The 45971-nt window shown below is 59.4% G+C and carries 39 protein-coding genes, 2 tRNA genes and 1 other RNA gene; 13 read left to right on the forward strand and 29 right to left on the reverse strand.

From position 1 onward, the window contains the following. Window positions 1-206, forward strand: a 206-nt coding sequence (locus HMPREF2975_RS12710; protein WP_227469074.1) for a hypothetical protein, incomplete at its 5' end; no start/stop codon positions are given. Window positions 207-293: 87 nt separating this feature from the next. Here the strand turns inward: HMPREF2975_RS12710 and tyrS are convergent. Both tyrS and argH read right to left on the reverse strand, forming a co-directional pair. Beyond that, window positions 294-1562: a tyrosine--tRNA ligase gene (gene tyrS, locus HMPREF2975_RS00785; protein WP_058236920.1), complete on the reverse strand. Its 1269-nt coding sequence runs from the start codon at window positions 1560-1562 to the stop codon at window positions 294-296. Between the two features lie 121 nt (window positions 1563-1683). Then, window positions 1684-3159: an argininosuccinate lyase gene (gene argH / locus HMPREF2975_RS00790; protein ID WP_070725160.1), complete on the reverse strand. Its 1476-nt coding sequence runs from the start codon at window positions 3157-3159 to the stop codon at window positions 1684-1686. A gap of 91 nt (window positions 3160-3250) precedes the next feature. Here argH and HMPREF2975_RS00795 point away from each other — a divergent pair, with 91 nt between their 5' ends. Beyond that, on the forward strand, window positions 3251-4480 hold the full coding sequence (locus tag HMPREF2975_RS00795) for an arginine deiminase (RefSeq protein WP_083314320.1): 1230 nt from the start codon (window positions 3251-3253) through the stop codon (window positions 4478-4480). Here HMPREF2975_RS00795 and HMPREF2975_RS00800 read toward each other — a convergent pair. From HMPREF2975_RS00800 to pheS, 10 genes are all read right to left on the reverse strand, one after another. Further along, entirely contained in the window at window positions 4386-5981 is a 1596-nt protein-coding gene (locus HMPREF2975_RS00800) for an O-antigen ligase family protein (RefSeq protein WP_058236923.1), read from the reverse strand. The two genes, HMPREF2975_RS00795 and HMPREF2975_RS00800, sit on opposite strands and share 95 nt — an antisense overlap. A 193-nt stretch (window positions 5982-6174) precedes the next feature. Next, the gene (locus HMPREF2975_RS00805) at window positions 6175-7413 is read right to left on the reverse strand and encodes an argininosuccinate synthase (protein ID WP_070725162.1); all 1239 of its coding nucleotides are present in this window, start codon (window positions 7411-7413) and stop codon (window positions 6175-6177) included. A gap of 42 nt (window positions 7414-7455) precedes the next feature. Then, window positions 7456-7974 carry an arginine repressor gene (gene argR / locus HMPREF2975_RS00810; RefSeq protein ID WP_058236925.1) on the reverse strand — a complete coding sequence of 173 codons (519 nt, stop codon included), beginning with the start codon at window positions 7972-7974 and terminating at the stop codon, window positions 7456-7458. Further along, window positions 7974-9227, reverse strand: a complete 1254-nt coding sequence (locus HMPREF2975_RS00815; RefSeq protein ID WP_070725165.1) for an acetylornithine transaminase — start codon at window positions 9225-9227, stop codon at window positions 7974-7976. The genes argR and HMPREF2975_RS00815 overlap by 1 nt, the downstream gene beginning before the upstream one ends. Beyond that, window positions 9224-10126 carry an acetylglutamate kinase gene (gene argB / locus HMPREF2975_RS00820; protein ID WP_070725166.1) on the reverse strand — a complete coding sequence of 301 codons (903 nt, stop codon included), beginning with the start codon at window positions 10124-10126 and terminating at the stop codon, window positions 9224-9226. Before argB ends, HMPREF2975_RS00815 begins: the two co-directional genes overlap by 4 nt. After that, entirely contained in the window at window positions 10123-11319 is a 1197-nt protein-coding gene (gene argJ / locus HMPREF2975_RS00825; RefSeq protein WP_070725168.1) for a bifunctional glutamate N-acetyltransferase/amino-acid acetyltransferase ArgJ, read from the reverse strand. The genes argB and argJ overlap by 4 nt, the downstream gene beginning before the upstream one ends. Next, the gene (gene argC / locus HMPREF2975_RS00830) at window positions 11316-12377 is read right to left on the reverse strand and encodes an N-acetyl-gamma-glutamyl-phosphate reductase (RefSeq protein ID WP_070725204.1); all 1062 of its coding nucleotides are present in this window, start codon (window positions 12375-12377) and stop codon (window positions 11316-11318) included. Before argC ends, argJ begins: the two co-directional genes overlap by 4 nt. A gap of 64 nt (window positions 12378-12441) precedes the next feature. Further along, window positions 12442-12963, reverse strand: a complete 522-nt coding sequence (locus HMPREF2975_RS00835; protein ID WP_070725169.1) for a flavodoxin domain-containing protein — start codon at window positions 12961-12963, stop codon at window positions 12442-12444. A gap of 181 nt (window positions 12964-13144) precedes the next feature. Beyond that, window positions 13145-15799 carry a phenylalanine--tRNA ligase subunit beta gene (gene pheT / locus HMPREF2975_RS00840; RefSeq protein WP_058236930.1) on the reverse strand — a complete coding sequence of 885 codons (2655 nt, stop codon included), beginning with the start codon at window positions 15797-15799 and terminating at the stop codon, window positions 13145-13147. Between the two features lie 2 nt (window positions 15800-15801). Continuing rightward, the gene (gene pheS / locus HMPREF2975_RS00845; RefSeq protein WP_070725171.1) at window positions 15802-16887 is read right to left on the reverse strand and encodes a phenylalanine--tRNA ligase subunit alpha; all 1086 of its coding nucleotides are present in this window, start codon (window positions 16885-16887) and stop codon (window positions 15802-15804) included. A 176-nt stretch (window positions 16888-17063) separates the two neighbouring features. Between pheS and panB the strand changes: the two genes are divergently transcribed. Both panB and map read left to right on the forward strand, forming a co-directional pair. Continuing rightward, on the forward strand, window positions 17064-17918 hold the full coding sequence (gene panB, locus HMPREF2975_RS00850; protein ID WP_070725173.1) for a 3-methyl-2-oxobutanoate hydroxymethyltransferase: 855 nt from the start codon (window positions 17064-17066) through the stop codon (window positions 17916-17918). 39 nt (window positions 17919-17957) lie between these two features. Continuing rightward, window positions 17958-18878, forward strand: coding sequence for a type I methionyl aminopeptidase (gene map / locus HMPREF2975_RS00855; RefSeq protein ID WP_193599950.1), 921 nt, complete (start codon window positions 17958-17960; stop codon window positions 18876-18878). Window positions 18879-18883: 5 nt separating this feature from the next. On the opposite strand, the gene rnpB is transcribed toward map, so the two are convergent. From rnpB to orn, 6 genes are all read right to left on the reverse strand, one after another. After that, window positions 18884-19264: RNase P RNA component class A (gene rnpB / locus HMPREF2975_RS00860), an RNA gene on the reverse strand. Between the two features lie 152 nt (window positions 19265-19416). Beyond that, complete coding sequence (locus HMPREF2975_RS00865) at window positions 19417-20148, reverse strand: zinc ribbon domain-containing protein (protein ID WP_058236933.1); 732 nt, start codon at window positions 20146-20148, stop codon at window positions 19417-19419. Then, on the reverse strand, window positions 20145-20993 hold the full coding sequence (locus tag HMPREF2975_RS00870) for a Nif3-like dinuclear metal center hexameric protein (RefSeq protein WP_070725175.1): 849 nt from the start codon (window positions 20991-20993) through the stop codon (window positions 20145-20147). The genes HMPREF2975_RS00865 and HMPREF2975_RS00870 overlap by 4 nt, the downstream gene beginning before the upstream one ends. 71 nt (window positions 20994-21064) lie before the next feature. Next, a complete protein-coding gene (ettA, locus tag HMPREF2975_RS00875) occupies window positions 21065-22747 on the reverse strand; it encodes an energy-dependent translational throttle protein EttA (protein WP_070725177.1) in 1683 nt (560 codons plus the stop codon). A 181-nt stretch (window positions 22748-22928) separates the two neighbouring features. Continuing rightward, the gene (locus HMPREF2975_RS00880) at window positions 22929-23426 is read right to left on the reverse strand and encodes a single-stranded DNA-binding protein (protein ID WP_070725180.1); all 498 of its coding nucleotides are present in this window, start codon (window positions 23424-23426) and stop codon (window positions 22929-22931) included. Between the two features lie 165 nt (window positions 23427-23591). Next, entirely contained in the window at window positions 23592-24233 is a 642-nt protein-coding gene (gene orn / locus HMPREF2975_RS00885; RefSeq protein WP_058236937.1) for an oligoribonuclease, read from the reverse strand. A gap of 232 nt (window positions 24234-24465) precedes the next feature. On the opposite strand from orn, the gene ilvA reads away from it, so the two are divergent. Together ilvA and HMPREF2975_RS00895 are read left to right on the forward strand one after the other, a co-directional pair. After that, window positions 24466-25785 carry a threonine ammonia-lyase IlvA gene (ilvA, locus tag HMPREF2975_RS00890; protein ID WP_227469076.1) on the forward strand — a complete coding sequence of 440 codons (1320 nt, stop codon included), beginning with the start codon at window positions 24466-24468 and terminating at the stop codon, window positions 25783-25785. 66 nt (window positions 25786-25851) lie between these two features. Then, window positions 25852-25924, forward strand: a tRNA-Arg gene (locus tag HMPREF2975_RS00895). A gap of 514 nt (window positions 25925-26438) precedes the next feature. Here HMPREF2975_RS00895 and dcuC read toward each other — a convergent pair. The 3 genes from dcuC to rpmF form a co-directional block, all read right to left on the reverse strand. After that, window positions 26439-27932, reverse strand: coding sequence for a C4-dicarboxylate transporter DcuC (gene dcuC, locus HMPREF2975_RS00900; RefSeq protein ID WP_070725181.1), 1494 nt, complete (start codon window positions 27930-27932; stop codon window positions 26439-26441). 117 nt (window positions 27933-28049) lie between these two features. Next, a complete protein-coding gene (locus tag HMPREF2975_RS00905) occupies window positions 28050-28778 on the reverse strand; it encodes a Type 1 glutamine amidotransferase-like domain-containing protein (protein ID WP_070725182.1) in 729 nt (242 codons plus the stop codon). A gap of 255 nt (window positions 28779-29033) precedes the next feature. Further along, entirely contained in the window at window positions 29034-29210 is a 177-nt protein-coding gene (rpmF, locus tag HMPREF2975_RS00910) for a 50S ribosomal protein L32 (protein WP_058236940.1), read from the reverse strand. Between the two features lie 318 nt (window positions 29211-29528). On the opposite strand from rpmF, the gene HMPREF2975_RS00915 reads away from it, so the two are divergent. From HMPREF2975_RS00915 to HMPREF2975_RS00930, 4 genes are all read left to right on the forward strand, one after another. Further along, a complete protein-coding gene (locus HMPREF2975_RS00915; RefSeq protein ID WP_070725184.1) occupies window positions 29529-30170 on the forward strand; it encodes a YigZ family protein in 642 nt (213 codons plus the stop codon). Window positions 30171-30418: 248 nt separating this feature from the next. Further along, window positions 30419-31360, forward strand: coding sequence for a cysteine synthase A (gene cysK, locus HMPREF2975_RS00920; RefSeq protein WP_070725186.1), 942 nt, complete (start codon window positions 30419-30421; stop codon window positions 31358-31360). A 96-nt stretch (window positions 31361-31456) separates the two neighbouring features. Then, a complete protein-coding gene (cysE, locus tag HMPREF2975_RS00925; RefSeq protein ID WP_058236943.1) occupies window positions 31457-32065 on the forward strand; it encodes a serine O-acetyltransferase in 609 nt (202 codons plus the stop codon). A 145-nt stretch (window positions 32066-32210) separates the two neighbouring features. Beyond that, the gene (locus HMPREF2975_RS00930) at window positions 32211-32729 is read left to right on the forward strand and encodes a GNAT family N-acetyltransferase (protein WP_058236944.1); all 519 of its coding nucleotides are present in this window, start codon (window positions 32211-32213) and stop codon (window positions 32727-32729) included. Window positions 32730-32962: 233 nt separating this feature from the next. Here HMPREF2975_RS00930 and HMPREF2975_RS00935 read toward each other — a convergent pair whose 3' ends face one another. The 4 genes from HMPREF2975_RS00935 to HMPREF2975_RS00950 all read right to left on the reverse strand — a co-directional run bounded on the left by HMPREF2975_RS00935 (window position 32963) and on the right by HMPREF2975_RS00950 (window position 38172). Then, entirely contained in the window at window positions 32963-34840 is a 1878-nt protein-coding gene (locus HMPREF2975_RS00935; protein WP_070725188.1) for a DUF4185 domain-containing protein, read from the reverse strand. Between the two features lie 64 nt (window positions 34841-34904). Next, complete coding sequence (locus HMPREF2975_RS00940) at window positions 34905-35819, reverse strand: carbohydrate ABC transporter permease (RefSeq protein ID WP_070725190.1); 915 nt, start codon at window positions 35817-35819, stop codon at window positions 34905-34907. A gap of 2 nt (window positions 35820-35821) precedes the next feature. Continuing rightward, window positions 35822-36730, reverse strand: a complete 909-nt coding sequence (locus tag HMPREF2975_RS00945; RefSeq protein ID WP_070725192.1) for a carbohydrate ABC transporter permease — start codon at window positions 36728-36730, stop codon at window positions 35822-35824. 47 nt (window positions 36731-36777) lie between these two features. Further along, on the reverse strand, window positions 36778-38172 hold the full coding sequence (locus HMPREF2975_RS00950; RefSeq protein ID WP_070725193.1) for an ABC transporter substrate-binding protein: 1395 nt from the start codon (window positions 38170-38172) through the stop codon (window positions 36778-36780). Between the two features lie 224 nt (window positions 38173-38396). On the opposite strand from HMPREF2975_RS00950, the gene HMPREF2975_RS00955 reads away from it, so the two are divergent. Then, window positions 38397-39524: a glycoside hydrolase family 172 protein gene (locus HMPREF2975_RS00955; protein ID WP_070725195.1), complete on the forward strand. Its 1128-nt coding sequence runs from the start codon at window positions 38397-38399 to the stop codon at window positions 39522-39524. Window positions 39525-39558: 34 nt separating this feature from the next. On the opposite strand, the gene HMPREF2975_RS00960 is transcribed toward HMPREF2975_RS00955, so the two are convergent. Together HMPREF2975_RS00960 and HMPREF2975_RS00965 are read right to left on the reverse strand one after the other, a co-directional pair. Then, window positions 39559-40506, reverse strand: coding sequence for an Fpg/Nei family DNA glycosylase (locus tag HMPREF2975_RS00960; RefSeq protein ID WP_070725197.1), 948 nt, complete (start codon window positions 40504-40506; stop codon window positions 39559-39561). Window positions 40507-40540: 34 nt separating this feature from the next. Next, on the reverse strand, window positions 40541-43447 hold the full coding sequence (locus tag HMPREF2975_RS00965) for a leucine--tRNA ligase (protein ID WP_070725207.1): 2907 nt from the start codon (window positions 43445-43447) through the stop codon (window positions 40541-40543). A gap of 181 nt (window positions 43448-43628) precedes the next feature. Between HMPREF2975_RS00965 and HMPREF2975_RS00970 the strand changes: the two genes are divergently transcribed. Continuing rightward, window positions 43629-44075, forward strand: coding sequence for an HIT family protein (locus HMPREF2975_RS00970; protein WP_070725198.1), 447 nt, complete (start codon window positions 43629-43631; stop codon window positions 44073-44075). Between the two features lie 42 nt (window positions 44076-44117). Here the strand turns inward: HMPREF2975_RS00970 and HMPREF2975_RS00975 are convergent, their stop codons facing one another. After that, window positions 44118-44846: a metal-dependent transcriptional regulator gene (locus HMPREF2975_RS00975; RefSeq protein WP_058236952.1), complete on the reverse strand. Its 729-nt coding sequence runs from the start codon at window positions 44844-44846 to the stop codon at window positions 44118-44120. Window positions 44847-45013: 167 nt separating this feature from the next. Here HMPREF2975_RS00975 and HMPREF2975_RS00980 point away from each other — a divergent pair. Next, window positions 45014-45086, forward strand: a tRNA-Lys gene (locus HMPREF2975_RS00980). A 337-nt stretch (window positions 45087-45423) separates the two neighbouring features. On the opposite strand, the gene HMPREF2975_RS00985 is transcribed toward HMPREF2975_RS00980, so the two are convergent. After that, window positions 45424-45971, reverse strand: a 548-nt coding sequence (locus HMPREF2975_RS00985; protein WP_141757230.1) for an Imm61 family immunity protein, incomplete at its 5' end; no start/stop codon positions are given.

Genomic DNA, 45971 nt, shown 5'->3' on the forward strand with positions numbered 1-45971 from the left:
CGGGCGACAAGAAAATACTCTACGAACAATCGGGCGATCTGTCAAATGAGTGGGCCGGGATCTGCATCACAGATCCCGGCCCTTCGTCAGGTCTCACGTACCGATTGGCATTCTCACCACGCTCGTTGACGTTCTCATCGCGCCGGTCGATGTTCTCAATACGCCAGCTGGCATCGTCGATTCGCCACTCGACATTCTCAACGTAGCACTAAGCCGTGCCGTGTCAGTGGCAAGCATCGCGTTCAGGCCGGTTCACGGCCACCTGCACGCACCTCGGTTCAATCAGCACTTGTTCACTGATTGGCATGCACAACAGCAAGGTTGCGGCGCCCTCGTCGAATGAGCGCCAGACCGCCGGCGAGCAGGTCTGATGCTTCAATCGGGGCGTCTTCGTCTTCGACCTTGACATTGTTCAGATACGCACCACCGGATGCGACGGTACGGCGCGCAGCAGAGCGGCCCTTCTCCAGGCCCGACGCAATCAAGGCATCCACAATCGTGTCATGGCCAACGCGAATGCTACCGGATGGTAGTTCGCCAGTCGCAGCAACCAGCGTCTCTTCGTCAACTTCACGCAGATCTCCTCTGCCCCACAGCGCTTCTGTCGCAGCCTGCACGCGAGCGACTGCATCTGCACCGTGCACCAGCGTGGTGACCTTTTCGGCCAGCTCCTTCTGTCCTTCGCGAAGATGTGGACGCTCGGCAACCGACTGGGCAAGCTCTTCGATGCGTTCGCGGGAATCAAAGGTGAAGACCTTCAGCAACTTCACGACATCCTCATCCGCGACCTGCAGCCAGAACTGGTAGAACGCGTACGGGCTCATCATCTGAGGATCCAGCCAGATCGCGCCGCCCTCGGACTTGCCGAACTTGGTGCCGTCAGACTTCGTGATGATCGGTGTGGTCATCACATGCGTGGTGGCGCCCTCGACTCGGCGGATCAGTTCCACACCGCCAATCATGTTGCCCCACTGGTCGTTTCCGCCGGTTTCCAAGGTGCAGCCGTAGTTCCGGAACAGTTGCAGGTAGTCATGCGCCTGGAGGATCTGGTAGCTGAATTCGGTAAACGAGATTCCCTCTTCAGAATTCAGGCGGCGAGCGACGATATCTTTCGACAGCATGGTGCCGACTCGGAAGTACTGGCCCACGTCGCGCAGCAGGTCGATCGCGGACAGCTGGCTGGTCCAGTCAAGATTATTGACGAGGCGTGCCGCGGCCGGCCCGTCGAACTCAAGGAACTGCGAAAGCTGGGCGCGTAGTCTGTCCGCCCACTGTCCCACCACGTCGCGTGACTGAAGCTGGCGTTCACCGGACAGGCGCGGATCACCGATCATGCCCGTTGCGCCACCAACCAGTGCCAACGGCTTGTGGCCAGCGTTTTGCAGGTGCCGCATGAGAAGCACCTGCACCAGGTGACCGTGATGCAAAGAGGCGGCAGTTGGATCAAAACCGCAATAGAAGGTGACCGGACCAGCGTTCAGGTGCGCACGCAGCGCATCCAAATCCGTGTGCTGAGCAATCAGCCCACGCCACTGTAGTTCGTCCACTAAATCCTGTGTCACCGCTCTGCTCTCCTTATGATCGCGGTCGTGTTGGCTTTCTTCTCTCAGGTGCGCGCCAGGCAGACGTTCACCTACTGCGGTTAGCTTAGTCGGGTCGGGCCACCCTCGTCACACGTGTCCACTACGAATGAGACGACGCCACGCCCTCCTGAATCCAGGCGCGATGCGTGCTGGCCAGACGGGTCGCCTCGGACAACTGCTCGCGCACCCGGTCCGGCGCCGTTCCTCCTCGGGCATTGCGGGCAGCAACCGATCCCTCAACGCTGAGCACGTCGCGCACGTGAGGTGTCAGGTGCTCGCTGATCGCAGCAAATTCGTCATCGGTCAGGTCCCACAATTCCACGCCTCGTGCCTCTGCTTGGCGCACGCACGCACCGGACAGTTCGTGCGCCACTCTAAAAGGCACTCCCTGTTTGACGAGCCACTCGGCAATATCTGTAGCCAGCGAGAAACCCTGTGGTGCAAGCTGCGCCATTCGCTCGAAGTTCAGGCGCATCGTGGAGACCATTCCGGCAATGGCCGGCAGCAGCACGTCAAGCGTGTCGATCTGATCAAAGACAGGTTCCTTATCTTCCTGCAGGTCTCGATCGTAAGCCAGCGGGATTCCTTTGAGGACGCTCAGCAGCGCCGTGAGGTCACCGATCATGCGCCCGGCCTTGCCTCGTCCCAGTTCGGCCACGTCGGGATTCTTCTTCTGTGGCATGATCGATGAGCCCGTGGAGAACGAATCATCCAGAGTCACATAGTCGAATTCTCGGGTATTCCAGATGACGATTTCTTCGCACAGGGTCGATAGGTCGATTCCGATCATCGTCATGACGAAGGCGAACTCTGCAACCACGTCGCGCGAAGCTGTGCCGTCGATAGAGTTGGCGACACTGTCGGTAAAGCCCAGTTCCTCGGCAATGGTCTGTGGGTCCATTCCCAGCGTGTTTCCTGCCAGTGCGCCCGAACCGTACGGGCTGACGGCAGCTCGTTGATCCCAGTCACGCAGACGTTCCACATCGCGCAGTAAGGGCCACACATGTGCGCCGAGGTGATGGGCGACCAGAACGGGCTGCGCGTGCTGCATGTGAGTGCGTCCGGGCATGATCGCATCCCCCGCCAGGCGAGCCTGTTCGAGCAGCGCGTCCACAACGTCAAGTGTCAGCGCTCCAATGTGTCGCGCCTCGTCGCGCAGATACATGCGGATGAGCGTAGCGATCTGATCGTTGCGTGAGCGGCCGGCGCGCAACTTCCCACCCAGTTCAGCGCCCGCTTTGTCGATCAATGCGCGTTCGAGCGCAGTGTGCACGTCCTCGTCATCAGGGTCAGGGACGAGGGCGCCCGATGCGACTTCTGCGCTGAGTTCGTCGAGAGCGGATTCCATGCCGTCCAGTTCTTCGTCGGTCAGCAGCCCTGCTCTGTTTAGGGCGCGTGCATGAGCTTTCGAGCCGGCCAGATCAGCCTGGGCCAGCCGCCAGTCAAAGTGAGTTGACACGGACAATCTGGCAAGCGCCTGAGAGGGGCCGCCTGAAAATCGTCCACCCCACAATGCGACGGGACGGGCGGGAGACGATTGGCGTTGTGCTGCATCAAATGTCGAGTTTGCGCTCATAGTTTCATGATGCCTGTTCGCACGCCGCGATGCCAACATCGACACAGACAAAATGCATATACTCAGCACTGCAGCAATGTGAGGAGGAACAGTGGACGTCAATCCCCGTGTGGATTCCGAGATCGGTCGGCTGCGTGAGGTGATCGTGCACCGCCCCGGTCAGGAAGTCGAACGGCTCACTCCCCTCAATCATACTGAGCTTCTTTTTGATGATCTGATGGATCCGGGCCGTGCACGAGCTGAGCACGATCAGTTCGTCGAAGTCATGGAGGGCGAAGGCATCGAGGTGCACAAGCTGCGCACATTGTTGTCGCAGACACTGCACCACGAGCAGGCCCGCCAGGCGGTACTGGATCGCACGCTCAATGAACGCCGGCTCGGACCGGTGCTCACCCCTGCGCTGCGCGAATGGACGGCGGATCTGTCGGCAGATCGCCTGACCGCCATGTGTGTGGACGGTTTGACGGTCGATGAGTGGAAGAGCGTGTCGCCTGTGCGCTCGCTGGTGACACGCACGCTCGAAGATGAAGATTTCCTGATTCGTCCCCTGCCAAACCACCTGTTCACGAGGGATGCGTCTGCGTGGATTCACGGTGGTGTGGCCGTCAATTCGATGTCACGTCTGGCGCGCGAGCGCGAATCGCTGCACTATTCGGTTATCTACCAGTACCATCCACGTTTTGCCCCCTGGGATTTCCACTGGTGGTCGCGCGGCACATCAGGTGCTATTCGCAGTGCCGAGGGCGGCGACGCTCTGGTGGTGGGCGATGGGATCGGTGTGTTTGGCGTGTCGGAACGCACCACGCCGCAAGGTGTTGAGCGCTTGGCTGTCAAAATGTTCGAGGCCGGTCACGCCCACACGGTCCTGGCTGTCGTATTGCCGCATGTGCGTACCTTCATGCACTTGGACACAGTGTTGACGCAGGTCGACCGGGATGCTTTCTTGCTGTATCCGCGCTTGGGTGACGTGCGCACGATGACGTTGCGACCCGGCCCCGATGGGGGCGCTCCGATCGTCGAGGATATGCATTACGATCTTCGACGCGCACTGGAAGTGCTGATGGGCCGCTCGTTGCGTTTCATCAGTCCGGATGGCACCTTCTCCGACGTGGATCGCGAGCAGTGGAATGACGGTTTCAATGCGCTGGCGATTGCACCTGGCAAGGTGATTACCTATGATCGTTCCCCGCTGTGTAATGCTGCGTTGCGCCGCGCAGGCATCGATGTCATCGAGATTCAGGGGGCTGAGCTGGGACGCGGCCGCGGCGGTCCGCGCTGTATGTCGTGTCCTGTGGTGCGCGACCCCGTTGACCAGGACTAGGCGGGACCGGCAGGGACAATACCCCCACGCCCACTTCGCTGTCTTCCTGTTCGACCCTGACGACCAGCCATGTGGCCAGGGCGACGAACAGAATCCATGTGCCTTCGAATAGGAGGCGCGATTCAGTGAGGGACTGCACCAAAATGGCCGTCATCATCAGTGCCGGTGCCAGCGAGTACACGTCACCGTCGATACGGCGAATGGCGACGTGCAAGACGCGAATACCGATGACGCAGATGGCAATGACGAAGACGGCCAGGCCAATGAGTCCGGTCTGGAATGACACGTCCACGAATGCGTTGTGGGCGTGAGGCGTGGGCGCGCCGTCCTGACGAATCACCAGATCGCGATACATCGGGATCCACGGTGGCCACAGCATGACCCATCCCCACCCGCCGATGGGCCGTTGTTTCCACAGCTCAAACACTGCACGCCAGATGTCAGAGCGTCCCGTCAGGTCTGCGTCGCGACCGATAAACTCAGCGATCGGGGCGTACAGGAGCGCTCCGACGACGCTGACGATCAGCAGAGCCATCGCCGAAATTCGCAGGACGCGCTGCCGCCTGTGCGCGCGCACGCGCCGTAGAACGGTTCCAACCAGGAATACTCCGGCGCATGCCAGCAGCGCCACGAAAACGGTAGCTGACCGTGTCAGCGCCAGTGTCGCCGCGTAGAGGGCGAACCATGTGAGGGCACGCCTGGAGCTCATGCGTCGCGCGCGGAGCTGAATCACCGTGCAGATGATGCCGAACAGTGCGATTGCGGCCAGTGGGTTGCGGTTGCCGACAAACCCCTGGATGGGGCCACCTCTGAACAGTGCGGATTCAGTCCACAGCTGCGTGGCGCCCACGTTACCCTGGCCGCGCAGCCACACAGGAACGATCGGATGGCCGACAAAGATGGCGCACCATAGCTCCATCACCAGGCTGATTCCCACCGACCATCGCATCGCTGCGGCGAACGCGTCGATGAGGCGCTCCAGCGGCACCGCGATGGCGATCATGATTCCAATGAGAGCGCTCAGTGTGCTGCCCAGTGATGCTAACGCTGAGATCCCCGGATACTCGGCCCACAGGGCTGACATCCAGCACACCAGTAGGAATGCCGCGATCGTCCACGGGACACGGCGGATCGTCACGCGCCGCCCCGCAATGACAAACATCGCGATGAATACTGCTGCGGACAGCACGACGATGATGCCGTATCCGACCCATCCGATCAGCGCGCGAAATCCCGTTCCGCTGAATGTCAGGAAAAAGACCCAGGCAATCATGGGTTCGAGGTATTCGTTGGCGTGAGCACCCCACCGAAGTGTTGCATTCAGGCGTGCTCTGCGAATTGCCCACGTCAAGGTGCTGAGCGCCCAGCCGGCGTTTCGCAGCGGAGACGACATGGTGACGCGCAGCTCACGAGGGCGCACATCCGAGGAAGCCTCCCTCGTCACTGTCCGGTCAAGAAGACGCCGTGACGAGGAGGATGCGATCGCAAGGTGGTGCGCCATGTGTCCCCTCGAAAACCTGGTGGTGAAATGAAGAAGCGGAGGTTCGTGCCGTGGGCAGGGACAACCCCCGGCTTCGATGCCTCAGAATACGAGGGTACGAAAAACCGGGGGTAAGTCCTAATCGGTTCGATGAGGAGTCGGACGCTCTTTAGAAACGATCCGGTTACGGTTCGATCACGAGAGGAAGCGCCGACTAGTGCGCGTCCTCGTCGAAGTTCACACCGCGTCCGAAACGCACGTCGCGGGCTGCTGCCAGTTTGGCGCTCATTCCGTAGATTTCAATGAAGCCGCGCGAGTGGGACTGGTCGAAGGTATCGCCCGTCTCGTAGGTCGCAAGGTTGAAGTCGTACAGGGAGGAGTCGGAGCGTCGACCTGTCACCGTTGCTCGCCCACCGTGCAGCGTCATGCGAATGTCACCACTGACGTAGGTCTGCGTGTTCTCGATGAAAGCGTCCAGCGCATTCTTGAGCGGTGAGTACCACTGCGCGTCGTAGACGAGTTCGGACCAGCGTTCGTCCACGCGGCGCTTGTAGCGTGCCAGTTCGCGCTCGACGGTGACGTTTTCAAGCTCCTGGTGAGCGGCGATCAGGGCCACGGCTCCTGGTGCTTCATATATTTCACGCGACTTGATGCCCACCAGGCGGTCCTCGACAATGTCGATACGGCCGATGCCCTGCGCGCCAGCGCGGCGGTTCATTTCCTGAACGGCTTCCAGAGGAGTCACGGCACGCCCATCGATGGCGACGGGGACACCCTGCTCGAAAGTGATGACTACCTCGTCAGGAAGTGGCGGGTAGGTCGGGTCGTCGGTGTAGTTGTACACGTCCTTGGTCGGCGCGTTCCAGATGTCTTCAAGGAACCCTGTTTCGATGGCACGACCCCACACGTTCTGGTCGATCGAGAAGGGATTGTGTTTCGTCGTCTCAATGGGCAGATTGTGCTTGTTGGCGTAGTCGATGGCCACGTCGCGGGTCAACGCGAGGTCACGCACGGGAGCGATCGTTTTCAGGTCAGGAGCCATCGATGTGAGGGATACTTCGAAGCGGACCTGGTCGTTGCCTTTGCCGGTGCAGCCGTGTGCCACGGTGATGGCGCCGAATTGCCGTGCGGCGCGCACCAGGTGCTTAACGATCAGCGGGCGTGACAGCGCAGATACGAGGGGGTAGCGCCCCTGGTACAGTCCGTTGGCTTTCAGCGCGGGCATGCAGTAGTCGAAAGCAAACTCTTCCTTCGCATCTGCGACGTATGCTTCCACGGCGCCGCAGTCGAGGGCGCGTTGGCGGATCACCTCCAGGTCTTCGCCGCCCTGCCCCACGTCAACGGCAACGGCAACCACTTCCATACCTGTCTGCTGTTCGATCCAGCCGATTGCAACAGAGGTGTCAAGCCCACCGGAGTAGGCCAGTACAACGCGGTCTTTGTGTTCACTCATTTCGTTTCTACCCTTTGATTGTCGTACTCGAATGATTCACGCTTATTGGCGAGGCTCGACCAGTGCGATCAGTGTTGACTGAAGTTCCACGGCGTCCTCAGTGCTGCGACATGCGACGAAAATAGTGTCATCTCCTGCCACGGTGCCAACGACTCCCTCGAGCCGCGCGGTGTCGATGGCTGATCCGAGCAGGTTGGCTGCGCCCACTGGTGTGCGCACAACCAGGAATGTGCCGGCGGTGTCTACTGCAACGAGCAGGTCCTGAGCCCATCGCTCCAGGCGTGCCAGTGATTCTTCTCCACGACGCGTCTGTTCCCCGTCCAGGTCCGGCACTGAATAGATCTGTTTACCTGAGGCCGTGCGAATCTTCGTGGCGTGCATCTCCACGAGGTCACGTGACAAAGTGGCCTGCGTCGTTTCGATACCCAGCACGGCCAGTGCTTCACGCAGTTCCTTCTGAGAGGAGATCTGCTGATCGGCAAGGATGTCCACAATGGCTCCGCGTCGAGCGGTGCGTGACGACGGGATGCCTTGCGTGTCAGGGCCGGCGTGGTCTGTCATCAGTCCTCCTTGTGTGCGTGGCCGAGTGTCTGCCGGGCGCTGTGAACCAATGCAGGCAGAGCCTCAGTGAAGGACTGAGCCTGCTGGTCTGACAGCGTTAACGGTGGTGCCAGACGGATTGTATGGGCGTTTGGCGCATTAATGATAAATCCTTCGTCAGCTGCATGGCGCACAAGCGCACTGGCGCACGGTTCATTAAATTCGACCGCAATAAGCAGGCCGCGTCCGCGCACCTCGCGCACCGCCGCTCCGCCTGCCTCACGCAGTTCGGCGCGCCACTGTTCACCCAGTGTGAGGGCGTGTGCCAGCAACGCATCGTTTTCGATGGTGTCGATGACGGCCAGGCCTGCGGCGGCGCACACCGGGTTGCCGCCAAAAGTCGTGCCGTGCATTCCCTGGGTCAGGATCGATCCAGCCTGGCCGATACCGACGCAGGCTCCAATCGGCATGCCTCCACCTAGTCCTTTGGCGAGGGTGACGACGTCGGGCGTGATTCCTGCATGGTGGTGCGCCATCCACTGTCCGGTGCGTCCCATGCCGCTTTGTACTTCGTCAACGACCATCAGTGCGCCGATCTCATTGCAGCGCCGACGCACGGCCTGAAGGTACTCATCACTGAGCGGGTAGACGCCTGCTTCTCCCTGGATGGGTTCAACGATGATGCCTGCCACGCCTTGGGTCAGGTGGCGGTCGAGTGCGTCCATATTGTTCGGCTCAATGAATTCGATTCCTTCGAGCAACGGTGCAAATGGAGTGCGGTAAGCCTCTTTCCAGGTCACTGAGAGTGCGCCCGCTGAGCGTCCGTGGAATGCGCCAGTCAACGCAATGATGCGAGGTGTCGTGTCGACAGAAAAGCCCTTGGTACCCTCGTCGATCTTCGTGTTGCCCCAGGTGCGGATCATTTTGATGGCGCACTCGTTGGACTCAGTTCCCGAATTGGTGAAAAAGACACGTGATCCGTCTGGAACGGCGTCCGCGCACACGATGCCGAGAACGCGTTCGGCCAGTTCAATCTGCGGCGGTGTGGCAAAGAAATTGGAGACGTGATCCAGTGTTGCCAGTTGCGTACTCACTGCGCGCTCAATGGCCGGGTGGCAACGTCCCAGCACGTTGACGGCAATTCCGCCCAGCAGGTCCAGGTACTCTGCTCCGGTGTCGTCCACAACCGTGCAGCCCTGTGCACGCGTGAGGATACGCTGAGGAGGTCCAAATGTGTCCATGAGCGCCTCATGGTAGCGATTTTCCCAGGTCATTGATCCTCCCCTTCATTTCCGTCGGTGGTGATCATCGTTCCGACGCCCTCGTCAGTAAAGACTTCCAGCAGCATGGAGTGCGGCTGGCGGCCGTCGATGACGTGGACACGCGGCACACCCTGTTCGAGGGCGGCCAGCGCAGCAGTCATCTTCGGCGCCATCCCCGAATCAAGGGTGGGAACGAGGGCGGCCAGTTCACTGCGCGAAAGGCGACTGATCAGAGAGTTTGGATCCGGATAGTTTGCGTAGAGTCCTTCCACGTCGGTCAACATGATGAGCTTTTCAGCACCGATCGCGCCAGCCAGTGCTGCTGCAGCAGAATCGGCGTTAATGTTGAGCACTCCAGATGGCGCATCCTGGTTGGGTGCAACGGAGGAGACTACCGGGATGAAACCCGAATCCACCAGCGCCATCAGTGGCTGGGCGTTGACGTGGGTAATAGTTCCCACCAATCCAATATCAACGGCTTCACCATCGACCCATGCGGGTGTGCGTTGAGCCTGGAACAGACCCGCGTCTTCTCCTGCCAGTCCGATGGCCTGGTAACCCTGAACGTTAAGCAGGCTGACCAGTTCGCGCTGTACTTTTCCAATCAGCACCATGCGCACAATCTCCATGACGTCCTCGGTGGTGACCCGCAGCCCTTTGGTGAAGGGCGCATCAAGGCCCACCCGGGACAGCATCTGGTTGATCTGAGGACCACCGCCGTGAACGACGACCGACTTGACACCCCACTGGTGCAAGAAAAGGACATCCTGGGCAAATGCGTGCATGAGTGAGTCGTCCACCATCGCATTGCCGCCATACTTGATCACGACATACTTGCCGCGGTGGTGACGCAGCCACGGCATTGTTTCCAGCAAAATAGCGGTCTTATCCCGCGCTGTCAGTGTGGTCATGATGAGTACGCGCTGTTCTCGTGGACGTAGTCGTAGGTCAGGTCGGAGGTGATGACGGTGGCACTGGCTGAACCATTGTGCAGATCGACCTCAATACTGACCTGCCGATCCGTCATGTCGACGAGGTCTCGCGACTGCCCCACTCCCCCTGCCTGGCAGACCTGCACACCGTTGAAACTCACGTCAATGGCATCCGGGTCAAATGGTGCGACCTCTTCAGGGATTGTGCCGATTTCTGACAGGACACGCCCCCAGTTCGGGTCATTGCCGAATATGGCGGCTTTGAGCAGGTTCGATCGCGCGACGGCACGGGCGATAATCTCGGCTGCTTCTTCACTGTGTGAACCGCGCACGGTGATGTCGATGTCATGAGTGGCGCCCTCGGCGTCCGCAATGAGCTGGCGTGCCAGCGTTGCGCAGGCGCTGCGCAGATGTTCGGTCAGTTCCTGTGCATCGGCGCGGTGACCGGATGCTCCAGAAGCCAGTACAATGACGGTGTCATTGGTGGAGCGGCATCCATCTGAGTCCACGCGGTTAAACGTCGTGCGGACCGCTTCACGCAAGGCGGCGTCAAGTTCACGCTGGTCAACGACTGCATCGGTTGTCAGGACGCACAGCATGGTCGCCAGTGCCGGCGCGAGCATACCTGCACCTTTCGCCATTCCTCCGACTGTGTAGCCGTCTGCATGAATCTCGATCGTCTTGTTCACGGTATCGGTGGTTCGGATGGCATCGGCAGCGTTGGCTCCCGCTTCAGGCGTATCAGCAAGTTCGCCCACCGCCATATCAATTCCGCTGATTACTGCCTCCATCGGCAGCAGCTCACCGATCAAACCGGTGGAGCACACACCGACCTGCATGCTGTCGGCCAGGCTGAGTGCCTGCGCGACGTGGTCGGCCATCTGTTGGGCGTCACGTGCGCCCTGCTCGCCCGTGCAGGCGTTCGCTCCCCCGGAGTTCAACACGACGGCACTGACAGTGCCCGCGGCGAAGTGTGCGCGGGAAAGATGGACGGGAGCAGCGGCGACGCGGTTGGAGGTAAAGACTGCTGCCGAGGCGCGAAGCTCGGTCGGTCCGGTGTTGACGACGAGGGCAACGTCACGGTTACCGCTGGCTTTGATCCCTGCGTGAACCCCTGATGCGAGAAATCCCTGAGGTGCTGTCACGCCGGCCAATGGTGCTGTCTGGTTCATGGTGTCACTCCGATGGTGGGGATTCCGGTCAGTTCAGGCAGGCCGAGCGCAAGGTTTGCGCTCTGGATGGCTGCACTCGCAGTTCCTTTACCGAGGTTGTCGAGTGCGCAGATAGTGACAAGACTGTGGGCACGTTCGTCAATCACTGCATTGACGAGGGCACAGCCGGTCGCGTTGACAGGCGCAGTGGACGGCCAGGGTGCCTCGTGGCTGACACCGATCAGCGGCTCATTATCGTAGATGCTGTAGGCGTGGGCCACGTCATCTGCACTGACGGATGCGTGCAGCGGTGCCACCACTGTCGCCACGATGCCGCGAGCTGTGGGGACCAGAACGGGCGTGAATGTCAGGCGAACGTCGTCCGCCCCGCTGATGCGCAGGTTCTGGATGATTTCGGGGATGTGCCGGTGGGTCCCTCCCACGCCGTAAGGCACGATCGCGCCGAGTGCCTCGGAGGCCAGCAGATGCTGTTTGGGTGATCGACCGGCACCTGAATAACCCACTGACAAGGTGGCGCATAGGGTGGGTTCGACGATGTGCGCGGCGATGGCTGGCTGTATTGCCAGGGTGACTGCTGTCGCATTGCAGCCGGGCACGGCGATCTGACCGGCGTGTGCGAGGGCGTCGCGTTGACGTGTCATCTGTGTTTCGCCGCTGTGCAGCAACTCTGGCATTCCATAGGTCCACGGTTCGGCTGCGTCGGTGCCGTAGTAGCGATGCCATTCGTCTGCATCGGTCAGTCGATGGTCGGCAGCGCAGTCGATGATCAGTGCTGACGTGCCTGCGCGTGCGAGCTCATCGGAAAGTCGGGGGGAGTGTCCGTGTGGCAGGGCCAGGAAAATCACATCAACGCCGCCGAGAGCCTGGGCTGTTGTTTCCTGGATCACCAGCGCACCTTGGGGCCCAGTGATGTTCGGATGCATCTGTGCCAGGGTGTTGCCGGCGGAAGATGCTCCCGTAACTATGCTGAGCGTGATGTCAGGATGCGCGGTAAGGAGGCGTGCGATTTCGCCTCCTGCGTATCCCGATACTCCTGCAATAGCTGCCCGAAAATTCATATGCATGACTATACACAGTCATGCATAATTTGCATAACGGGTGTCCTCTATATGGACACCAGGACTACTGAGCGTCCGACTCCTGCGGTGCCGTATTACCCGACTTCAGATCCTGTGCTATCTCATCTGCCCACTGATCCACTTCGTCCCACGGCCGAAAATCACCTTCTACCGCACCGGCAAGGCGCGCGATGGTGCGCTCACGCAGTGACAGGCGCGAGGGGTCGTAACGACCCGGGAACTTCTGGTGGTGAACAATCGGCACCTTCATCAGCACCGGACCAATGCGCGAGGGATCCTGCAGCGAATGCTTCGGCACTCCGGACAGACCCACTGAAAAAGCCCACACTGGCATCGACAGCAGGTTCGGGCGAAAACGCTCCATGAAATCGTTCGCCTGCGCCATCCACTGCGTCATGTACACGGCTGAACCGCACACAACAGCATCGTAGGATTCCAGAGACTTCACATCCTCCGGATTGATCATCTCGACATCGAAGTCGTGCGAGCGCAGACGGTCAGAGATACGTTCGGCAACCTCACGGGTTGCACCATGTTTTGACGAAGCAGTGACGAGGATTTTCATAATCCCAGTATGGACGCTTTGGCGCGCCAATGTGAGCCGAATCGGTCAAGAAGTCGCAAATACTGCCCTGCTGTGCATACGTTTCAGACTCTGAGCAGGACTAACGCCCGAGCACACGCGTATGCGCCAGTGCGGCCGGCGCTTCACGCACCGGCCGCACTGATCACGATTCGCGCATTCGTTATGCGCGAAGTTGCGCCCCGAGCGTCTTACCTGTGCGAGAAATGATGTCGTTGCGTGTGCGCGTAACCTCATCTGCACTCAGCGTGCGATCATCGGCACGCAGTTTCACAGTGAAGGCCAGCGAGCGGTGACCGTCGGGAACCTGGTCGCCCTCGTAAATGTCAAAGAGGGATACCTCTTCGGCCAGGGCACCTGCCGCCTGGCGAATCACCTGAGCAACGCGGGCAACGGGAATGTCATTGGCGACAACCAGTGCGAAGTCTTCTTTTGCCACCGGGAACGTTGACACGCCGCTCACCTGGATTGGTTCTTCCGCCATATGCGCCACCAGCGCGTCGACGTCCAGCTCCAGTGCGCATGAGCGCTTGGGTAAACCGAATGCCTCACATACACGCGGGTGAAGTTCGCCGGCTCGCGCCACAACAGTCAGAGTCTTGCCGTTGCGGACGAAAACCTGCGCCATCCTGCCTGGATGCCACGGTGCCACTGCGTGCGGGTCACTGCTCGCCTGAGGCATCGGCGGCCCCTTGCGCACGGGGGTAGATTCAGGAAGCCAGCCGCGTGCTGTTTCCACCTTGACGCCCAGTGACTGTGCGACGCGCCAGACGAGGTCGATGGCATCGGCCCAGTCGTAGACGCGGGGCTGCTCGAACACCCCGTTACCTGTGGCATTTCCGCACAAGATTGCTCCCACATGCCACGGCTGCGAGGGAACGCCGGCCTGGAGCTGAGCTTCCACCTCGGCAGAGGGACGCTGCTCAGCGGACGGCAGATCGGATGGAACCGTTCCTGCCGGGCGCACAACCTTCGCAATCTCAAAGACCGCGATGTGGTTCATACCGCGTGACATGTTGCGTCCGGCAACATCGAGCAGCGTGTCCAGGATGCGTGTACGCAGCAGCGGCGCATCGTCGGCCAGCGGATTGCGCAGGCGCACTGCCTGACGGTTCGGGTCATCGGCAGCCAGCTGCTGGCGGTCATGGGCAGCAGTGGACATGAAGGGGTAGGACTCTGCCTCGGTCAGTCCAGCATTGGCCAGGACGCGTGCGACGTCACGGCGAGCCTTCTGCGCCGTGGTCAAGCCGTGTCCAGCGGGGGCTTGCGGCAGGATTGACGGGATCTCATCGTATCCGTGCAGGCGCGCGACCTCTTCGACCAGGTCGGCAGGCCCGGTCAGGTCAGGTCGCCAGCTCGGAGGTGTCACCTGCCATTGGGCCTCGCTGTCCTCGCCATGAACCTGGCAGCCGATTGTTTCCAGCAGTTCGCGAATGCGTGCCGGAGGCAATTCGAGTCCGGTCAGGCGCTGCGTCTCACTCACTTTCATGTCGATCGGTCGAGCTTCGGGCACGGTATTGACCTCGAACACGTGGGGGTCAGCCCGTCCCCCGCCGTATTCTTCAAGCAGCGCGCAAGCCCGGGCAATCGCGACGGGCGGAATCGCCGGATCCGAACCGCGTTCGAAACGCTTCGAGGCTTCAGAGGCCAGGAAGTGGCGTCGGGACGTGCGCGCAATTGAAATGGAATCAAAGTGCGCAGCTTCGAGGACCAGGTCTGTTGTCCCCTCAGTGATTTCAGAGTCGAGGCCGCCCATCACTCCGGCAAGTCCTATAATGCGCGATCCATGCTGGCCTTGTGGAGAATCCGTGATAAGCAGGTCTTCGTCGTTCAGTGCGCGATCTTCACCATCGAGGGTGACGAGATGTTCACCTTCTTCAGCTCTGCGCACCACGATGGGTGCTGCCACAGAACCGAGGTCGTAAGCGTGCATCGGCTGGCCCAGATCCAACATGATGTAGTTGGTGACGTCGACGGGCAGGCTGATTGAGCGCATGCCTGCCATCTCCAGGCGCTCCACCATCCATTTGGGCGTCTGAGCGTGCGTGTCGACGCCGCGCACGATGCGTGTAACGAAGCGGTCGCACCCGACGTGGTCGCGGATCGGGCGCTTGTCCTCAACTTCCACGCTCAAAGCTGAGTCGGAGTGTTCGGGCAGGTCAAGGCCATCGGGCAGACCGGGATCAGTCAGGGTTGCTCCCGTTGAGTGGGAGTATTCGCGCGCCACGCCACGCATGGAGAAGCAGTAGCCACGGTCAGGGGTGACGTTGATTTCGAGGACCTCTTCCCCCAGTCCCAGCAGTGGGATCACATCTGATCCGGGAGCGGGGATCTGGTCGGCATCGAACTTGTCGGTCAGAACGAGGATGCCGTTGTGGTCCTCCCCGAGGCCCAGTTCGCGCTCCGAACAGATCATGCCGTCAGAGATGTGACCGTAGGTTTTGCGGGCAGAGATCTCGAAGGGGCCGGGCAGAACTGCGCCCGGCAGGCTGACGACCACCAGGTCGCCCACATCAAAATTGTGAGCACCGCAGATGATGCCGCGACTGGGCAGGTCAGATGGCTCTTTCCCAGTTCCCGGCTCGTCGTTGTGCTGGCCGACATCGACGCGGCAGTAGTTGATGACTTTGCCGTTGGATTGTTCTTTCGGCTCGCGTGTGAGCACTTTGCCCACGACAAGCGGGCCCGTCACGCGGGCGGGATGAATTGTTTCTTCCTCCAGGCCCACTTTCACCAGCGCTGCGGCCAGTTGCGGAACCGTCACGGAGGCGGGAATTTCTACGTGGTCACGAAGCCACGACAATGGAACCATAGGCATGTTCAGTGTCCCCTTCCGTTGAGTCCGAACTGCTGGGAGAAGCGCACGTCTCCCTCGACGATGTCGTGCATATCAGCGATGCCGTGACGCAGCATGAGCGTGCGTTCAATACCCATGCCGAATGCGAAACCGGAATACTCGTCAGGGTCGACGCCGCAGGCGCGCAGCACGTTTGGGTTGACCATGCCGCAGCCACCCCATTCAATCCAGCCGGGGCCGCCCTTCTTCTGCGGGAACCACAGATCCATCTCGGCGCTCGGTTCAGTGAAAGGAAAGAAGCTGGGGCGCAACCGCGTGCGCGCGTCAGGGCCGAACATCTGGCGCGCAAAGTGATCCAGCGTTCCCTTCAGGTGCGCCATCGTCAGGTGGCGATCAACTGCCAGACCCTCAACCTGGTGGAAAACAGGTGTATGTGTCGCGTCGAGCGCGTCGGAGCGGAATACCTTACCGGGGCATGCGACGTAGAGCGGAACACCGCGAGCGAGCATGGAGCGGGCCTGAACTGGCGAGGTGTGCGTGCGCATCACCAGGTGACCGTCATCCTCGTGGTCGCCACCGACGGAGCGGCCATCGACGTAGAGGGTGTCCTGCATCTGGCGAGCCGGGTGGTCAATGTCGAAGTTCAGCGCATCGAAGTTGAACCATTCGTGCTCGATTTCCGGGCCTTCTGCGATGTCCCATCCCATCGACACAAACAGGTCGGCCACTTCCTCCATCAAGGTTTCCAGAGGGTGACGCGCGCCCAGACTCTGGCGCCCGGTCGGCACCGTTACGTCCACGGCTTCCGTCTCCAGCGCGCGGGCTTCCTCTTCGTCGCGCAGCACTGATTCACGTTCGGACAGCGCAGTGGCGAGTTGCTTGCGGGCACCGCCCAGTGTCTTGCCTGCCTGCGCACGGTCAGCGGGGTCCAGTGACCCGATCGTGCGGTTAGCCTGGATCAGGGGTGCCTGATCACCCATCACCTGCGTGCGAACGGTCTTGAGTTGGGCCAGCGAACTCGCCTCACTGATACGCGCCAGCGCATCAGTGACGAGGGCGCTCACCGCTTCACCGTCAAGCGGATTGAGCTCAGGAGCACAGTCAGCCATATCCTGCTTCCTCGGTCGAAATTGACAATCGGTCATACGGGAAAACTCCACGTTTCCTCTTCCCCCATATTAGCCGTCGAAGCGAGTCCGCCCATTCGTCGCCATTGGCTGGACAGTTCACTGAGCGCGATCGCGTGTAAGCCCGGTGCACTGACGAAAGCGTCTAGGCTACAGATATGAGTTCACTTGCGCCCTCCGACGCTGCGGCCGTTGATACGGTCCCCGCGCCGACGAAACCGAAAAAAGTTCGCGTCCACCACCTTGCTCAAGCTAAGCAGCAGGGCCGAAAACTCACGATGTTGACAGCTTATGATGCGCTTATTGCCCCGCTGCTGGATGCGGCAGGTGTTGACATGCTGCTGGTGGGTGATTCCTACGGCAACGTGATGTTGGGGTATGACTCCACGTTGCGCGTCACGTTGGACGACATGGTTCGAGCAACTTCAGCAGTGGCACGTTCCACACGCCGCGCCCTGGTAGTGGCAGACCTTCCGTTCGCAACGTACGAGGCCAGTGCACAGCAGGCGTTTGAATCGGCTTCCCAATTGATGCGCGCTGGTGCCCATGCGGTCAAACTCGAGGGAGGCCGACCGCGCGTGGAAGCTGTCCGACTACTGAGCCAGTCCGGTATTCCCGTCGTCGGACACCTGGGGTACACGCCGCAATCAGAGAACACGATCGGCGGTCCGCGTATGCGTGGCCGTGGCGATCAGCGCGATGCGATGATTGCTGACGCGCTGGCTTTGCAGGATGCCGGTGCGATTGCCGTTGTGTTGGAGATGGTGCCTGACAACGTGGCCATTGACGTCACTGCTGCGCTGGAGATTCCCACTATTGGTATCGGTGCTGGCCCGCACACCGATGGGCAGGTACTGGTGTGGTCGGACATGGTGGGGATGCAGGAATGGGTTCCCTCGTTCGTCCATCGTTTCGCGCAGATCGGGCGTGAGATCACGGCGGCTGCTGCCGAGTATGTGGAAAGTGTGGAAGATGGCACATTTCCTGCTCCGGAGAATTATCACCAGCAGTGACATCCCAGCACTGGTCGGCAAAAGATCTAGGCTAGGGCTATGAGTAGTTCTGACAATTCTGGTCGTATTCCGGCATCTGCCAATGCGCGTCGCGCGCCGCTGGGCAATCTGACTGCCGGACGTATCTCCCCCATGCGCTCGGTGCCTGAGTCGATTGAACGCCCCGAGTACATGTTCCACGATGGCCCTGAAAACGTCACTGCCTCGGATATTAAGGATGCGGACACTGTGGAACGGATCCGCCACGCTGGCCGCATTGCCGCCGATGCGCTTCGTGTCGTGGGTGAGGCGGTTCGCCCCGGTGTGACAACCGATGAGCTCGACCGCATCGGACATGATTTTATTGTCGGTGCTGGCGCCTACCCGTCATGCCTGGGTTACATGGGGTATCCGAAGTCGCTGTGTACTTCCATCAACGAGGTCATCTGCCACGGCATTCCTGATGATCGCCCCCTCGAAGATGGCGACATTGTCAACGTCGATATCACGGCGTTTTACGAGGGTGTCCACGGTGACACCTGCGCCATGTTTGAGGTGGGAAATGTTGATCAGGAGTCGCGTCTGCTCAGTGAGAGGACACGCGAAGCGATGATGCGTGGGATCCGGGCGGTCAAACCTGGCCGTGAGATCAACGTGATCGGACGTGTCATTTCGGTGTATGCGAAGCGTTTTGACTACGGCGTGGTGCGCGATTACACCGGACACGGCGTGGGCGAAGCCTTTCACTCGGGTTTGATCATTCCGCACTATGATGCTGCACCACTGTATGACACGGTGATGGAGCCGGGCATGGTGTTCACCATTGAGCCGATGCTGACGCTGGGCACTGTCGAATGGGATCAGTGGGATGATGACTGGACTGTTGTCACGGCCGATCGTTCCCGCACCGCGCAGTTCGAGCACACAATCGTGGTGACCGAAGATGGCGCCGACATTTTGACACTGCCGTCGGACGCGTGAGAGTGCAGATGAGCCGGCCTGTACGCCGGGTTCTGTCCTGCTGACCGAAGTCGGCAGCGGCGACCATTCCTCTAGGACCAGTGTTGCCACTGGCCTCAAGCAACCTACCCGCAAGCGTGGAGCGGGCCGCTCGTACTTGCTGCTCGGTTTTGCTCCGGGTGGGGTTTACCTAGCTAGACCAGTCACCTGGCCTACTGGTGGGCTCTTACCCCACCTTTTCACCCTGACCGCTGGTGCGAAGTGTTCTTCGCGCCAGCGGCGGTCTTGTTTCTGTGGCACTTTCCCGCGGGTTTCCCCGGGTGGCTGTTAGCCATCACCCTGCCCTGTGGAGCCCGGACGTTCCTCGTCACCGCATCACGCGGTGCCGCGGCCGCCCGGCCGACTCATCTGCATCCTCGAGTCTACGACGCGCGCGGCGCCAGGGCCTACTTCGATCGGTGTGATTTTCAGGGGACGGCGTGCTGTCGGGTGATATCGTGCGGGGGCGGGGTGGAATAGCGTGCGGTCAGGCAAGAACCGCGCGTGGCCGGGGCGACGTTTAGGCGTCGGTTCGCACCACTATCTGGCCGGTGTCGACGCACCAGTACACCTCGTCTGCGGGCAATGCATTTATCTGCTGCAGCTCGGCGGGCGAAATTTCGCCGGTGGCTCCTGTGACGACGCCGCCTCGCACCTCCACGATGGCGAAGGGGCTGTGCCGCTGCCAGACCGAGTCGTATTCGGCGATGAGGTCAGAGGGCAGCGAGTCATTCAGGTCAGCTCTCTTGCACTCCAGGTCAGCCAGTTCGAGGTCAGACTGCGCGTTATCATCTTCGAACTGTTTCTTGGTTGCTTCCACGTCCTGCGTCAGCGCCTGCGCTTCGCGGATCATGTCGTCTTGTGCTTTTTGGGCAGCTTCGAGGCGTTCTTCAACTTCAAGTTGGTCTTCTTCGAGGCTGTTGAGCCGGGTGCGCATCTGGGCGATTTCGTGTTCCATTGCGTTAATGTCGCGCAGGGGAACTTCATTGCGTTCGATGCGTCCTTCCTGGGCACTCTTGCGTGTGTTGACTCGCTCAATGTCCGCTTCGATGCGCGCCACGTCACGTTTCGTGTCGGCTATCACTGCACTCTGATTGATCGCAGCACGCTTGAGGTCCTCTGCCCGTCCGGCAAGTTCACGCAGCTTGGCGTGCGCCGGGTGTGTGTCACGCTGGTGTCGCATCTTCATGATGGCGCGATCCAATGACTGCAACTCGAGTAGCGAGCGTTGATCTTCAGGTGATGCCTTCACTGAGTTCCTCCGGTTGTCTGCATGTGAGCCGTCCATGGTTCTGTCACTATGGTAGACGCTGTAATGTCGACGGAGACGTTGTCCGCCTCGGCTTGCTCGCTGAGTCGTTGCGCGAGCACCGGAACCCACGGCCATTCGGTCGCCCAATGGGATCCTGAGATCAGTGCAGGCGCTCCGCCTTCGAGGTGTTCGGACGAGGGGTGGTGGCGCAGATCAGCGGTGACGAACACGTCGGCACCGGATGCGCGTGCCTGCTCAAGCAGGGAATCACCTGCACCGCCTGACACCGCCACACGCGCGACGGTTGATTCCAGGTCTCCGCCCACGAACAGGCCGTGCGGACCGGCAGGCAATGCAGATGCCACTCGCTGCGCAAATTCACGCAGGGTCACCGGATCTATTGTTCCGACGCGCCCCAGTCCCACCGAGCGGCCGTCGCGGTCACGTCCCGAGGGGTCCAGCGGCTGCGTGCGATCCAGTCCCAGCAGGTCTGCCAAAGCATGCGCGACTCCCCGATAGGCGATGTCGGCATTGGTGTGGGCGTTGAACAGTGCGCACTCGCCACGTACGAGTGTGGCGACGACGCGCCCTTTCGGGTCGCTTTCAGGTAGGAACGACACGCCTCGCAGATACAGCGGATGATGTGTGATGATCATGTCGATCTCATTGCTCACAGCTTCGTCGATTACCGCTGCCACGGGATCAACGGCAATGAGAACGCGGCGCACCTCGCGTGAGGGATCTCCCACAATGAGGCCTACCTTGTCCCACTCTTGTGCCGTTTCGGGTGGATACCACCGATCCATCACAGTAACGACATCGCTCACAGTCCACGTTGTAGTCATGGAATTACCCTAAGCGTGTTCGCATGCGATGTGCACAAGGTGGGACGAGGTGTGTCAGTTTGACGCTCTCCTCAGTCGCGCGTGAGACGACGGTGCGTGACGCGGTGCGGGCGGGCTGCATCAAGACCAAGACGCTCCACCTTGTTGTTCTCGTAGGATTCGAAGTTTCCTTCGAACCAGTACCACTTCGCAGGGTTTTCTTCCGTGCCTTCCCACGCGAGGATGTGCGTGGCAACGCGGTCGAGGAACCAACGGTCGTGGGTGACAACCACCGCGCACCCGGGGAATTCGAGCAGCGCGTTTTCCAGTGATCCAAGTGTTTCCACATCGAGGTCGTTGGTCGGCTCATCCAACAGGAGCAGGTTGCCGCCCTGTTTAAGCGTGAGCGCCAGGTTCAAGCGGTTGCGTTCACCACCGGAAAGCACGCCTGACGGCTTCTGCTGGTCCGGTCCCTTGAATCCGAATGCGGACACGTAGGCTCGCGACGGCATTTCAACGTTGCCGACTTCCAGGAAGTCGAGGCCATCTGAGACAACCTCCCACACTGATTTGTCCGGATCGATGCCCGCACGGTTCTGGTCGACGTATGAGATCTTGACGGTCTCACCGATCCTGAGGTCTCCCCCGTCCAGCGGTTCAAGCCCAACAATGGTCTTGAACAGAGTTGTCTTGCCCACACCGTTCGGACCGATCACACCGACGATTCCGTTGCGCGGCAGTGAGAACGACAGGTCATTGATGAGGACACGGTCACCGAAGCCTTTGTGCAGATTGTTTGCCTCGATCACGATAGAGCCCAAACGAGGCCCTGGCGGGATCTGAATTTCCTCAAAGTCAAGCTTGCGTGTGCGCTCCGCTTCGGCAGCCATCTCTTCGTAGCGTTCCAGACGGGCTCGTGACTTGGCTTGGCGTCCCTTGGGATTGGAACGAACCCAGTCGAGCTCTTCACGCAGCCGCTTGGCCAGTTTCGCATCCTTCTGTCCCTGGACTTTCAGGCGTTTTTCCTTCGTTTCCAGGTAGGTGGAGTAGTTGCCCTCATAGGGGTAGAGGTGACCGCGGTCCACTTCAGCGATCCATTCGGCTACGTGGTCAAGGAAGTAGCGGTCGTGGGTCACTGCGATCACCGCGCCGGCATACGTGGACAGGTGCTTTTCCAGCCACTGCACGGACTCGGCATCCAAGTGGTTCGTTGGCTCATCCAGCAGCAGCAGGTCAGGAGCTTCGATCAGCAGACGGCACAGCGCCACGCGACGACGTTCCCCACCGGAAAGAACCTTCACATCCTGATCGGCAGGCGGGCAGCGCAGTGCGTCCATGGCCTGCTCCAGCTGGGAGTCGATATCCCACGCGTTTGCAGCGTCGATCTCACTTTGCAGCTTGCCCATTTCTTCCATGAGCGCATCAAAGTCGGCGCCCGGGTCAGCCATCTCCTCAGAGATCTTGTTGAAACGCGCGAGCTTGTCGAACGTTTCCCTGGCACCCATCTGCACGTTTTCCAACACGGTTTTCGTGTCGTCGAGTTGGGGTTCCTGCTCGAGGATGCCCACTGTGTAACCTGGTGTCAGACGTGCTTCGCCATTGCTTGGTTCATCCAGACCCGCCATGATCTTGAGGATCGATGACTTTCCAGCACCGTTAGGACCAACCATGCCGATTTTCGCTCCGGGGAAGAACGACATGGATACGTCATCAAGAATGATCTTGTCGCCATGAGCTTTGCGCGCTTTGATCATTTGGTATATGTACTCAGCCACAGTTCTCCATTTCAAGAAGGGACTCGTCAACTTCGTGTCACTCCATGCTACGGCACGAAGCCCACCCACGGTCAACGTGAGATAACCCGAAATGGCTGATTTTCACCACAAGCGCACTGCCCGCCGATTCGCCGCATTGACGCAGCTCCCTACATACAGTGCTCCGTTCGCACCGCCTCCCTTACACCGCTGCCGTTACCATCTGGGGCGCTGGAGCATCTGCTGTGACCGCATCGCCGCCATCATCGCGCGAGGTCCGGATCTGAAGGTTTCCCGTGCCTCCGTCGTCACGTTCTGCTTCTCCCTCTGGCCGTGATTCCTTTGGCCTATCGAAGTGCGACCACCCGTAGTTCAGGTCGTGCCCGGCGCTGTGCGCCACAATAACCAGTTCGCTCTTAACCTCACCCGCCGCATCCTTCCACGCATTAACGCTGGGCCGTCCAGTCAGCACGATGGGATGCCCCTTGGCAAATGAGGTCGACATATTATGCGCGAGCTTGTCCCATGCGCGGATCGTGTACCACTGGGGTTCCTGCTCATCGAATTCTCCCCGATCGTTGATGCGCCAACGCGGTGTGGCAAGCCGGAAACGTGTGGTCGTTCGTCCCGTCGCAGTCCTGATTTCCTTCACGTCCGTTCCGATGCGTCCGCGTAATGTCACTGTCATATTCGCGCTCATGAATTGTCCTTTCGTGTTATCGGCCCTGTGCCGTAGGACAATCCTCACCGCGCCAGGCCCTCGTCCAAAGGCTTCGCGGGCAATCTGTGGACACACACTCAGCCCGCCGCATCCCTGTGGACAACGGCGGGCTGGCAGTGAACTGTGGATAGGGCGTTCCCCTCGTCAATTCTGCTGGGCGGCACCCTCGACAATGCCCAAAGCGGCAACCTCGCCGGCAATCTTCTGGGCGTCTTCGCGACTGGGTCCCTGGTCAGAAGGGAAAAGTGCGCGACGGTAGTACTCAAGTTCCTGGATGGATTCACGAATGTCGGCCAGTGCGCGGTGGCCCCCATGCTTCTCAGGTGAGCACTCGTAAACGCACGGGTACCAGCGCTTGGCGAGTTCCTTGATGGAGGACACGTCGATAATGCGGTAGTGCAGGTGGTCGATGACGCGTGGCATGTTCGCGCTCAGGAACAGGCGATCCATGCCGACCGTGTTCCCCGCCAGCAGGGCGCGACCCGACACAGGGACGAACTTCTTGATGTAGTCCAGGACGATGCTCTCGGCTTCCTCCATCGACGCGATGCCGTCCTTGAGCTCGTCAAGCAGGCCGGATTGTGTGTGCATGTTGCGCACATAGTCGTCCATGTGATTCAGCGCCTCCTCAGAGGGCTGGATCAGAATGTCGATTCCGGGGTCCACGACGGTCAGGCTCGCGTCGGTGATCACGACCGCCACTTCGATCAGGGCGTCATGCGCCACGTCAAGACCGGTCATTTCGCAGTCGATCCACACCAGTGGATTCTTCAGTTGCTTCGTCATGTCTCCCAGTGTAGTGACCCGCGCGGGAATGCGGGTGACTAGCTTGGGTGTGCGGATGGTCAAGCGGACGCTCAGGGCCACAGGGACCGTCCGGATTGTCGAGGGAAACGAGGGCGACTGCCGCGACCTGCTGCGGAGTGTCGTACACGTGGACAGCCTCTCCGAATCGGCACACAGGTGAATACACTGAGTTCACGAACAACGTATACACGCAGATGGAAGGAGCGTTGCCGTGGCATCATCTCAGCACGTACCGCCACATTCAGAACTCAACGACACATCGACAGTGACGCTCAATGACATTATGCGTGCCAGCCTGTCCCTGAAAGACGTCGTCAAGCACACGCCGCTGGATGTGTCGGAACGGTTGACGCAGGAACTGGGCGTGCCCGTCTTGCTCAAGCGTGAGGATCAGCAGGTGTGCCGCTCATTCAAAGTGCGCGGCGCGTACGCGAAGATGAGTGCACTGAGCGCGCAGTCGCGTCAACAGGGTGTGGTGTGCGCTTCGGCCGGTAACCATGCTCAGGGTGTGGCGTTCGCATGCGCGCACCTGAACGTACGCGGCACCATCTATCTGCCGTCGACCACGCCGCGTCAGAAACGTAAACGTATCGCCGCCATCGGAGGCGAATGGGTGGAACAGGTCATCGTGGATGGCGGTTTTGACCGTGCGAACGCTTTGGCGACGGAGGCTGCGCGCGTCACGGGACGCGAATATGTCCACCCCTACGATGATCCAGGAACAATCGCGGGCGGAGGCACCATCGGTGTCGAACTGGCCGAGCAGATCCCTGCTGACACGTCCTGCGTGCTGGTGCCTGTCGGGGGCGGTGGCCTCATCGCGGGGATTGCGACAGCGCTCAGCCATCTGCGACCTGACGTGCGTGTCATTGGTGTGGAGCCGTACGGCGCTGCCTCGATGCAGCGCGCCTTTGACGAGGGTGGTCCTACCGCGCTGGATCGTGTTGATTCCTTTGTTGACGGGACCGCTGTCGGGACGGTGGGAACCTTGCCGTTCCAGCTGGCGCAGGAAAACGTGTCCTCTCTTGTGTCGGTGCCCGAAGGGGCCGTGTGCACGGAGATGGTGTCTCTGTATCAAACTGACGGCATCATTGCTGAGCCTGCGGGGGCGCTGGCCAGCACGGCTGCTCGCACGTTGCTGACCGATCCGAAACGGCGCGCTGAGCTCACGGGCAGCGATGAGGGATCCATTGTCTGTGTCGTGTCCGGTGGCAACAATGACTTGAGCCGTTATGCGGAAGTGGTGGAACGCTCGCTGCGTCATGAGGGGCTGCGGCACTATTTTGTTGTGACCTTCCCGCAGCAGCCGGGTGCGTTGCGCCTGTTCCTGTCAGAAGTGTTGGGTCCAGGTGATGACGTGGTGCATTTCGAGTATACGAAGAAGAACAATCGTGAGACCGGGCCTGCGTTGGTGGGGATCGATCTGAGCGATCCGGCAGACATTGAACGGCTGCGCACACGGATGGAAGCCTCTCCCCTGCATGTCGAAGAAGTTGCTCCGGATTCGGAGATTTTCCGTCTGCTGGTGTGAAGTGAGACCACTTCACCTGCCTGTATTCACACCCGAGGGTGCAGGCACGCTATCCTTATGCGAGTAGCCCCCGTAGCTCAATGGATAGAGCAAAGGCCTTCTAATCCTTAGGTTGCAGGTTCGAGTCCTGTCGGGGGCGCATTTCGTGAAGCGACTGGTAGTGCCGACACCAGTTCAGCTGGCGTGTTGTACGACAGACAATGTGCGTCAACCGGTCAAGGTAAACGAACGGGCTTTTCGTCAACCGGTCAAGGTAAGAGACCACTACTGCCACGTCTCACTATTCAAGATCCGCATAATAGTGCGGGAAAGTCACTGTCGCTGATAAGTGTTCAGTCCGAATCGTCCGCTCATACCTTGACTGGTTGATTCCAGACAACGCGATGACCTTGACCCGTTGACTCCTACCTTGACCGGTTGACTGGCACTCGCTTCACTGACTGTAACTAGGGCACTGCTACCTCGATCCGATGATGTCTACCTCGACCTGTTGAATCCTGCCACAATCAGTTTGATAAGCCGCGTTCTCATACATGCGCTAAGCGTGCTCAATGCACGTGGACAGCACACGAACAGGGGGCCTGCTCTCTGCGGCCGGATTACCAAAATCCCGCCGCGTGGAGCAAGCCCCCTGAGTGAGCCAGTCTCACCGCTTATGCGTGAATGAACAGGAACGAGAAAATCACGTTCAGAACCGTTGCGGCGATCATCGGAACCGCTGTGCGCTTGACCAGTTCAATCGGATTGACCTTAATGGCGCCCGATACGATCAGGACCGCAGCGCACACAGGCGACACCTGACGCATCAGGTTTGACGTTGCCCACATCGAGTTCAGCATACGAATGGGCAGCACACCACCGCTTTCGGCCAAGTGAGGGACAACCTCGGAGAAAGCGAAGTACGGAGCGGTACCAGACCCCGTCAGGGTAGACAGCAGCGCGACCGACACGACAAAGATCAAGATGATCAATGCCGCAGCGCCGCTTGAACCTTCCGTCGCATCAGTCAGCATCTTGATGACACCAAGCTGCGTGATACCTTCCACCAGAATTGCGGCGGCGACCAGCAGCGCAACCACGCCGCCCGCTGCCTCACCCATACCGGTGAAGAAGTTCTTACCCGCATCGATCGCCTTGTTCAGTGAACGCAGGCGGATAGCCTCGACAATCATCGCAATGAACAGGGAGACAACGGTGACAGGCAGGATGCCAGCCTCAAACGGGATGACACCCAGACGATTCAGAGCCGCTGAAATGATGATGAGCAGCAGTGGCAGCAACGGCAACAATGCGTAGAACCACGGCAAGTTGGCTGCACGCTTGAGGGCATCCTGGATCGTTGCTTCTGAGGCACTGTTCGATGCGCCCGACGCAAATTTCTCACCCTTCTTCGCAGCCTTCATTTCAGCTCCGGTCGCACCGGTCGCTGCGACAATGCCAGCAGCCACGTCAGCACGTTTGCGTGCATCAACCAGATCGCATCGACGCTGCCACCACATATGAATGAAAGCCGTGATCAGCAGTGTCGGAATCGTCGCTAACGCCACATGGCCAAACACGTACTGCGTGACAGGCATACCAACCAGGTCAGCGCCCTGGATCAGGCCCGCTTCCAGCGGCGTCGGGACAATGGTCGACGACGTCACCACAATTGCGCCCACCGTCAGCGGCGTCAATCCTGATGCCACCAGCGCCGGCAACAGCGTGGCGATGAGCAGCAGCGACAGGGATGCGGCCGACGGCACCACCAGAGACAAGATGTTGCCCAGGATGAAACCGATGGGGATCAGCCAATATGAGCCGTGCAAAGCCCTGAGGGGTTTCGACAAGATGACGACGGCTTTGGCATCTGCGCCGATGTACCGCATGTAGGATACGAAGCCGAACAGCACCATGATCGCCATACCGATTCCGGTGAAGCGATTGGCGAAGATCGATTCGACTATCTGCAGCTCGTCGTAGAACGCATTGCCAGTGGCTTCAATTTCGCGTGTTGCGTTATCGATCTTGCCCATCGCTGCAGCGATCATCATGAGCACGATGCCGACGGTGAAAATTGACGCAGCCGGATGTACCTTCTTGATCACCAGGTATCCGACCGCAGCAATGCCCGCCAGAGCAATAACAATCACGAGGAAAGCAATCATGCGGACCCTTTCTTTGAAATGTTTTACATGCCAAAGCGGCATCACCCGTGCGGTGCCGCCGTGGGGACGAGTCGCACTGTATCAGTGGACAGACCCAAAACTGTGATGATGATGTAATTAATCAGCAAGACGGCGAGGCGTGAGTTGTTCTTCGACAACCTCATCCCCGTCCTTGAACGTGTGCCAGCCGTAGACCTCGTCCCGATCCGACACCACGTCGACAAGTTCCGTATCGCGGTAGACCAGGCCGATCCCGTTTTCTGACGAGTAGGCATCGGTGAAGTCACCCTCGGCCACCATGCGCTGCAGCAGTTCACGACGCTGCGGGTTCACTCCGTAGTGCACGCCGTTGCCGTAGGGAAGGAAGCCGAGGCCATCAGTGACGGGACGCAGGTCCGGCCCGAATGAATCCGTGGCTCCGCCGATGTGCCAGCACATTGATCCGGCGGACACGCCAGCCAGAACGATGCCTTTCTCCCACGCTTCGCGCATGACCTCGTCCAGTCCGTGTGCGCGCCACACTGCCAGCAGGTTCACCACCGATCCCCCGTCAACCCAGATGACGTCCTGGTCCAGGAGGTATTCGCGAGGGTCGTCGACGTTCGGCATCATGAAACAGGTCAACGGATTAAGCTGCCACCCGCGCAACCGCGCCGCCTCCATGCGTTCAGCGATTCGCGCCTTCTGGTCACCGCACGCCGTGGCGAGGTAGCCAATCTTCGGTGCCCGCCCTTCGACGCCTGCCAGCTCCACTGCGTATGCGGCAAGAGGACCATATTCAACGTCGCACCGCCGTCCCGGATGATATGTGCCTGACGTGCCCACAATAAAGCGCTCTCGAGTCATCCCTCACCTCTCAGATTCTTCATGCCGCCGCTGTGATGTGCGGCCACAGGCACCGGATTGCCGTGCTGTTCTTATGTTAACGGAAAGACACGTCCTGTCTGAGTGTTCGGCTGATCCTTCTGGGCACGCACAGCGCATGGATCAGCAGCGTTGCATCATCCACGGCGGCAGCGATCGTACACACAACAAAAGACCCGGACACCTCGCGGGGTGTCCGGGTCCTCACGTCATCGAGTGACGCGTAAGAAAAATGTCTCAGTCGAGATCGTCGACGCTGAGCAAGCCCTTCTTGTACGCCTTCGCCAGGCGACGAGGCACGCGAATCTCACGACCGGCAACCTTCAGATTGTCGAGCTGGGTGAGATCAGCCTTCCATGCTGACCGGCGAGTGCGGGTGTTCGCTCGGGACATCTTGCGTTTGGGAACTGCCATGGCCCTACCGCTCCTCTTTCTACATTCGTGGACATCACTACCGGCAATAACTGTGCCATGCCTGCTGACAAAATGCCAGCTGCTGACTCCAGTTTCGCTGTGATTTCACTCGCGTACCGGCAACCCAAAAACTCTAGCACGCCAGGGGCGTGACTTTCTTCCCTCTTTGTAGGACTTTGCCCACATTTGTGCCCTCCACTCCCCTCGTAATTGTCGTAATTGACGAGGACAACCATGCGCCGCTACTGCATGCCGACACGATAGAGTGACAGCATCATCAATGGAACCACGAGCAAGCGGAGGGGTGACACAGATTCCGTGAACGATATCCGAACGCTTCGTGCAGGAACGCTGATCACCCATGAAATCGAGATCAAACGCTCACGCTTCATCGCCACTCTGGCCCGCGCCGACACCGAAGATGAAGCGCGCGCACTCATCGACATGGTCCGTTCGGAGCACCCACAGGCGCGGCATAACTGTTCGGCCTACCTCATCAGTGCGGATGGCCGAAACGCAATCCAGCATTCCTCTGACGACGGGGAACCATCGGGCACAGCCGGCACGCCTATGCTTGAAGCCCTCAAAATGTCTGACACGTGGAATGTGACGGCTGTCGTCACCCGTTATTTCGGCGGAGTGCTGCTGGGTGCGGGAGGCCTCATCCGCGCGTATTCGTCGGCGGTGAGTGAGGCACTGGCCCGCGCACCTCACGTGGTCATCAAGACTCTCAACATTGCTCGCATCACTGTCGATCCCAATGATGCCGGTAAGTTCCAGTCGGAGCTGCACAGCGCGAATGTGCCGATTGTGGGCAGCACGTGGGATGCGCGTGTCCACCTCGACATCGCCGCCACTGACGACGACATCGAGCTGTGGGCCGACCGCGCGATGGTTCTGACCCACGGGCGGGCCAGCGTTCACGTAACGGGACAAACTCGAATAGAAGTGGACGCATGAGACAAAAGGCCGTACAGTGTCGCATGTGATTCACACAGCAACGAACCAGATGAACGCGACACAGGTCGCGCGGCGTTGCGTGCACGCAGTTTCTGCGTGCTTTTTCTGTATCTGCACGGCGGAGTGTCTCTAGGGCGAATAGCCTTCTCCGTACGTCTATGCGTACTGCTGTTCGCCCGCATGGTGATCGAACCAGCCCATTTTTCTTTTTCTTTCCTTCCTGACTTTTCTCTATGGAGTGATTTTTCATGACCGCTATCGCCGCAAACGTCACTGAACTCATTGGCCGCACCCCCCTCGTCGCTATCAATCGCCTCGCGGGCGACAACGCCCACGTCATCGCAAAAGTAGAGGCGTTCAACCCTGCGTCATCTGTCAAGGACCGTATCGCTGCCGCCATCATCGACGCTGCCGAGGAATCGGGCGCCCTCAAGGAAGGCGGAACCATCATCGAGGCCACCTCAGGCAACACGGGTGTCGCACTGGCAATGGTGGGCGCCTCGCGTGGTTACCACGTGGTCATCGCGATGCCCTCGTCGATGAGCATTGAGCGCCGCCTGCTGATGAAAGCCTTCGGCGCTGAACTGGTGCTGACCGACCCGAAGGACGGCATCTCCGGTGCCGTGGCCGCAGCCGAGAAGATTCGTGACGAACGTGAAGGCTCAATCATCGCCTCACAGTTCACCAACCCTGCCAACCCGCAAATACACCGCGTCACAACCGCGGAAGAAATCTGGGCGGATACCGACGGCACGGTGAATATCGTCGTTGCCGGAGTTGGAACTGGCGGCACGATCTCAGGTGTGGGCGACGCGCTCAAACAGAAGAACCCTGATATCCAGATCATCGCCGTGCAGCCCGCCGAATCCCCTATGCTGACCGGTGGCGCAAGTGGCCCCCATGGAATCCAAGGAATTGGACCGAACTTCGTGGCCGACACTTATAACGCACAAGTCGTCGATGAGGTGCTCGATATCGACACCCCCACTGCTCTCACCTTTGCCCGCCGCGCCGCTGCTGAAGAAGGCCTGCTTGTCGGCATTTCCTCGGGTGCTGCCCTGGCTGCAGCAACCCAGGTTGCTGAGCGTGCTGAAAACGCCGGTAAGAACATCGTGGTCGTGTTGCCCGATACGGGCGAGCGATACCTGTCAACTGCGCTGTTTGAAGATCTGCGCGACGACAACGAGTAATACTGATACTGATCGGTCTCACGTGTGGGTGGCATGAGCGGTGTGCTCCTGTCACCCACACTGGGGATCTCGGCCACTGATTGAATAAGAGGCATCATGGCACTTTCTCCCTCACGTGCGCTTAAGCTTCTGCGAGAGGACCTCGACACTGCGCTCAAACGTGACCCAGCTGCACGATCGCGCACTGAAGTGGCGTTGACCTACCCTGGTGTGCACGCGCTGTGGAGTCACCGTGTTGCGCACGCACTGTGGCAGCGCAATGTGCGTATACCGGCTCGCCTGATTTCCTCTTTCGCGCGTGTCATGACTGGAGTTGATATCCATCCGGCCGCGCAGATCGGCCATCAGGTTTTCATTGACCATGCGACCGGTGTCGTGATCGGCCAGACGACTGAAGTGGGCGACGACGTCGTGATCTTCCATGGTGTCACGCTGGGCGGTGTGTCGATGAGCCCGGGGAAGCGTCACCCCACAGTGGGGCACCATGTCATGATCGGTGCGGGCGCAAAAGTTCTGGGCCCGATCACCATCGGTGACAATTCAAAGGTGGGAGCGAACGCCGTGGTGACTCGCGATGTTCCGGAATGCTCGGTGGCCTTGGGGGTTCCGGCCAGGTCGCATCCTTCCCCCGAATCGGTGGAAGAGCCCGATGATGAGCTGATTGTGGATCCGAACTCCTACGTGGATCCATCCCTGCTGATTTAACCAAGGTTTCTCGGCCTCTGCGCTGCGCTTCCCCCTCGGCCCACACCGCATGTTGCACGCGCTCACGCCAATGCGTGTGACACCGGAGGTGACGTCACCTGCCAAAATACCCACAAACGTGCGCCAGGTCACGTAGGCTAAGGGCATGACGAAGCGAACGTTGCAAGCTTCTTTGAATACGTTGGCCGATGTCGATCAGCCCCAGGGCGTCCAGCTTGCCACCCTCACGAGGTACGACATCCCAGCGTTGGCATCGCTCCATGTCATCGCCTATGGAGCGCCCTCCACTGCGGAGAACCTGTGGGAATCAACGGATGAAATGCGTCTGTATTTTGAAGGTGCGTTTGGTCAGCCTCGTGACGACTCGTTCATCGGCGCGTGGCGTGACGGAAGCCTGGTGGGAGCGATCCTGTGCGTCACCGATGTTGTGTGGGATGATGCTCCGCGCGGTCCGTTCGTCATTGACTTGATTGTTGATCCTGAATGTCGTCGTGAAGGCATTGCAACGGTGCTCATTGCCGAGCTTGCCCGCCGTTGCGCGTCGTGGGGTGAAAATGACTTGTCCTTGCGCCTTGATCTGAAATCCGCGCCCGACGCGCAGAAGTTCTACGACGCACTCGGTTTTGTGGAGGTCAACGCCGAATCGGACGATTCCGCGTCCTAGGTCCTCCCCTGCTCGCTGCAGACGCCTGTCTACCCCGCTTCTCTACCGGCTTTCGTCCGTCTTCTATTTTGCATGGGCCTGTATGCCCGAGCTAGCTCCGGCTTGCATCCATGACCACTGCGGGTCACCGCACCTAGACGCCCTAACACGATTGACGAGGGCGACCCATCCGATGTTCGGTGCACACCACCAGTGCGTGAGTCGCCCTCGTCAATGTCGTATTCAGCTGAACATTACCTAGCCTGTCGGCGCCTTGCTGCAACCAAGGAGAGCCCACCAATCAGGCTGATTCCAACAAGTGCGGGCACGAGGCTTCCGACTGTGGAGCCGGTACGCGCAACCGTTGCCTTGTAGCCGGCTTGAGCGGATGCCGCTCCTGCCTTACCCCCGTTGCCGTTTTCTGGCCGGTTCACGTCGCCACCAAGATTGCCCTCGTCTTTACCCGCATCGGCATCGGCGTTTGCATCACCATCTGCAGGCTTGGTGTCGGACTTACTCGGTCCAGTGGCCTTCAGAGACAAGCTATCCATCTGCACCCACTGGTCAGCAGTAGGGGCAGCGTCTACAAAAATATCGATCTGGCTGTTGCTTCCCGAGTCGAATTCCACAACAAAGCGCGTGTATCCGGCCAAGTGTGTGAATTCCTGAGAGGCAAGAACCTGTCCGCCTGGACCGGTTTGACGCGCACCCACCGTTCCCTTGTCAGTGCGCTGCGGGTTGTCAGGACCAGTCGTCACGAACGCTGTCATCTTGTAGTGAGTGTTGGGTGTGACGGTTACTGTCTGGGAAAGCTCCAACGTGCCTTGGTTGTTCCGCATCCATGCCTGGTGTTCTGACCCGTATGCCCAATCCGGCTTGCCATCAAGACCGCAAGGTCCGTGGCATTGCCAATGGGGACTCATACCGCCATTCTCTACGCGCTCAAAACCGGGGTCCTTAACGAGGTTCGGGTGGATCACATTGCCATCCTTATCTACCTCGAATGCCATCTGGAAAATGTTGTAGGAGCCCCAGATTGACATGGCGAAATGCACTTCTGAACCTGAATTCCACGGGTGCATGTACGGTGCATACATTCCGGGATAATCCAGTGAGGTTGCCACTACTGTCTTGTCTGACCACGGACCTTCCGGACGATCTGCCAGGCGGTACACCACGTCAAAGATTCCCGCTTCGTCTGAATCAGTGGTGTACATCAGCATCCACTTGTTCAGGTATGAGTTGTACTGCAAAGACAGTTCCGTCGTTGGAGCTTCAATGATGTCGGCCGCGGTACCCTCGTCGTCACCCCACTCGCTGCCGTTCCAGTACTGGTAAGCATCCTTTTCGAGGATCTTGTTCTCATCAACCCTGGCGATGCGGATGGCACCGAAGCGACCATTCGGCGTGCCCATCATGTAGACGAAGCCATCGCCTTGACCGTGAGCAAAGCCCACCATCTGAAAGTTATTGGACCACTTGTCATCGTTGGTCCACTGCGGGCCGTCGGTCGTATTCCAGGTTTCACCCCCGTCATCGGAGTACGCGATACGGGAATAGTTCGTGAACCATTCTCCTGGGGCGCCCCACTTATTGACGGACATGAACGCCAAGTACTGCCGGCCGCCCACCGCGATGCCGCCGGTGGGAATAGTGGTGTGCTCGGTTTCAGGGATCTTGAGCGAGGGAATGATCTCCCGCGCTTTTCCGTTCTCATCGACCACGGCAGAATCGAACAGGATTCCGTCTTCAGCGAAGTTCCTGGTGGACGAACGCAGCAGTGCATTCGAACGCCAGTCTTCTCCGCCGCCACCATTGCCGCTCCATTCGCCGAAGGTGTCACCAACAGCGAATAACACATGACCGTCTCCGTCATCCCACATGATTCCAAGGTCGGTTCCCTGGATTTTCATGGTCTGGGCGGTGTTTGTAAAACCTTTAGCACCTGTCAGCTGAGCGACAACGCGTGCAGCCGAAGGATGAGCGTATGGCTTCTCCGCCTCGGGTGCGGCTGGATCGGCAGCGCACGCTGTTCCTGCCAGAAACAGCGCGCCGGCGCATGTGCAGGCAGCAATGATTGCTCCTCGTCGAGTGAATAAGCAGCGCCCTGGTGGTGAGCTAGACTCACGCATAGCGTGTCCTTTCCTTGGATGGGTATGCCGGCCGTGACCGTCGTCCTCATCGATGAGGACGCTCCTACTTCAGACCGGACATCTTGATGTTGCCAATGATCTGGCGCTGGAAAATAAGGAAGATGATGATCACTGGCGCCGCTGACAGGACAGAGCCCGCCATGAGCAGACCCAGTTCAGAGGTACGTTCCGAGCGGAACGTCGCAAGGTATTGCTGGAGCTGGTACTTCTCCGGGGATGTGATGGTCAGAATCGGCCACACGTATGCATTCCAGTATCCCAGGAAGGACGTGATGCCCATGACGACGAACGGAGGCTTCGACAGGGGCAGGAACAGGCGCACGAAAATCTGGAAACGCCCGCACCCATCCAGCATGGCTGCCTCTTCGAGGGATGAGGGGACCGACAGGTAGAACTGTCGGATAAAGAAGATCATTCCCGCGTTCGCGACACCGGGAATAACCAGAACGGCCAGAGTATCCAGCATGCGTAACTTCGTCACAACGATGAAGCTGGTCAGCAGAATCGTCATACCCGGAATGAACATCGTCGTGATCATGACGACCCACAGGATCTTCTTGAAGCGGAACTCCAGACGTGCGAACGCATAGGCAGCAAGTGAGTTGACGGTCAGGCTGGCAGTCATGAAGAGCAGCGCACCCAGAAGCGTCCACAGCAATGCGCGGATGAACGTGGGATCCTGCGCGATGCGCGCGTAGTTTTCCCAGTGCCACACTTCGGGGAAGAACTGGAAGGGGGTCTGAACAACTTCGGTCTTTGCCTTGAATCCTGCGATGACCATCCACAGCAGGGGGAACAGTGCAGCGAAGATGAAGATCGCACCGAACAGGCCTTTGATCAGGATGACCGGCCACCATTGTTTCTGGTGGAACTGCGGCGCCGCTGCCTGGCCTTTCTTCGTGGAGTCCGATGTCTCCATTGCGGTGCTGACACCCGTCGATGTTGACATTACTGACATGATTAATCCACCAGCTTCTCGGAGTTCACGAATTTGAAGATCAGTGCGGAGAGGGTTCCCAGAACCAGGAACATCAGCAGGGCTGCTGCAATCGAGTAGCCCACGTTCATGTCTCCGCGGAAGTGATTGAAGATGAACAGGTTCGGTGTGGTTGTCGAATCCAACGGCCCGCCGCCGGTCATGACCAGCGGGAGCTCGTACTGTTGGATCGCGCCGATAATGCCTGTTACCAGCAGATACAACCCCACATTCTTCATCTGCGGCAATGTGATGTAGAAGGTCTTTTGCCACCAGTTCGCTCCCTCGAGCGAGGCGGCTTCGTAGAACTCGCTGGGGATGTCAATCATGGCTGCCACCATGATCAGGGATGTGAGGCCCATTCCCAGCCAGATTGCCGGGACTGCGATGGCCAGAAGCGCCCACCGGGGGTCACCCAGCCATGCGATTGGTTCAACTCCGAAGAACCCGAGGAACCAGTTCAAAATTCCGCCGGAGTAGTCATAGATCAACACGAAGATGATCGAGGTAATAACGCCGGAAATAATGGTCGGCAGATAGATGCTGACCTTCAACGTGTCAGCAAATCTGCGCGACACAGATACGACAAGACTGGAAAAGAGGAATGCGAGAACCAACGTGGTGGGCACGGTGAACAGCACGAACATGAAACCGCGTTTAATGGCGGCGATAAACAGCGGGTCCTTGAGGACGTCCGTGTAGTTCTTGAACGCAACGAATACTGCGGGCTTGTAAAAGCTCCAGTCCTGGAATGACAGGTACGCTGCGTACACTGCTGGCCACACCACGAAGATCCCGAGCAGCACAAAGGCGGGAAGGATCAAGAGGTATGCGAGTCGTCCATCACGGAAACGGAACTTCTTTGAGTCCTTCCGCACCTTTGTACTGGACATCGGGATTCCTTTCTTCAGCCTGGGAACAGTCCTATGACAGGGCTGAATTACTTATCGCCGGGAGCAGGTGCTTTCTCGGGAAGGCCCTCACGATCGATCACGGTCTGGATCGCCTTCTCAGCAGTGTCGATCGCCTGGTCAGCGGTCGCGGCACCCTTCATCACGGTCTCCATCGCCGTGCCGACTGCCATCGAGACATCCCACGGGTAGGCAACGCCTGGAATGGCATCGGGAGCAATCTCAGTCATGATGACGTCTGACCACGGAGCGGACTTGGCCTCTTCAGTGGCGGCCACGCCTTCCTGAACGTCGTCGCGCGGAGGAATCTTGGTGAACTGGGTGGCAACATAGAACGGAACGAGGTTCTCAACGTCTCCGGCCAGAACCCATTCGAGGAACTTGCCTGCTTCTTCAGGGTGCTTGGCCTTTGCGTCAACAACCCACTTGAAGTCACCCAGTGTGGTGGTGGTTCGTCCCTCGCCGTTCGGTGAGCTCGGGAACAGGCCCAGACCCGTGTTCGTCAGCATGTCCTGGTAGTCGGAGCCAACCTCGGACATCATCCAGGAACCGGACACCTTATAGGCCACCTTCTTTTCACCGAATTCCTTGGCTTCCAGGTAGCTGCCCAGAGGCTGCTTGGCCATGTAGCCGTTGTCCCACAGATCCTTGTAGAACTGCATGAGGTCACGGTAGCCCTGGTCGTTGATGTTCGGTGCGCTCCAGTCATCGGTCAGTGCGTTGTGTCCGGAAGCATTGAACTGCTGGCCCACAGATGCCCAGCCGAATGTGCCGGCATCAGATGCCGGGGAAATGCAGTACTGACCATCCGACAGGGTTGGCTGAATCTTCGCGCAGTTGTCGAGCAGATCCTGCCACGTCTTCGGTGCCTGCTCAGCGTCAAGGCCGGCAGCGGAGACCATTTCCTTGTTCCAGAACAGCACTGTCTGCGGCTCCAGAACCAGCGGGTATGCGTAGTAAGTGCCATCAATCTGGGAAACCGAACGTGCCAGGTCGGTCATCTTGTCCAGGCCTTCCTTGGACACGATCGAATCCAGATCGTGGAACTGAGCGGCATTCACGCCGTCATTGAGCGGTCCGGAGAAGGTGTAAATGTCCGGACTCTTGTTTGCTGCCTGCGCCGACTTCATCTTCTGATCCCACGCGTCGGCCGGTACTTCGGTGTCGACTACGGTGATCTCGTCCTGCGCTTCGTTGAACTTCTGAACGATGTTCTTGTACCACTCATTTTCCACGGGGGTGAATGTGCGGTGCCAGAATTCAATGGTCGTGCCGCCCTCGGATGATGACCCCGAGGCTGCTGCGCCGCTTTCTGAACCTGCGGGTTCACCTGGCGTTCCCGAGCCACATCCTCCTACGAGAACAGATGCCAAGGTGAACGACGCAATCCCTGCCCACGCCCACCTGCTCTTTCCTGAATTCATGGTGTCTCCTCTTCGATATGACTCAACGTTGAGTCCGTTAGCCCTATCTCGCGTTGTGATGATCTTTGAGCATTCCACCAGTGGAAAACTCGCTGATTATGGCACCTGGAAGCCAATGGCTAATTGACCCTGACTACCTGGTGCTCTACACTATACAGTAATCGATTACAACTCGTGAAATTTCGACGCACATTGTGATATTTTCTCAGGAAAGGCGATCAACGATGCTCTCCCCCTTGACAGGTCTGACCACGATTCGCAACGTAGCCACTCGCTCCATCTCTCCGGAAAACTTCGACGGCACACCTGGGGGTGGCGGCCGCGCGACCGAGGGAACCGGTGCGGAATGTGCACGCGACCTGGGACCCACGTGGAAGATCTCCCCCAGTATTGACGTTCCGGCTCGCGGCACATTCGAGCTGGCCAACATCTCAGGTGCCGGATGCATCACTCATATCTGGATGACCGCTCACACCTCACTGTGGCGTCGCCTGGTCTTCCGCTGCTACTGGGACGGCAGTGACGAACCTGCCGTTGAGGTGCCCTACGGCGACTTCTTCTGCAATGGCTGGTCCGTGTTCTCGCAGGTCAACTCTGTTCCGATCGCCGCCAACCCGCACGGTGGTTTCAACTCCTACTGGCCCATGCCGTTCAAGTCCGGCGCTCGCCTGACACTGGAGAACACCTCCGACGAGGATGCCCGCGTCTACTACCAGATCACCTACGACATTGACGAGGGTGACTCATCCGCCGCTGACGGCGCAGCCGCCAAGGATGATATCGCCTACTTCCATGCGCAGTGGCGCCGCTCCAACCCCCTGCCGACGCTCACCACACACCCGATTCTGGAAAACATCGAGGGCCTGGGGCACTACGTGGGCACCTACATCGCATGGTCAGTCAATGACAACGGCTGGTGGGGCGAAGGCGAAATCAAGTTCTACATGGACGACGACACTGACTATCCCACGATCTGTGGCACCGGCACTGAGGATTATTTCGGTGGTGCCTGGAACTTCGATGTCCCCGGCCGCGGATACACGACGTTCTCCACGCCGTATTTGGGAATGCCGCAGGTCATCCGCCCCGATGGCCTGTATATCGCCAATCAGCGTTTCGGAATGTACCGCTTCCATATTCAGGATGCAATCCACTTCTCCAAGGGACTGCCGCGCGTCGACATTCAGGCTTTGGGCTGGCGTTCAGGTGGCCGCTACCTGCCGCTGCATGACGACATCGCCTCGACCGCCATGTTCTACCTGGATCGTCCGGTCACGAACCGTCCCGAGGCGCCGACCTACGATTCCATGGAGGTCCACCTGGGAGCAGCTCCGGCCACTGACCTGGCCTAGTGTCATAGCCTTCCTGTCAGCGTCGGGCTTTTGCCTAGCGCTGACAGCTCGGACACCAGAAGAGACGCCTCGTAGCCATCAGATCCTCTGCAACGGGAGTGCCGCAACGCAGGCACGGCCTGCCGGTGCGGTGATAGACATACCAGCGTGATGCTTCAGGATCACCCTCAAGGGGTGGTTCCGGAGCATCCTCGTCGCTCACTGTTTCGATTCTGCCCACTTCAAGGCCGTGTGCCATGAGTGGGCAGATCGTTTTCCATAGCAGGCTCAGGCGCGCCTCGGCCACTCGGTTGCCTCGGCGTCTGGGATGAATTCCCGTAATGAAGAGCGATTCTGCGCGGTAAATGTTCCCGACGCCGGCAATCACAGACTGATCCATAACCAGTTCGCCGATGGTGCGCGATCGTGAGCGGATCGCATCGATGAAGGCGCGCTCCAGGTCGGGACGAGTCAGCGCGTGGGGTGACAGCGGATCGGGACCCAGACGCTGCTGTGCCTGGCGCTGTTCATCAGGTGTGATGACTTCGCAGCGATTGGGACCTGACAGGTCGGCGACCGCGTCATCTGTTTCGATGCGGACCCTGACCTGGCCAACCGGCTCGGGTGGAGTCCATCGGCCGTCCTCGTGCGTTGTGCCGCTGTCGCCAGCCAGCCGCGGAGCTCCGATCGATACGGGAACCTCCACCGATTCACTGCCATATAAACGCCACGACCCATACAGACCCAGGTGGACATGCAGCCACAGGTCGTCGGTATATGCCACCTGCGTACCGTCGGGGTGTCCCTCGCGTACCGGTCCGGGCGCGCTCAACTGCATGAAGAAATGCTTGCCGTGCGCACGAACCGACGTCACTATCCTGCCGTTGATCAGGCGTGCTCCGCCGGCGAAGCGTCCCTGCGGCGATGACACCCGGACCGCACGTCCGACAAACAGCGTGTCGAACGTGCGGGCCAGAGCATGAATAACGTCACCTTCAGGCATAGGTTCTCGCCGCTACCAATCTGACAGCGCGCGGCTAGTTCTTCGGCAGAACCAGGTTCACCAGTTTAGGTGCGCGCACAATAACTTTCAGCGGCTCACGTCCATCGAGGATGGCGCGGATCGGCTCCAGGTCGAGCGCGCGGGTGCGCAGATCGTCCTCGTCAATCGAGGGCGATACATCGAGGCGGGCACGAACCTTGCCGTTGACCTGCACGATCGCAGTAATCGCATCTTCTTCGAGCAGTGATTCGTCCTCAACGACCGGGAACGGTTCACGTGCGAGCGACTCACCGTGCCCCAGTTTGTGCCACAGTTCTTCAGCGATGTGCGGCGCAACAGGGCTGACCATCAGCACCAGGGGTTCGATGATTTCGCGCGGTACCGCATCCATCGACGTGATGTGGTTATTCAACACAATCATGCGGGCAATGGCGGTGTTAATGCGCAGGTTCTCGAACTCAACCGTCACATCCGCGATCGTGCGGGCCAGCAGTTTGCGCGTGGCCAGGTCGGCCGGTTCGTCACTGACAGTGACCTCACCAGTTTCTTCATCGAGGACATTGCGCCACAGGCGCTGCAGGAAGCGCTGAGATCCAACGACGGCTCGCGTCTCCCACGGACGGGAAATATCGAGCGGTCCCATCGACATCTCATACACTCGCAGCGTGTCCGCGCCATAGTCCTGAGCGAATTCGTCAGGTGTGACAACGTTCTTCAGGGACTTGCCCATCTTGCCGTATTCCTGTGTGACGGGCTCGCCCTTCCAGGTGAATCCGCTTTCCTCGTCGCCCGTCACTTCATCGGCCGGCACGTATGCGCCGCGTGAATCCGTGTAGGCGTAGGCCTGGATGTAGCCCTGGTTGAACAGCCGGTGGAACGGCTCAGATGCGCTGACGTATCCCAGGTCGAAGAGGATCTTCTGCCAGAAACGCGCATACAGCAGGTGCAAAACGGCGTGTTCGACGCCACCGACATACAGGTCCGCACCGCCGGATTCGCCCGGGTTGCGCGGCCCCATCCAGTACTGCTCATTGACCGGATCAGCGAAATGTTCGGTGTTATTCGGGTCGCCGTAACGGATTTCGTAAGCGCACGAGCCAGCCCAGTTCGGCATGGTGTTCGTGTCACGACGATACGTCTGTTTGCCTTCACCCAGATCCAGTTCAACGTCCAACCAGTCCGTTGCCCGACCCAGCGGTGCTTCCGGCTCAGACGCAGCATCGTTCTCATCGAATGTGCGCGGCGAAAAGTCATCAATTTCCGGCAGGGTCACGGGGAGCATCTCATCAGGCAGCGCGTGCACGCGGCCATCAGCCGAATACACCACGGGGAACGGTTCACCCCAGTAGCGCTGACGTGAGAACAGCCAGTCACGCAGGCGGTACGTCACGGTTTTCTTGCCCAGGCCGCGTTCTTCCAGCCACTGTGTGATGCGCTCAATGGCTGCTTCCTTGCCCAGACCGTTGAGGTCCACTTCCTCATTGGCCGAGTTGGTGATGACACCGTCACCGACCCACGCAGCTTCGTCGCGGTCAAAGTCTTCGGGTGGGGTGATCGTGGTGATGATGTCCAGGTCGAAACGACGTGCGAAGTCAAAGTCACGCTGGTCGTGCGCGGGCACAGCCATAATCGCGCCGGTGCCGTATCCCATCAGGACATAGTCGGCCACAAAAATCGGGATGCTCGTGCCGTTAACAGGGTTGGTGGCGAAACGCCCGGAGAACACGCCTGTCTTCTCCCCTGCTTCGGCGGTTCGCTCCGCATCCGTCATGCGTGCAGCGCGTTCACGGTAGGCTTTCACAGCCGTAGCTGGCGTAGCGTATCCACCTGTCCACGCTTCGCGTGTTCCCTCGGGCCACTCAGCAGGCACGTTCAGGTCAGCAGCGTCGCCCTCGTCCCCGAGCAGGGGGTGTTCGGGGGCAACGACCATGAATGTTGCGCCAAAAAGCGTGTCAGGGCGGGTGGTAAACACATCGAGCCGCGTGCCGTCAGCGTCAAATGTGACGCGCGCGCCGGTGGAGCGGCCAATCCAGTGATGCTGCATTGAGCGCACCTTGTCCGGCCAGTTCACTGTGTCCAGGTCAGCGTCCAGGCGGTCAGCGTAGGCGGTGATTCGCATCATCCACTGGCGCATGCGCTTGGTAAAGACTGGGAAATTGCCGCGCTCGGAGCGTCCCTCGGCGGTGACTTCCTCGTTGGCGAGCACGGTGCCCAGGCCGGGAGCCCAGTTCACGGGCGCCTCGTTGATATAGGCCAGGCGGTAGGAATCGAGCACGCGGGCCTGTTCGATCGCTGTCAGATCGTCCCACGCCCTGTCGAATGTTTCCTCGCCCTCAGATGTGGCGATCGGGCGCGTGCCGGAGCGGAATTCGTCTTCCAGTTCGCTGATCGGACGGGCGCAGCCTTTCGTGCCGGCCGGGTTCGTCGCTTCGGTGTCATACCACGCGTTGAAGATCTTCAGGAAGATCCACTGCGTCCAACGCACAAACAGGTCATCGGTTGTAGCAAATGAGCGGCGCTTGTCGTGCGACAGTCCCAGGCGCGCCAGTTGGCGACGCATATTCGCAATGTTGTCGTATGTCGTGATGCGCGGATGTTGGCCGGTCTGGATGGCGTACTGTTCAGCGGGAAGACCGAATGCGTCGAATCCCATCGTGTACAGCACGTTAAAGCCGCGCATGCGCTGGAAACGTGCGATCGTGTCAGTGGCGATATAGCCCAGTGGGTGTCCAACGTGCAGGCCTTTGCCTGACGGGTAGGGGAACATGTCGAGCAGGAAGTAAGGGGCCAGTTGCGCCAGTGGCCCTTCAAGGTCTCCGGTTGGGTTATCGGCATTGAATGTGCCACGGTCATCCCACTGCTTGTGCCACTTGTCTTCGATGGCGTTGGCCATCTGTGCGGTGTAGCGGAATTCCGGCTCCGAACCTTGATTCTGGCTCATTGATGGATCCCTCTCGAATTCTTCGGTCATGCTCGTCAAATTGGCCTGTTGCCAACCACTTAAGGGTATCTCATCGCGCCACTGGCTACCGGATTCGTTCAGCGTACGATCGAGCGCAGGTGCGGAGGGGTATCGCGACGAGGGCGGCCCATGCGGGCGCAAGATGGGTGACAATAGAGCCATGAGTACAGCATTTGAGAACATCATTGATGGAACATGGTCGGGACGCTTCGCATGGGCTGACGACGTTTGTGTTGTTTTTGCCACCATTGAGCCGATCCGCGCTGGTCACATGCTGGTGGTGCCGCGCCACCCTTACCCGTCGTGGACGGACGCGCCGGTGGAGGTTGCCGAGCACCTGATGCGCGTGGCTCACATCATTGGGCGAGCACAGATCGAAGCCTTCGACGTGGAACGAGCCGGCCTGATCATTGCCGGTTTTGAGGTACCTCACACCCATCTGCATGTGGTCCCCATGAAGTCGGAAGCAGATATTGCATTCGCCAATGCTGCTCAGGCTAGTGATGATGCCCTCGACGATGCTACGACGAGGGTGCGTGAGGCACTGGTGGGCCTGGGGTACGAGGCGAACGTGCCGCCGTCGATGGGGTCAGCTTCCCTGAGCTAGCTCGGGTGCGCGGCTGCGACAGTTGGCGCGCGATTGCGCCCGTTACTGTTCGACGTGAAGATCGTCGGGGTCGGTGGCTACGAAAATGGCATCTGCGGCCACGTCACCGATTTCGACGGTATGCGCGCGCTCTTCACCAGATTCACGCACGTCAAGTGTGAGTGTTCCCAGCGCAGGTGAGCGGCGCACCACCGTGATACGGGCATCCAGGGCGATCCCCCTGCTGGCCAGATCGCGCAGCATCTGCGGATGGCCATCTGAGATTCGCACGATGACCGTGTCAGTTCCTTCGACAACGTCAGACAGCGGCATCATACCGGGAGCCAGGCGAGTGCCGTCAGGAGCCGGAATCGGGTCGCCATGTGGGTCGCGCATCGGGAAACCAAGCGCACGGTCGAGGTGCTCAAGCAGCGTCTCGGAGACCGCATGTTCAAGGATTTCTGCTTCTCGGTGAACTTCGTCCCACTCAAAGTCGAGCTTTTCGTACAGGTATGTTTCGAGGAGGCGGTGGCGACGCACCACACCTACTGCTATTGCGCGGCCCTTTTCGGTCAGGTGAACCTTGTGGTATGGCTCATGTTCAACCAACCCCTGGTCTTTGAGCCTTTTGACGTTTTCAGATGCCGTTGATGCGACGACCCCCATTCTGGCGGCAAGATCGTTCACCGATACTCCGGCACCACTCCACTCCCCTGCGGAGTAAATGGTCTTCAAGTAGTCCTGCGTCATCTGCGTGATGGGCACGTCACGCAGATCGTCGTGGTGTTCCATCAGCCCTCCAGGTTTGTCAGTGTCAAAGACGCGTTGGCGCTCCGGTTCTTACTGTAGATGCCCATGCGCGCCTGTGCATGCGTCCTGCAGATGTGTCCTATCGCCTACTTTTCAAGTTGTCTGAAGCCCCTTGACACGAGTACAGTATTACTTCGTTACGAGACGTAGCGCCGTTAGCTCAATTGGCAGAGCAGCTGGCTCTTAACCAGCGGGTTGGGGGTTCGATTCCCTCACGGCGCACTTTTTATGCGTCCGCTCCTCCGAGAGAATTTGTCACCTCTTCACGCTTCTTCGGTCACGTGCACGTCTTGGCGGTCGACACCAAAGCCTGCACAGATATTGCGCAGAGTGAGCCGAGGGTCGGCCATGGTTGGCGTCTCAATGCGCGTCCCCGTCATTGAGGTCGGCGAGGCGATTGTCGTGATCCCCGTTCGAGTGGCTGACGCTGGATCGAGTGCGGATGAAACACATTGCGCATGAAAAGAGCGTCCGAACTCTCCACCAGCGGCCTCAGCTCTTCGACAAACGGCTCATCAAGACTCATCAACGACACAGCCTTGTGCCTTCCTCGCACACGTTATTCCTCGACGATAAAGGCTTCCAAAGCCGGACGACCATCAGGATCCAGAAAAGAGTCAAGAAGATCCCGAACCGGAATATCACAGACATAGGAGAACTCCACCGTACGCGAGTAGTCATTGGTCAACGTATCGCTCATGAGCATGGGAAGGATTCCGCGGTCGGGTGTCTGAAGCGTGTAGTCAAATTTGTTGATTTCCACGAGGGAATAACCAGGGCGCTGTTCGTAGGTGTAGCAGGGAATGTACATGGATGGGTAGTCGCGTTGCGCCCAGCGGAATGATTCGCCCGCCTGGTAGATGAACCAGCGCGTCACCAGGTCAAGATCCGGGGAAAAGAACGAAAAGAAAATCCTCTCATTTCGCGTGCTTTCCCCATATGCGAACTGCCCATCCTCAAGCTGAGCCACGTGATAGACCGGATCCCCAGCATGACTGATACTGATCGAACGAGGATGGAACACATTGCGCATGAAAAGAGCGTCTGAACTTTCCGCCAGCAGCCTCAGCTCCTCGAAAAACGGCTCATCAAGACTCATCAACGACA

This window comes from Actinomyces sp. HMSC065F12 (assembly GCF_001814535.1).
Lineage (GTDB): Bacteria > Actinomycetota > Actinomycetes > Actinomycetales > Actinomycetaceae > Pauljensenia > Pauljensenia radingae_A.

Coding starts and splice junctions, on each gene's coding strand:
- argH (WP_070725160.1), bottom strand. CDS start 3,159: ATGAGCGCAAACTCGACATTTGATGCAGCACAACGCCAATCGTCTCCC.
- HMPREF2975_RS00800 (WP_058236923.1), bottom strand. CDS start 5,981: ATGGCGCACCACCTTGCGATCGCATCCTCCTCGTCACGGCGTCTTCTT.
- HMPREF2975_RS00805 (WP_070725162.1), bottom strand. CDS start 7,413: ATGAGTGAACACAAAGACCGCGTTGTACTGGCCTACTCCGGTGGGCTT.
- argR (WP_058236925.1), bottom strand. CDS start 7,974: ATGACAGACCACGCCGGCCCTGACACGCAAGGCATCCCGTCGTCACGC.
- HMPREF2975_RS00815 (WP_070725165.1), bottom strand. CDS start 9,227: ATGACCTGGGAAAATCGCTACCATGAGGCGCTCATGGACACATTTGGA.
- argB (WP_070725166.1), bottom strand. CDS start 10,126: ATGACCACACTGACAGCGCGGGATAAGACCGCTATTTTGCTGGAAACA.
- argJ (WP_070725168.1), bottom strand. CDS start 11,319: ATGAACCAGACAGCACCATTGGCCGGCGTGACAGCACCTCAGGGATTT.
- argC (WP_070725204.1), bottom strand. CDS start 12,377: ATGAATTTTCGGGCAGCTATTGCAGGAGTATCGGGATACGCAGGAGGC.
- HMPREF2975_RS00835 (WP_070725169.1), bottom strand. CDS start 12,963: ATGAAAATCCTCGTCACTGCTTCGTCAAAACATGGTGCAACCCGTGAG.
- pheT (WP_058236930.1), bottom strand. CDS start 15,799: ATGCCTATGGTTCCATTGTCGTGGCTTCGTGACCACGTAGAAATTCCC.
- pheS (WP_070725171.1), bottom strand. CDS start 16,887: ATGGCTGACTGTGCTCCTGAGCTCAATCCGCTTGACGGTGAAGCGGTG.
- panB (WP_070725173.1), top strand. CDS start 17,064: ATGAGTTCACTTGCGCCCTCCGACGCTGCGGCCGTTGATACGGTCCCC.
- map (WP_193599950.1), top strand. CDS start 17,958: ATGAGTAGTTCTGACAATTCTGGTCGTATTCCGGCATCTGCCAATGCG.
- HMPREF2975_RS00870 (WP_070725175.1), bottom strand. CDS start 20,993: ATGACTACAACGTGGACTGTGAGCGATGTCGTTACTGTGATGGATCGG.
- HMPREF2975_RS00880 (WP_070725180.1), bottom strand. CDS start 23,426: ATGAGCGCGAATATGACAGTGACATTACGCGGACGCATCGGAACGGAC.
- orn (WP_058236937.1), bottom strand. CDS start 24,233: ATGACGAAGCAACTGAAGAATCCACTGGTGTGGATCGACTGCGAAATG.
- dcuC (WP_070725181.1), bottom strand. CDS start 27,932: ATGATTGCTTTCCTCGTGATTGTTATTGCTCTGGCGGGCATTGCTGCG.
- HMPREF2975_RS00905 (WP_070725182.1), bottom strand. CDS start 28,778: ATGACTCGAGAGCGCTTTATTGTGGGCACGTCAGGCACATATCATCCG.
- rpmF (WP_058236940.1), bottom strand. CDS start 29,210: ATGGCAGTTCCCAAACGCAAGATGTCCCGAGCGAACACCCGCACTCGC.
- cysK (WP_070725186.1), top strand. CDS start 30,419: ATGACCGCTATCGCCGCAAACGTCACTGAACTCATTGGCCGCACCCCC.
- cysE (WP_058236943.1), top strand. CDS start 31,457: ATGGCACTTTCTCCCTCACGTGCGCTTAAGCTTCTGCGAGAGGACCTC.
- HMPREF2975_RS00930 (WP_058236944.1), top strand. CDS start 32,211: ATGACGAAGCGAACGTTGCAAGCTTCTTTGAATACGTTGGCCGATGTC.
- HMPREF2975_RS00935 (WP_070725188.1), bottom strand. CDS start 34,840: ATGCGTGAGTCTAGCTCACCACCAGGGCGCTGCTTATTCACTCGACGA.
- HMPREF2975_RS00940 (WP_070725190.1), bottom strand. CDS start 35,819: ATGTCAGTAATGTCAACATCGACGGGTGTCAGCACCGCAATGGAGACA.
- HMPREF2975_RS00945 (WP_070725192.1), bottom strand. CDS start 36,730: ATGTCCAGTACAAAGGTGCGGAAGGACTCAAAGAAGTTCCGTTTCCGT.
- HMPREF2975_RS00950 (WP_070725193.1), bottom strand. CDS start 38,172: ATGAATTCAGGAAAGAGCAGGTGGGCGTGGGCAGGGATTGCGTCGTTC.
- HMPREF2975_RS00955 (WP_070725195.1), top strand. CDS start 38,397: ATGCTCTCCCCCTTGACAGGTCTGACCACGATTCGCAACGTAGCCACT.
- HMPREF2975_RS00960 (WP_070725197.1), bottom strand. CDS start 40,506: ATGCCTGAAGGTGACGTTATTCATGCTCTGGCCCGCACGTTCGACACG.
- HMPREF2975_RS00965 (WP_070725207.1), bottom strand. CDS start 43,447: ATGAGCCAGAATCAAGGTTCGGAGCCGGAATTCCGCTACACCGCACAG.
- HMPREF2975_RS00970 (WP_070725198.1), top strand. CDS start 43,629: ATGAGTACAGCATTTGAGAACATCATTGATGGAACATGGTCGGGACGC.
- HMPREF2975_RS00975 (WP_058236952.1), bottom strand. CDS start 44,846: ATGGAACACCACGACGATCTGCGTGACGTGCCCATCACGCAGATGACG.